This is a genomic window from Terrabacter sp. 01T434, assembly GCF_056398545.1.
Genome location: NZ_JBFTPP010000006.1, coordinates 1 through 56942 on the forward strand (window position 1 = coordinate 1; position 56942 = coordinate 56942).

A 56942-nucleotide genomic window follows, 5' to 3' on the forward strand; every position below is an offset into this window, starting at 1 on the left:
CTCGTCGAGGACAACAACAACGACACCACCAGGGTGTGCCCCGCCTGCACCCCGCTCGAGCCGACCGTCAGCGTGGTCGTCGTCCGCGCCGCCGACGCCGTCGCCGACCCGACCCGACCCACGTAGCCCGCCGCCACCGCGGCCTGCGGAGTCGCCGACGCCTCGTTCGACAACGGCGACGTGCCGACCGCGTTCACCGCAGCCACCCGGTAGAAGTACGCCGTCCCGTTGCTGACCGACGTGTCGGTGAAGCTGGTCCCGCTCACGTTCGAAGCGACCGGCGTCGCACCTTCAGCGCCCGCGCTCGTCCCGCGGTACACGTTGTACCCCGTCACCGCCGACCCACCATTCGACGCCGGAGCCGTCCACGACAACGCCACCGACCCGTTGCCGGCCACCGCCGCCAACGACAGCGGGCTCGACGGGGGCGTCGCCCGAGGGGTCGCCGATGCCTCGTTCGACAGAGCCGACGTCCCGACGGCATTCACCGCAGCCACGCGGTAGAAGTACGCCGTCCCGTTGACCAACCCGGTGTCCGTGAAGCTGGTACCGCTCACGTTCGAAGCGATCGCAGTCGCGGACTCACCACCCGCACTCGTGCCCCGGTAGACGTTGTACCCCGTCACCGCCGACCCACCATTCGACGCCGGAGCCGTCCATTGTACCCGGTGATTCCCGAACCGCCGTCCGACGCCGGCATCTGCCAGGACAGGGCCACCGAGGTGTCGCCCGCCGAGGCCACGAGGCCCACGGGCGCCGACGAGACCGTCCCGCGCGGGGTCGCCGACGCCTCGTTGGACTGTGGCGACGTGCCGACGGCGTTCACCGCAGCCACCTTGTAGTAGTACGCGCTGCCATTCACCTCGCCCGTGTCGGTGAAGCTCGTCGCCCTGACGTTCGTGGCGATCGGGGTCGCACTCTCCCCTCCGGGAGCCGAACCGCGGTAGATGGTGTAACCCGTGATCGCCGACCCACCGTCGGACGTGGGCGCCGTCCACGAGAGTGTCACGGACGCGTTACCGGCCACCGCCGCCAACCCGGTGGGCGCCGTGGGCGCCGTCGGTTGCGTGGACTGAGGCGTCGCSGACGCCTCGTTCGACTGCGGCGACGTGCCMACSSCGTTSACGGCYGCRACKGTGTAGAAGTACGTCGYGCCGTTGACTCGGCCCGTGTCGGCATACGTGGTCGTCTTGACGTTCGTCGCGATCGGCGTCGCGCTCTCGCCCCCAGCGCTCGTGCCGCGGTAGATGGTGTAGCCCGTGACAGGCGACCCTCCATCGGACGTCGGCGCGGCCCACGACAGGTTCACCGAGCCGTCGCCCGCGACGGCGGCCAGGCTCTGCGGCGCCGCTGGGGCCGCGGCAGCCGCCGTCCCGATCTGGACCCAGGGGTGCGACTCGTCGATCCGGCCGCTGACGAAGCTGCCGTTGACGCAGTGTCCGCTGTCGACTCCACCCCCGTTGAGCACCTGGCCCGAGTCAAGGTAGGTCGTCGTGGCCCCGCCCAGGGTGATCTTCACGTCGGGGATGGCACCGGAGTTGACGCATGATGCCGTGTTCCCCCCGTTGTAGGAGTTGGGAGCGAAGTCCGAGCCGTCGAAGTTGGTCGAGTTCTGCGCGCCGGTCTCGGTGAGGACGAGCGTCCCGTGCGCCTTGACCGTCAGGTTGGAACCCCAGAGGTTGTAGGTGCTCGAGCCGATCGTGACCACCGGGTGGATGCCGGTGACGTCGACACTGCCGGGATTGTCCAGACGGAGCGCTGCCGCGTCCCAGCACGTCGTGCTGTTGGGGTATGCCGGGCATGGCGAGCCGACGTAGCTCGTCGGGTCGGTGTACGGCCACGGTTTCGGCTGCTTCGCACTCGACGCGACGGAGTGCGTGTCCATGTAGCCGACGAAGACGTTCAGGGGCGTCGCAGCCTCTGCAGGCGCGAGCACCGACCCCACCGACTGGAGGACCAGCGCGGCGACGCCAACCACAGCGGCGACGGTGCTCCTGGCCATCCATCGACGCCTCGGGTGCGGGTGATGTGCCCCGACAAACCATGAAAAAAACCGGAACAGCCTGTGCCATGACGGAATTCGCATCACGCACCCCTCCCGACAACTCCCACTCCACCTCATCAAAGGTTGCGCTCAGGGCGCGGGAAGGCACTCGTGCGAACGTACTACGTCTTTGTCGAGGCCCGCCGCGAACACGACCCCGAGCCCCACGAGTCCAAACGCGGCCGACGCGGCCACGGTCGCGGCATACGCTCCGCGGGTGAATCCGGCGAACAGGATCGTGCCGGCGATCGCAGCGCCCAGGGAGGAGCCTTGGTCACGTGGCGCCGTCTTGCGTCGTCAGCCCGTCCGCGATGCGCCCTGTGGTTTCTCGTCCAGCTGCCGGTCCAGGGTGATCGCGGCGTCGATGAGGGAGAGGAAGCTCGGGGCTGACCCTGGCGACAGCGCGCGCACCGGCGGCAAGCGGACCGCCGTCGTCGGCTCCGGCCACTCGGCCCTGACCGTGCTGGTGGCACTGGCGACCCTGGCCGACCAGGTGCCGGGCACCACGGCGGTGTGGGTGCTGCGTCGCAGGGCTGTCGACAACGCGTTCGGCGGCGGCGACGCCGACCAGCTTCCCGCCCTCGGCGCGCTGGGCCTGCGGGCGCGCGATGCCGTGGCCGCCGGGCACATCGAGGTCGTCACCGGCTTCCGCACCCAAGCCATCGAACACGCGTCCGAGCAGACGCGCGGCGCTGGCTCGCTGACGCTCGTCAGTCAGGACGGGGCCCGTATCGACGGCGTGGACGAGGTCATCGGCCTCACGGGGTTCCGGCCCGACCACTCCATGCTGTCCGAGGTGCGGCTGCGCCTCGACACCCGCCTCGAGGCCCCGGCCGCGCTGGCCCCGCTCATCGACCCGAACGTCCACTCCTGCGGCACCGTCTACCCGCACGGCGCGACCGAGCTATCCCACGACGAACAGGACCTCTACGTCGTCGGGATGAAGTCATACGGCCGCGCGCCCACCTTCCTGGCCCTCACCGGCTACGAGCAGGTCCGCTCCGTCGCCGCGGCCCTCGACGGCGACCACGAAGCAGCCTCCCGTGTCGAGCTCACCCTCCCGGAGACGGGCGTCTGCGGCGGTGCCGGCCTCTTCGACGACGCTGCTCCCGAGGGCAACGGCGAAGGCGGTGGGGGCTGTTGCAGTCCCACCCCGGGAGTGGATCAGCGGTCCCTTCCGGTCGCCGCGATGCCGACGGTGCGCGCCGCCTCGCAGCTGATCCCGATCGGCGTCTTCGCCGGCGGCGCGGGAGCGTGCGGGCCCACCGGATGCTGAGCCACAGCGCGGAGAAGGCCCGGCCCCCTTTCGGGGAGCCGGGCCTTCTCGCCAGCGAAATGCCACTCTGATGATCCGTGCCATTGCTGACCAAGTGAATGTCACTCGTGCTCAAGCAGTTTGCGACACTCCTTGAGGGTTGACTGTCAGCTGCAGCCGCTGGTGCTTCCGCAACCCTCGCAGACGTAGCAGGAGCCGGCGGGACGCATCTTCGTGCCGCAGGTCATGCAGATCGGCGCGTCAGCGGTGATGCCACCGAACTTCTCGAGCAGCTCGGCCGAGCTGTGCACGTCGTTCGAGATCTCACGGGCAGAGGCAGCGCCCGCGCCTGACTTGACCTCGGCAGCAGCCGCCGGCGACTCTGCCTTGGTCGCCTCGTCCGACTTGGGCTCGGCCTTCTTCGAGACCGGAGCCGACTGCTGCAGCGACTCGAGCTCGTCCTCGAGATCCTCGTCGGACTCGTCGGACTCGATCGCCTCGTAGGAGCCTGTCTCGACCTGACGGGCCCGCTCGGACGCCGTGTGGATGCCCATGAAGGAGCGAGTGTCGAAGTCGAGGTAGTCGAGCGCCAGACGGCGGAACACGTAGTCCATGATCGACTGCGCCATGCGGACGTCGGGGTCGTCGGTGAGGCCGGCCGGCTCGAAGCGGAGGTTCGTGAACTTCTCCACGAACGTCTCGAGCGGCACGCCGTACTGGAGCCCGATGGAGACCGCGATCGAGAAGGCGTCCATCACGCCGGCCAGGGTCGAGCCCTGCTTGCCGAACTTGAGGAAGATCTCGCCGAGCTGCTGGTCGTCGTAGGTGCCGGCCGTGAGGTAGCCCTCGGCGCCACCGACGGCGAACGACGTCGTCTGCGAGCTGCGGCGCTTGGGCAGGCGGCGACGGACCGGACGGTACTCGATGACCTTCTCGACCTTGACGTCGGCGGCAGCGGCGTCCGCAGCAGCCTTGTTGTCCTTCGCCGTGGAGCCACCGTCGGACAGCGGCTGGCCGACCTTGCAGTTGTCGCGGTAGATCGCGAGCGCCTTGATGCCGAGCTTCCAGCCCTGCATGTAGACGTCCTGGATCTCCTCGACCGTGGCCGTCTCGGGGAGGTTGACCGTCTTGGAGATGGCACCCGAGAGGAACGGCTGGGTCGCGGCCATCATGCGCACGTGACCCATGGCCGAGATCGAACGAGCACCCATGGCGGTGTCGAAGACCTCGTAGTGCTCGGGCTTGAGGCCGGGCGCGTCGATGACGTGGCCCTTGTCGGCGATGTACTCGACGATGGCCTCGATCGACTCCTGCTGGTAGCCGAGCTTCTTGAGCGCGCGAGGAATCGTGAGGTTGACGATCTGCATCGAGCCGCCACCGACGAGCTTCTTGAACTTGACGAGCGAGAAGTCCGGCTCGATGCCGGTCGTGTCGCAGTCCATCATGAAGCCGATGGTGCCGGTCGGCGCGAGGACCGACGCCTGGGCGTTGCGGTAGCCGTGCTTCTCACCGAGCTTGACGACGTCGTCCCACGCCTTCGTCGCGAGCTGGTGGACGTCGGAGTCCATCGCGTCGAGCGTCTTGATGTTGTCGTTGGCGGCCTGGTGCTTGCGCATGACCCGCTTGTGGGCGTCCGCGTTGCGGGCGTAGCCGGCGTAGGCGCCGACGACCGAGGCCATCTCGGCGGAGCGCTTGTAGGCGGCGCCCGTGAGCAGCGAGGTGATCGAGGCGGCCAGGGCGCGCCCGCCCTCGGAGTCGTAGCCGTGACCGGTCGCCATGAGCAGCGCGCCGAGGTTGGCGTAGCCGATGCCGAGCTGGCGGTAGTTGCGGGTCGTCTCGCCGATGGGCTCGGTCGGGAAGTCCGCGAAGCAGATGGAGATGTCCATCGCGGTGATGACGAGCTCGACGACCTTCTGGAAGGTGACGGCGTCGAACGTGTCGTCGTCGCGGAGGAACTTCAGCAGGTTGAGCGAGGCGAGGTTGCACGAGGAGTTGTCGAGCGACATGTACTCCGAGCACGGGTTGGAGGCCGTGATGCGGCCCGTCTCGGGGTTGGTGTGCCACGCGTTGATCGTGTCGTCGTACTGGATGCCCGGGTCGGCGCACTCCCACGCGGCCTTGGCGATCTTGCCGAAGAGCTCACGGGCGTCGACGGTGTCGATGACGGATCCGTCGGAGCGCGAGCGCAGGCCGAACTCCGTGCCGTCCTCGACGGCCTTCATGAACTCGTCGTTGACGCGGACCGAGTTGTTGGCGTTCTGGTACTGGACGGAGACGATGTCCTTGCCGCCGAGGTCCATGTCGAAGCCGGCGTCGCGCAGGGCGCGGATCTTGTCCTCCTCGCGCGCCTTGGTCTCGACGAACTCCTCGATGTCCGGGTGATCGACGTCGAGCACGACCATCTTGGCCGCGCGGCGGGTGGCGCCGCCCGACTTGATGGTGCCGGCGGAGGCATCGGCGCCGCGCATGAAGGAGACGGGGCCGGAGGCCGTGCCGCCGGAGGAGAGCAGCTCCTTGGAGGAGCGGATGCGGGAGAGGTTGAGGCCGGCACCGGAGCCGCCCTGGAAGATCTTCCCCTCCTCCTTGTACCAGTTGAGGATCGAGTCCATCGAGTCGTCGACGGAGAGGATGAAGCACGCCGAGACCTGCTGGGGGCTCTTGGTGCCGACGTTGAACCACACCGGCGAGTTGAACGAGAAGACCTGGTGCAGGAGGGCGTGAGTCAGCTCGTGCTCGAAGATCTCGGCGTCCTCGGGCGAGGCGAAGTAGCCGTTGCTCTTGCCCGCGGCGGCGTACGTCAGCACGACGCGGTCGATGAGCTGCTTGAGCGAGACCTCGCGGGCCGCGGTGCCGACGGCGCCGCGGAAGTACTTGGTGGTCACGATCGTGCTGGCGTTGACCGACCAGAAGTCGGGGAACTCGACGCCGCGCTGCTCGAAGATCGTCTCGCCCGTCTTCCAGTTCTGCTGGACGACGTCGCGCTTCTCCCACGTCACCTCGTCGTACGGGTGCACACCGGGCGTGGTGTAGATGCGCTCGATCTTGACGCCCTTGGCGCCAGCCTTGGAGCGTGAGCTGCGGTTACCGATCTCCGTCATGTCGTGCGGCCTCCCTGACCGTGTCTGCTGCTGGTGGTGAGTCTTGCGGGGAGCACCGACAGTGGGTGGTGCTCCGGTGGTGCGTGGAGGGTGGTTACCGCGGGGCGTCGAACCGGGCGGGAGCGCTGGGCTCCTCCCCCAGCGCGGCGCGCTCGGCTCGCAGGAGCGCGATGGCTCCTTCGAAGTCCTCGAGGCTCTCCCACGCCTGGTAGACGCTGGCGAACCTGAGGTACGCGACCTCGTCGAGCTCGCGGAGCGGTTCGAGGACGGCCATGCCGACCTCGTGCGCCTCGATCTCGGCGTTTCCCTGCGACCGGATCGCCTCCTCGACCTTCTGGGCGAGAAGGGCCAGGTCGTCCTCGCTGACGGGGCGCCCCTGGCATGCCTTGCGCACGCCGGTGAGGACCTTGGCCCGGCTGAACGGCTCCGAGGCACCCGACCGCTTGATCACGTTGAGGCTCGAGGTCTCGAGCGTGGTGAAGCGGCGGTTGCACTCGGGACACTGGCGACGCCGGCGGATGCAGGCGCCGTCGTCGGTCGTGCGCGAGTCGATGACCCGCGAGTCGGTGTGGCGACAGAACGGACAGTGCACGCCTGGTCACCTTCCCTTCCCGAGATCCAGTCGTTCCAACGAGATGCGGCCGCCCCGCATGCCGAGTGCCGCCCCTCCCCGATGCTGGTCGGTGTTCGTGGGACCGACGTGGCCTGGGGATGGGGCTGGGGACGACTTGGGGATGACCTGTGCGTAACCCCCGATTGCCTGGGGACTACATGTGGACGTCTTACATCTGTGTAACTACTAGATGTAGGGGTAACTGTAGGCATGGTGTGACCCCGATCGCAAGCACACGATGCAGGTCCGGCGCGTCGAGCCGCTGACCTGCACAAACGCCACTCGGGTCCCAGGCGCACCGGGCGTGTCGCCGGGCGTGGCGCCCCCGCCACCCCCACATCTTGGGGTGGGCGACATCCGAGCATCCCTCATCTACCGCTTCCCCGACGAGCCCAGACACGCCTGCGTATGCCGTGGGGCTGGCGACCGGGGGTGCACGACATGGCACGTTTGGGTGCTTGCTCGTGGAGCGGCGATGTCAGAGGCTTCGCGGGTGACAAACCGGACACCAGTGCACGACGTCCTCGACCCGGGACAGCAGCGAGAGGAAGCGCTGGCCGTCTACGGCGTCCTCTTCGACGCACCCCAGCGCGAGCTGCAGGCCCTCGTGGACATCGCCGCCCAGGTGTGCGCGGTCCCGCGCGCCGCCATCAACATCATCACCTCGACGCAGCAGCAACAGATCGCCACGACCGGCTTCGCCGCCTCGATCTGCGCCCGCGAGGACTCGATGTGCGCCGCGGTGCTCGACGACACCGACCGGGTCGTCGTCCCGGACGCCAGCCTCGACGACCGCTTCCGCGAGAACCCCTTCGTGACAGGGATCCTGGGCACCGTCCGCTTCTACGCCTCCGCGCCCCTGACGACGCCGGACGGCGTCATCATCGGCCGTCTGTGCGTCTTCGACTCGCAGCCGCGGGAGCTGGTCGAGGCCCAGGAGGAGGCGCTCGTCGCGATCGCCGAGCGCGTCGTCGACGTGCTCGAGCTGCGCCTGCGGACCCGCGAGCTGGAGGACTCCCTCGCTGCCCTGACCCAGACGAGGGACGAGCTGCACCGCTCCAACGAGGCACTGTCGGTCTTCGCCGGCCAGGTGAGCCACGACCTGCGCACCCCGCTCACCGCGATCATGGCCAGCACGGAGATGCTCGGCCAGCAGCCCGCCGTCGCCGGTGACGTCTGGACGGGGCGCCTCGTCGCCACCGCCCATCGTTCCGCAACCCGGATGGCCGGGATGATCGAGCAGATCCTCGCCCATGCCAGGGTCGGGGCCGAGCTGCACCGGGCCGACACGGACCTGGACGTCGTGCTCGCCTCGGTGCTGGAGGACCTCGCACCGACCCTCGAAGCCAGGTCGGCGAGCGTCATGGCGGGCGAGCTGCCGACGCTGCCCGCCGACGGGCAGCAGCTCTACTCGGTGTTGCTCAACCTCGTCTCCAACGCGGTGAAGTACGCCCGCCCCGGCGTGCCGCCCGTCATCGAGGTGTCCGGCGAGCGCAGGGGCGAGAGCTGGCGACTCTCGGTGCGTGACAACGGCATCGGGATCTCGGCCGGCGACCGCGACCTGGTGTTCGGCCTCTTCAACCGGGTCGAGACCTCGGTCGACGGCAGTGGCATCGGTCTGGCCACCGTCAAGCGAATCATCGAGACGCACGGCGGCACGATCGGGATCAGCTCGGTGGAGGGGCCGGGGACCGACGTGTGGTTCGAGCTCCCGGCGGTGGTGGATGGTCCCGACGAGTCGGATGTGACCTCGGCAGCCTGACGGGGCGGCGAGCCCGCGCGAGGGCGACCATCGCCAGCACGACGGCGACGAACGCCCGTGGGTCCTGAGCAAGGACCTGGACCAGCAGCAACACGTAGGCCCACAGCGCCGACCCGTCGTCGAGGGACCTGCCGAGAGCCTCCGCCCCCGAACGGCCGGCGTCATCGATCAGGACCGCGGTGGCGTGGACGGCTGCACCGGCCAGGGCCGCCCCGACGGCCCAGCGCAGCCGGCGCAGCCACGGACGGGCTTGTCGCCCTGGCATGACCGGAGTGCGTGATGGGTCGCAGCCGCTCGCCCCGGACGGCGCGCAGCCTCGGGCCATCGGACGCAGACTGGGCTGGGCCAGTGCAACGGCAAGCACGAGCCCGAAGGCCACGACACCGAGCAGCGCGGCGGGAGAGAGTGCGTGGAGCGCACCGTCGCCGGCGGCCGTCCCACCCGCAGTGATCCAGCCGACCACGACGTACGGCAGTGTCTGGAGGAAGGCCAGCGAGACACACGCGGTGACGACGAGGCGGTCGCGGCGCGCAGCCACGGCCATCCGGTCGACGTCGGGGTCCACGTCGGGGTCCACGTCGGGGCTCACCTCGGGGCTCACCTCGGGGCTCACGTCGGGGCTCACGTCGGCGTCGGCGCTCAAGGGACCAGCCTGGGCCAGCTCAGCGGGTTGGTCCCGAGACTCGGGCCCGTCGTCGTGCAGGCACGCTCGTCAGCGCCCTGGAGGACCCGGAGGTCAGGCCGGCCGGCGGCGATGACCACGAGGTTGCGCTCGCTGTCCGTGCCGGCACGCAGGTAGTCGGAGTGTCCGGCTGAGGTGCGCCCCACGTCGACGAACTCCGACCTGGAGTGCAGCCAGTGGTTGCAGCCGGACCCGGCCCTCTTCAGCGCGAAGGTCGACAGCCGGGTCGCGCCGGCCACCTCGGCGGCCGGTGTGCCGTGCACCATCCACCCGTAGTTGAAGACGTCGTCGCCGACCGCTCCCAGGACGTTGAGGGAACCGGGCTTGAGCGCGCTTCGCGACACGTCGGAGAACGGCAGCCCGGGCGCGCCGAAGACGGCCACGTCGTCCACGGCGCTCGTGCGCAGGGACGCGAAGCCCGCGAGCGTGGCCCCGTAGGAGTGGGCCCACACGGTCTGGTGGGCGGGCCGGTCACGCGCCGCCTCGATGCCGGTCGCGAAGTCGGCGAGGGCTCCGGCATTGTCGCGGGCGAGCTTGGCGTTCAGCACGTTCCGGTCGATGGAACTGACGATCTCGTGCACTTGTGGGGCGTCGTAGCCCATCCAGGTCACGATGGCGACGTCCTGCCCGGCCGCGACCGATCGGGCTTCGGAGCGCATGCGCACGAAGATGTCGTCGTAGCGGCGCAGGTCCGTGCCGACCATCGTGGACAGTCCACCCACGAAGGTCACGACATGCTCGGCCCGGTCGACGTCCCCGAGCGCCACCACCGCCTTGACGTCGAGCCCCCTCGGGTCGATGAGCAGGAGCAGCCGCTCGCCACCGTCACGACGTGCGAGCACGTCGCGGACCGCCTGGAGCGCGGCGACGTGCTCATCGGCGCGGGTGCGCTCTGCGGCGTTGCCGACCCATCCCGAACGTCGTGCCTCACGGGCCTTGGTCCACGCCACCTCCTCCGCTCGCGCGAGCAGCACGAGGTTGGCTTCGTGGCGTGCCGTGGCAGGCACACCGTCACGCGGCCCCACCCACTCCGGGTGGTCACGGATCGCCCTGCGACGCTCCTCGTCGGTCATCGAGCGCCACCAGGCTGCAGAGGCGAACACCTGGGCGCTGACACCCCCGGCCGCCGATGCGGTCGGTGGCGGTGCCAGTGACCCGAGCACCGAGGCACCGACACCGGCACCGACTGCCGACGTCGCGCCTCGGGCCGATGACAGCAGTGCGCGAAGCAGCTCGTCGTCGGTCTCGGCAGCCGCCCGGCGCGCCTGGGCCAGGCACGCATGCACCTCGGCACGCAGCAGCTCGTCGAGGCGGGCACGGTGTGCCTCCAGGGCGGGATGACCGAGTGAGGCCCGGACCGGGAGGAAGAGACGCCCGTCGTCATCGATCCACGCGCCCTCGTCGACCGCGCGCCGGTCGGCCCGACGAACCAGGTCGATGGCCGCCTCCAGGCGGCCAGCCGCGTGTCCCACAGCCTGACCAGCCACGGCGATGCTCGCCGCCAGCCGACCCAGCCCGGTAATGACGACGGCGTACCGGTCTGCGGCGGCCGATGATGCGGCACCCGACCATCGTGGGGCGGCTGCTCGACGCCAGAGCACCAGCTCGGCCAGCACCACCACCCGTCGCCGACGGTCCTCGAGGCCCCTGCTGACGGCAACGAGGGACTGCGGACGGCTCGCGCGGATGTCGCGCACCGACAGCGTCAGCGACCCACCGGCAACGGTCACCGGAGGCCGCCGAACGATCCTTCGACGCTCTGCCGCGCTGCACGCTCGACCGCGTCGTAGGTGTCGGCTGCCGCTGCCAGGGATCGCCCCAGCTCCTTCAGCTCCCAGCGCGTCCCGGCCAACCGAGCCGTCCACGCCGCGGCGACGTCACGCAACGCTGAGCCGGTCCGGCTGCCCGGAAGGGCCGCGGCCACCGGCGTCAGCTCGTCCGCGATCCCGAGTCGTTGAACCCGCACCAGGACCTCGTCGATCGTGCTGACGTCGTCGCGCAGTGCGGCCGTGTCCACCTCGTAGCGCATGCCCTGCTCCTCTCCCCAGGACGGCAACGCTAGGCCGCACGCGGCGCGGCGCTCGTGCGTCATCCACAGGCCCCGGGACGACAGCAGAACGCCGCACCCCTGGTCTGGGGTGCGGCGTCCGTGGCGGGAACGACGGGGTCGAAGCGCCGCTACCGCCAGCCGCTGAAGGTGGAGCCAACGCGGCGGATCAGGTGGGATGGTCGAAGCGCAAGCACGGACGCGGCATACGCGATCGACCAGAGCCCGGATGGGCTGGCCGAGGTCAACGTCCCGGGATGACGAGCTGCTGACCGGCATGGAGCGCCGTGGAGCTGAGTCCGTTGGCGACTTGGAGCTCGACCACCGCGTCCGCCGTCGACACCCCGGGCAGCTCACGGGCGGCGACACCCGACAGCGTCTGGCCCGACTGGACCGTGACGGTGCGCGGCTCGCCGGTGGCCGACGCGAGCTGGCCGGCCAGACCCACCCCGAGAACGGCGACGACCGTCGCGACGAACAGGGTCACGACGAGCCGACCGAACCGCGTCAGGCGCACGGGTGGCCGCGTGAGGCGCGCCGCGCGGGCGGCCCGGGTGGCGTCCCGGCCGGTGGGCACCAGGACGAGACGGGGCCGACCGGTCGGCAGCGACCGCGCAGGCTCCTCGGTGTGCGGCGAACGAACGGCCTCGAGGACGATGGCGCTCATGGTGACCTCCCCTTGCTTCGGATCTGGCGAACACATGTTCGATAGAACGTCTGTACGAGTTCTAGCACGTATGTTCGATGAAGTCGAGACACGCCTCGAACAGGTGTTTGGCAACTGTGTTCGAACCTCGTAGTCTCTGCTCACACCAGAAACCTCACCAGCCACCACTGACACTGGCCCCGCGCCGAGCGTCACACCGCGGTCTGACGAGCTGACGAAAGGGACACCATGGGCGTCACCGAGCTTCCCGATCGCGAGACCGGCGACGGCCTCACCGTCCGCCAGCGACGGGTGCTCGAGGTCATCCGCAACTCCGTCGACCGCCGCGGCTACCCCCCGAGCATGCGCGAGATCGGCGACGCGGTCGGCCTGGCCAGCCCCTCCAGCGTCTCCCACCAGCTCAACGCCCTCGTCGCCAAGGGCTACCTGCGGCGTGACCCCAACCGGCCGCGCGCGCTCGAGGTCGTCTCCCCCGACGCCAAGGCCGAGGAGCTGGGCTACCGCGGGGGCGACGCGACGCCGCAGCGTGCGCGGGGCGACCAGTACGACACCGACACCGACTCGGGCGACGCCCGCCCGGAGGCCTCCTACGTCCCCGTGCTCGGGCAGATCGCAGCCGGCGTGCCGATCACGGCCGAGGAGGTCGTGGAGGACGTCTTCCCGCTCCCCAAGCAGCTCGTCGGCGAGGGCGACCTCTTCCTGCTCAAGGTCAACGGTGACTCGATGGTCGACGCCGCCATCTGCCACGGGGACTGGGTCGTCGTGCGCCAGCAGCAGCACGCCGACAACGGTGACGTCGTGGCGGCCATGCTCGACAACGAGGCGACGGTCAAGACGTTCAAGCGCAAGGACGGCCACGTGTGGCTGATGCCGCACAACCCCGACTTCTCCCCCATCGACGGCGACCACGCCACGATCCTCGGCAAGGTCACGGCCGTCCTGCGTCGCATCTGAGCCCGCGGTCCGATGACACCGTCACGCACTCGGGACGTTGTCCTCACCTACCGGTACCTGCGCGGGGCGATGATCGCCCTGCTGCTCATGCTGCTGCTCTCGGTCGGCTACCAGTGGTGGTGGGAGACGGACCACTCGTGCTGGCTCGGGTCGATCAGCGCCTACTACTACACGCCCGCGCGCTCGGTCTTCGTCGGCTCGTTGTGCGCCCTCGGCGTCAGCCTCATCGCCTACAAGGGTCACTCCCCCGAGGAGGACGTGCTCCTGAACTTCTCGGGCCTCATGGCCTTCGTCGTGGCCATGGTGCCGACCGTGCCCGACGCACGGTGCGGACCGAACGCCTACACCCAGACCCCGGTGGAGATCGCTGCCGCCGTGCGCAACAACATCTGGTCGCTCGTCGTCGTGGCGGTCAGCGCCGCGGTCGTCGCCGCCTGGCTGAAGCGCGGCGCCACGACCCGCGATCCCAGTGAGCTCCCCACCGCGCGCTCGGTCGTCATCACCGTCGTCTGCGGTGCGGTCCTGCTCGGCGAGCTCACGCTCTTCCTTCTGCTGCGCGACCGGTTCATCGCGTTGAGCCACGGCATCGCCGCAGGCACCATGGTGGCGGGAGTCATCGCTGTCATGGTGCTCAGCGCGCTGCGCGCGGAGGAGCGCCACCAGTCCGTCGCCTCCCACCAGGGTGCCACCTACAAGCGGATCTACATCGCGATCGCGGTCGCCCTGGCCGTCGCCCTCGCGGTGACGGTGCTGACGGCCCTGACCTGGAGTGGACTCGACCACCTCGTCCTCATCTCCGAGGCCATCATCATCGTGCTCTTCTGCACCTACTGGGGTGTGCAGACCAAGGAGCTGTGGGACCTGCGCGACGGCACAGAAGCGCGACCGGTGAGGTCCGTGGCCGAGTAGCCTTCTGGTCGTGGGCGATTCGCCGCCATCCGATGCCGACGATGCTCAGGCGTTCGGAAGCTCAGAAGGTCAGGGAGCAGCGGAGGTCCTCCAGGGTCGGGCCGAGCGGGGCGTGCAGCCGCAGCGTCGCCTGCGCGTCGCCCCGCGTGGCCGAGCGCGTGACGATCGCGACCGGCACGCCGCGCTGGTGCGCGCGACGCACGAAGCGGTACCCGCTCATCACGGACAGCGACGACCCGAGCACGAGCACCGCGCCGGCGCCCTCGACCATCGAGAAGCACTGCTCGACAAGGGCCTTGGGCACCGACTCACCGAAGAAGACGACGTCGGGCTTGACGGTGTCGTTGCCGCAGACCAGGCAGCGCGGCGCGTGGAACGAGTCGACGAGCGCGTCGGCGAGCACGATGTCACCGTCGGGCCGCACCTGCTCCCCCCACTGCGAACCCACCGTGCGTGCAGCCTCGGCGAAGCGCTCCATGAAGCCGGGGTTCGCCTCGGTCATCCTCTGGTGCAGGCCGATTCGCGAGGTGTACTCACCGCAGGTGAGGCAGACGGCACGGTCGAGGGAGCCGTGCAGCTCGATGACGTCGGTCGCTCCGGACGCCTGGTGCAGGCCATCGACGTTCTGCGTGATGATCGGCCCGACGTACCCGGCCGCCTGCAGGTCGGTGACGACGCGGTGGCCCTCGTTGGGCTCGGCCGCGTTGAAGCGCTGCCAGCCGATGTAGCTGCGGGCCCAGTAGCGTCGTCGCGCCTCGGGCGATCCCGCGAACTCGCCGTACGTCATCGGCTCGACGCGGCGGGTCCCGTCCGGTCCCCGGTAGTCGGGGATGCCGGACTCCGTCGAGAGGCCGGCACCGCTGAGCACGACCACCCCACCACCACTGACCAGGTCCACGAGGTCGTCGAACGTGCCGAGGTCGTGCGTCTCGAGCGGCAACGTGCGCGAGGTCGAGAGCCGCGTCGTCGCCGCGGTGAGCGTCGGTTGCGGAGGTATGCCGTTCAGCTGATGCACCCGGTCAGCCTACGTCGGCTGCCGCCGCCTCCCGGTCCCATGTCGAGGGTGTGACGGCACGTCGGCGAAGCTCCGCCTTGCGCACCTTGGCCGTGGGAGTTCGCGGCAGCTCGTCGACGAGCTCGACGTAGCGCGGACGCGCGAAGCGCGGCAGGACGGAGTCGACGCGCTGGACGAGCTCATCGCAGTCGAGGCTCACGCCCGGGGCGGGGACGACGGCCAGCATCACCTCGTCCTCGGTGCCGGCAGGGACCGACGGCACGGCGTAGGCGGCCACCTCGGCGACGCCCTCGAGTGCCGCGACCGCGCTCTCGACCTCGAAGGACGAGATGTTCTCGCCGCGGCGACGGATGCAGTCCTTGGTCCGGTCGACGAAGCTCACCCAGCCCTCGGCGTCCATGACCCCGGAGTCTCCGGTGTGGAACCAGAAGCTGCGCCACGCCGCGACCGTCGCCTCGGGCAGCCCGTGGTAGCCGGCCATGAAGCCGAACGGCACCCGCGGGCGGACCATGATCTCCCCGACGGTTCCTCGCGGTACCGGCAAGTCGGTGTCCGAGTCGCGCACCTCCACCTCGAACCAGCGGTCGAGGACGAGACCGGCCGTGCCGGGCCGCGACTGCCCCAAGCGGCCGTAGAGCGGGATGTTGACCTCCGTCATGCCGTATGCCGTCACGACCTCGGGCACGCCGAAACGCTCCCGCCAGGCGGCTTCGTGCGCGGGAGGGTTCGGCACGGGGCACACGACGCGGAGGCCGAGCTCCCGGTCGTCGGCGCGGGGCGGCTGGGCGATGACGAACTCGGACATCGAGCCGAGGAGGTTGGACACCGTGCAGCGGTGCTCGCGCACGTCCCGCGTCCAGGAGCTCGCGCTGAACCGGGGGCGCAGGACCGCGCTGGCCCCGGCCAGGATCGTCGCCCCGAGCTGCATGAGGAGCCCGTTGGCGTGGAAGAGCGGCATCGTGACGTAGTAGCGGTCCTCGCCCGTCAGGCCCAGCCCCTCGATGCTGCCCACACCGAAGAGGACGCAGTGGGCGTGCGGCATGACGACGCCCTTCGACGGGCCGGTGGTGCCCGAGGTGTACATGACGCAGGCGGTGTCGGCAGCCCGCGGCAACGGCCCCTCCCATTCAGGCGCCGACTGCCATCCGGTGAGGTCGATGACCTCCAGGCCTGCGGCGGACCCGAGCGCGTCGCGGACGGCACGGGTGCCGGCGGCGTCAGCGACGACGAACCGGGCGCCGCAGTCGTCCAGCTGATGGGCGAGGAACGCACCCTCAAGGGCGGTGTTGACAGGCACGATGACAGCACCGAGCCGGCCGAGGCCCAGCCACACCCGGACGAAGTCGAGGCCGCTGGGGAGCAGTACCACCACCGCGTCTCCGCGGCCCACCCCGACGGACGCGAGTCGGGACGCCACCCGACGCGCGTCACGTGCGGCTGCGGCATACGACAGCGAGCCCTGCCCGATGACGTGGACCAGCTCGCGACCACCCAGCTCGTCGGCTCGCTGCTCGAGCACGAGCGGGAGCGCCCAGCGAGTCACGTCATCGTCGAACATGACTGCCAGACAAGCACTCCCACGCGGGGATCCCCGTGTGGCGGGACGACACTGGCGGAGCGGCGAAGTGGCCGCCCGACCCACGGGAGGTTTCGGCACGCGAGCTAGCGTGAGCCGCATGAGCCTGCGCGACGCCTTCGGCACCGATGTCCTCGTCACCGGTTGGGGCCACACCCGGTTCGGCCGCCTCGACGACGAGTCCCTGGAGAGCCTCGTCGTCAGCGCAGCCAGCGAGGCCCTGGAGTGCGCAGGGGTCGAGCCGGGGCAGGTCGACGAGGTCGTGCTCGGCACCTTCAACTCAGGGATGTGGCCGCTCGGCTTCGCGTCGTCACTCGCCCTCCAGGTCAGCGACGACCTCGCGAACGTGCCCGCGACGCGCGTCGAGAATGCCTGCGCGTCGGGCTCGGCGGCCGTGCAGCAGGGCGTCAAGTCGATCCTCGCGAGGACGGCCCGGACCGTCCTTGTCATCGGCGCGGAGAAGATGACGCACGCACCCGCCGACGTCGTGGGCGCAGCACTGCTCGGCGCGGACTACGAGCTGGCGGGACGCGCGTCGACGACGGGCTTCGCCGGGCTCTTCGCCGACGTCGCCCGGCACTACGAGAAGCTCCACGGCCCGGTCGTCGACACCCTCGGCTCGATCGCCGCGAAGAACCACCGCAACGGCGTCCTCAACCCCTACGCGCAGCTGCGCAAGGACCTCGGCGAGGACTTCTGCCGGACGGTGTCGGACCGCAACCCCGTCGTCGCCGACCCGCTGCGCCGGACCGACTGCTCACCGGTGTCCGACGGCGCCGCCGCCCTCGTGCTCTCGACGCGCCCCACCGGTGGCCGTGTCGACCCGGTGCGCCTCGCCGGCTTCGGCCACGCCAACGACTTCCTGCCCGCTGGCAAGCGCGACCCGCTCGCGTTCGCGGGGACCACGGCCGCCTGGGAGCGCGCGCTCGCCATGGCCGACGTCGACGCCGCGGGCCTCGACCTCGTCGAGCTCCACGACTGCTTCACCATCGCCGAGCTCGTCGTCTACGAGGCGATCGGTCTCGCGGCGCGGGCGAGGGGCACCGACTCCTCGAGGCCGGCGCCGTGCACCGCGACGGCCGACTGCCGGTCAACGTCTCCGGCGGGCTCAAGGCCAAGGGGCACCCCGTCGGCGCCACGGGGGTCTCACAGCACGTGCTGGCCGCGATGCAGCTGTCCGGCACGGCCGGTGACATGCAGCTGCCGACGGCGCGGCGAGCCGCCGTCCACAACATGGGCGGTCTCGCAGTGGCCAACTACGTGAGCGTCCTCGAGTCGGTATAGGGCCGGCTCCGGCCGCCGGCGCCCCATCCCCAGGGTCTACGCGACATCCAGGTTCTACCGTTTTCCATAATCATCGGTTATGATGGACGCATGATCGATGCTGCCGGCCTGCGGGTCATGAAGGCCATCGCCGACGAGGGAAGCTTCACGAGCGCGGCCAACGCGCTCGGCTTCACCCAGCCGGCCATCTCGCAGATGGTCCGGCGCCTCGAGCAGCGCACCGGAACCGTCCTCGTCGAGCGCTACGGTCGCCAGGTGCGCCTCACCGAGGCCGGTCAGGTCCTCGCCCGCCACGCGGTCGGCGTCCTCGCCGCTCTCGACGCCGCCGAGGAGGAGATCACGGCCATCGCCGGGCTGCGCGCCGGACGGGTCCGTCTGCAGGCCTTCCCCAGTTCGTCGGCCACGCTCGTGCCGCGCACGCTGGCCATCCTCAAGGCCCGCCACCCCGACATCACCGTGACCTTCACCGAGGCGGAACCGCCGGAGTCGCTCGCTGCCCTGCGGCGCGGCGACTGCGACGTCGCGGTGGCGTTCGCCTATGAGGGCGGCGACCTGGGCGAGCTCGAGGAGGACCTCTCGCTGCTCGTCACGCGCCGGCTCATGGACGACGAGGTGCGACTCGTCGTCCCCCGTGCCCACCCGCACGCCGGCGACGAGGCGGCGTCGCTCGCCGACTTCTCCGGCGAGGAGTGGATCGCCGGGTGCCCTCGCTGCCGCGGCCACCTGCTGTCCCTCGCCGACACCGCGGGGTTCCGCCCGAACGTCGCGTTCGAGACCGAGGACTACGTGGCCCAGCTCGGGCTCGTCACCGCCGGTCTCGGAGTGGCGCTCGTGCCCGACCTCATCCTCAACGCCGCCAAGCACGACGAGGTCGCGACCCTGCCGCTCACCCCCGCGTCGCGGCGGCAGATCCTCGCCGTCACGACATCCGACCTCCAGCGCGTCCCCGCCGTCGCCGCGGCGCTTGACGCACTGTGCGAGGCCGCCGGCGCCGACCCCAAGGCGTCCCCCGCACAGCTGGTGGCAGCCAAGGCCTGACGGCTACCAGCGCGCGGGCGCGTGAGGGGCGCGTGGCCACCACCCGGCATACGGTGGCCTCATGGGTGACCACGAGCGCATCTCCTACCTGCCCGTACCCGAGCGCGACGACGTCCCGGAGGGCGTGAGCCGCCTCTGGGACAAGGCGCAGGAGGCGTTCGGCTTCGTGCCCAACGTCTTCCGCGCCCAAGCCGTCAACGGCGAGCAGTTCCTCGCCTGGTGGGGCTACTTCAACCTCCTCGTCAACAAGGAGGGGCACCTGTCGAACGCCGACCGCGAGCTGCTGGCTGTCGTCGTCAGCAGCGTCAACCGCTGCACGTACTGCGAGGTGAGCCACGGCGCCGCGCTCCGCGAGTACACCGGCGACGCCGTCACGGCCGACCTCGTCGCGTCGAACTGGCGGCAGGCGGGGCTCGCCGAGCGGGAGTACGCCATGGCGTCCTACGCCGAGAAGCTCACGCTCCACCCCGCCGAAGTCACCGAGCGCGACCTCGAACCGCTGCGCGCCGTCGGGCTCGACGACCACCAGGTGGTCGAGCTCGTGCAGGTCGTCGGGATGTTCAACCTCACCAACCGCGTGTCGAGCGCCCTCGGCTTCGTGCCGAACCCGGAGTACCACTCGATCGGCCGAGCGACCTCATGACCCGGGTCGCGCTCTCCGCCCCGGGTCCGGGGGCCCTGCGGGCCGGACTCGAGGTGGCCTCCGAGGGCGGGAACGCCGTCGACGCGGCGATCGCCGCGTCCCTGGCCGCCATGAGCACGGAGCCCGGGGTCGTCAGCCTCATGGGGGGCGCCTTCGTCAACGTCTGGCTCGCCGGCTCCGACCCGGTCGTCATCGACGGCAACGTCGAGATGCCCGGCCGCGGCCTCGACGCGTCGGCGTTCGGCCACGGCGTGCGCCAGGTCCCCACCACCTACGGCGGCGGCGTGACGATCGGCGCTGGACACGCCGCGGTCGCTAACTCCGGTGCCGTGCAGGCACTCTCGGTGGCCAGGGACCGTTTCGGACTGGTGCCGTGGCGACGCCTCGTCGAGCCCTCTGCCCGGGCCTGCCGCGAGGGCTACCGAATCGGCGCAGCCGCGGCCCTCTACCTCGCCATCGTCCGCGACACCCTCTTCGGTCAGGATGGCGAGGCTCACGCACTGGTGACCGGGGCGGACGGCGGCCCGCTCGAGCCGGGCGAGACGTCCCTGAACGTCGATCTCGCCGACATCCTGGACCTGCTTGCGGCACAAGGCGTTTCACTCTTCACCACAGGCGCCGTCGGTCGGGTGCTCGCCGAGGACATGGCGGCGAACGGGGGCCTCGTCACCCAGGCCGACCTCACGGCATACCAAGCGGTCGTGCGCGCACCGACGATGCGGACCGTCGGGTCATGGGACATCGCCCTCAACCCGCCGCCTTCCGTTGGCGGCCCGATGCTCGCGGCGATGCTCGGCCAGCTCGCGCGACACGAGGACTGGACGTGGGCCGAGGTCATCGAGATCCAGCGTCGTGTCCTCGCCTACCGCCTGTCCGTCCACGACCAGTCCCGTGACCTCGACGCAGCGGGCCACGCACTTCTCCAAGCGGTCGAACGACACGGGCTGGCGGGACTGCCGACATCGGCCTCGACCGCTCACGTCTCTGCCGTCGACGAGCACGGGAACGCCTGCGCCATCACGATGTCCTGCGGATACGGCGCCGGCATGGTGATCCCCGGCACCGGCATCCTGCTCAACAACGCGCTCGGTGAGCCCGAGCTCAACCGTCTGGGCGTTCACGCCGTCGCGCCCGGGACCCGGCTCGCGTCCAACATGGCGCCGACGACCGGACGGAGCGCCTCCGGCACCGCGCTCGCGGTCGGCTCGCCCGGTGCCGACCGGATCACCACAGCCCTCATGCAGGTGCTCGGTCGTGGACTCCTGCGCGGCCACGACCTCCAGCACTCGATCAACGCGCCACGGTTGCACGTGCGGTTCATGGACGACGGCTCCCCACGCGTCGAGCACGAGCCGTCGGACGACATCGCCGCCGCGATCGAGGCCAGTGGTCTGCCGGCCCACCGTTTTCCCGGACCGCACATGTACTTCGGTGGGGTGGGCGCGGCCGTGCTCGGCCCCGACGGTCTCGTGGCCGCGGGCGACGCGAGACGCGACGGGGCCGTGGGGGTATCTCCATGACGGCTTGGCGCACCCTCCCATCCGACGCGCCACCGGCCCCGAATCATCCCGAGTAGACCCCAACGAGAGGCCACCCCGATGACCATGACCGACGACCGCCCCGACGCTCCCGTCTCAGCTACGGCCTCCTCCCGAGCGAACGGCATCGCTGCGCGGCTGGCGGCCGTCGTCGAGCCCCTCTTCGGCGGCCGTCTGCCCGTGCGCCTCAAGGCGTGGGACGGCACGGTCGCCGGCCCCACTGACGCGCCGACCGTCGTCCTGCGCGACCCGGCTGCCCTGCGCCGGCTCCTGCGCCACCCCGGTGAGCTCGGCCTCGCCCAGGCGTACGTCACGGGTGAGCTCGACGTCGAGGGGGACCTGCTCGACGGGTTCCGTCGTGTGTGGTCGACGGCCCGAGCCCTGACGGATGGTCGCCCGTCGGCCGGCGCCGTGGCCGCCGTCGCGAAGAACGGCATCCGCACCGCCTTCGACCTCGGCGTCGTCGGCCTGCCGCCCGAGCCGCCCGTGTCGCAGGCTCGGCTGCGTGGGCGCCTGCACACCAAGACCCGCGACCGCAGTGCGATCGAGCACCACTACAACCTGTCGAACGACTTCTACTCCCTCATCCTCGACCCGCACATGGCCTACTCCTGCGGCTACTGGACGAGCACCGAGCCCGGCTACACCGTCGAGGACGCCCAGCGCGACAAGCTCGACCTCGTCTGCCGCAAGCTCGGGATCGAGCCCGGAGGCCGCCACCTCGACATCGGCTGCGGCTGGGGCTCGCTCTCGCTCCACGCAGCCGAGAAGTTCGGCGCGCACGTCGTCGGCGTGACGATCTCGAGCGAGCAGAAGGCGTTCATCGACGCGCGGGTCCGGGAGCGTGGGCTCGAGGAGCAGGTCGAGATCCGGATGCAGGACTACCGCGAGGTCCCCGACGGCCCGTTCGACACGATCTCCTCGATCGAGATGGGTGAGCACGTCGGACAGCGCAACTACCCGACGTTCACCGGCCAGATCCACCGCCTGCTGAAGCCCGGTGGCCGGGCGCTGATCCAGCAGATGTCGCGCACGACCCGCCCCGGCGGTGGCCCGTTCATCGAGGCCTTCATCGCGCCCGACATGCACATGCGACCCGTCGGCGAGACCGTCGACCTCATCGAGCAGGCCGGCCTCGAGGTCCGCGACGTGCACGCGATGCGGGAGCACTACGTCTGGACCGTCAACGCGTGGTACGACACGTTCGAGGCCAACTGGGACCAGGTTGTCGCCATGGTCGGCGAGGAGGTCGGGCGCGTCTGGCGCCTCTACCTCGTCGGCGGCGCCCTCGCCTTCGAGGAGGGCCGGATGGGCGTCGACCAGATCCTCGCCGTCAAGCCGACGGCCGACGGCCGCAGCGGTATGCCGGCCGTGCGGGCCTGGTGACCACGGTCTCGTCGGCCTGGCCGACGTTCGCCCCCGCCGTCGAGGCTACCGGCTTCGACGGCGGGGCCTTCGGACGCACGCTGCTGCTCACGGCTCTTGCCGTCGTCGTCGTCCTCGGCATCACGTTCGCCGTGGCGCTTCGCGTCGGCAAGCAGGCCGTCATCGACGTGACGTGGGGGCTCGGTTTCGTGGCCATCGCCCTCACGGCCTTCGCCACGAGCGGCGGCCACGGGGACGACCTCCGACGCTGGCTCGCCCTCGGCCTGACGGCCGTGTGGGGGCTCCGGCTCGCCGGACACATCTTCAGCCGGTCGCGCGGCAAGGGCGAGGACCCCCGCTACGAGGCCATGCTCAAGCGCGCTGACGGCAACCCCAACGTCTACGCGCTGCTGCACATCTACCTGCCCCAGGGCGTCATCATGTGGTTCGTCTCCCTCCCGGTCCAGATCGCGATGTTCGTCGAGGGCGGGATCGCCTGGGTGCTGTGGCTCGGCGTGGTCGTCTGGGCCGTCGGTTTCTTCTTCGAGTCGGTGGGCGACCTGCAGCTGACCCGCTTCCGCAACGACCGTGCCAACAAGGGCACGGTGCTCGACACCGGGCTGTGGCGCTACACCCGGCACCCGAACTACTTCGGCGACGCCAGCGTGTGGACCGGACTCTTCCTCGTGGCGGCGAGCGCGTGGCCCGGCGTGCTGACGATCCTCTCCCCCGCCGTGATGGTGTGGAACCTCTACGGCGGTACCGGGAAGAAGCTCTTGGAGAAGGACATCGGCGACCGCCGTCCGGACTACGCCGACTACGTGCGCCGCACGAGCGGCTTCTTCCCGTGGCCGCCCAAGCCCGCCGGCCCGTCGGCGACGAAGGACTGAGCGCACGTCGCTGCGGGTCGAGGATGATGGGCGTCATGCGACCTCCTCTCGCCGAGCTCCTCGACCTGCAGCCACACCCGGAGGGCGGGTGGTACCGCCAGACGTGGGCCTCACCCGAGACCGTGACCCTCACCGACGGACGAGTCCGTGCGACGGCCACGCTCATCCACTTCCTGCTGCCAACGGGTGAGTCCTCGGCGTGGCACCGGGTGTCCTCGGACGAGGTGTGGCTCGCCCACACCGGTTCGGTCGCCCTCGAGCTCGGGGGCGACGGAGCCGTCCCGGAGGCTGACGGCGACGCGGAGACCGTCGTGGTGGGTCTCGACCTCCCGGCCGGCGAGGTGGCCCAGGCTGTCGTGCCGGCCCACGTCTGGCAGCGCACCGTGCCGGGACCCGCTGACGCCCTGGTCAGCTGCCTCGTCTCGCCGGGGTTCGACTTCGCGGACTTCGAGCTCGCCAGACCCACCGGCCCCGACGGTGACGTGCAACGCGCCTCGGCCGGTCCCGAGGACGAGCCGGTCGACCCGACGGCGCCGACCAACCCAGCCTGATCCCTCGGCCGGCGGAGCGTCTCACCTCGACACGGCTCGAACCGTCCCCCCGCTGGCGACGACCGCGACGTCACCCTCGAGGTCGGTGCGATGGACCTCGAACCCCCTGTCCTGCAACGACTTCATCGTTGCCGGCGCAGGATGGCCGTAGTCGTTGCCCTCCCCGACGCTGATCAGCGCGAGCCGCCCGTCGATGTGGTCGAGGATCCGGTCGTCGCGGTTGCTCGACCCGTGATGGGCCACCTTGAGCACGTCGATGTGTCCCCAGCGTTGCGGGTCGAGCTGGGACTCGTGCAGCACCTGTCCCGCGGCTTCGCGCTCGATGTCGCCGGCGAGCAGGATGGTTGTGCCGCGCAGGTGCATCGTCAGGACGACGGAGCCGTTGTTGGGCACCGACCCGGCGTCGATGCGACGTGCCGGCCACCAGACGTCTGCCGTGACCGACCCCACGGTGAGTCGTTGTCCGGCGCGCAGCTCGCCGAGCGGCACCTTGGCGGCAGCGGCCAACCGCGCCACCCGAGTCGCCTCGGCAGGCGGGTCGAGCACCGGCGACGCCCGGATCTCGGCCACCGGCCGCTCGAGGACGGCGCTCAGGCCCCCGACGTGGTCGGCGTGGTAGTGCGTCAGCACGAGGAGGTCGACGGCTGTCGCGCCGATGCGGTCCAGGCAGGCACGCATCGGCTCGGGGTCCGGGCCGGCGTCGATGACGACGACGTGCCCGTTGCCGTTGTCCGCCACGAGGCCATCCCCCTGACCGACGTCGCAGGCGATCAGGGCCCAGCCCGGCGGCGGCCAGGCGATCGGCGCCGTCGGCAAGCCGACCCCCGCCGTGAGCACGACGACGGCCACGGCCACCGTCGGTCGGTGCCGGCCGCGATGCCAGGCACACGGCGCGGTGGCGATGACTGCGGCGGTGAGACCCGCGAGCAGGACCGCAGCACCCGCGGAGTCTCCCCAGTCGAGGCTGCCGAAGGGCAGCCCGGCAGACCACCTGGCCACGGCAGCGATCACCTGCGCCGGGAGGGCCGCTCCCCAGGCGAGCCACCCGGCTCCCGTGACCCAGACGACCGACACGAGCGCGACCACGACACCGATGACGGTCGTCGGGGCCACGAACGGCGCCGCGAGGAGGTTGGCGAGGACCGCAACGAGGGACACGCTGCCCTGCAGTGGCACGACGAGCGGGGCACAGACCGCCTGGGCGGCAACCGGGATGGCGAGCACCGGTCCCAGCGGCTTGAGCGGGCCCGGCAACCGACGTGCCACGGCGCGACCCCACGGCTGGGCGAGGACGAGCAGTCCGAGAGTGGCGACGCTGGAGAGCGCGAAGCCGTAGGAGCGGGAGAGCCACGGGTCCCACACGAGCAGCACCGCGATCGCAGCGGCGAGCGCAGGGACCCCGGCCCGTCGACGGGACGTCGAGAGCGCGAGCAGGCCGACGAGGCCCATGACGGCCGCTCTCACGACACTCGGTTCGGGCCGGGCCAGGACGACGAAGCCGAGCAGCCCGACGGCGGCCACCGGTGGCCGCCACGGGCGCCGGATGCCCATGCTCCCGCAGAGCCACAGGACGGCAGCGAGGACGAAGGTCACGTTGCTGCCGGAGACCGCACTGAGGTGGCTGAGCCCCGTCTCGAGCATGACCGCGGTGAGATCGGGCGGGGTGTGCGAGGTGTCTCCGACGACCAGTGCCGGGACGAGCCCCCGGGCATCGGGCCAGAGGCCGGCGGTCGCCGAACGGAACCGCTCGCGAACGGCATCGGCCGCCTCGAAGACACCGCCCGGTCCCGCGACGACGCGCACCGCACCCTTCGGCGTCGCGACCGCGACGACGTCGTCGCCGGGCTCGGACGGGCCGAGCCGCACCGCCACCTGGACCTGGTCGTGCCACCTCAACGTCGACCAGTCCGAGCCGCGACCGATGACGAGGATCGGTGCGCTGACGGTGGTCGTGAGACCACGACCGGACACCTGCGCCACGTCGAGACGGACCACGGTGACCGCCGGCGCCGTCGGTCCGTCCCCGTTCGCGTGTCCCGCACCCGACACGGCACGTGGTTCGGCCGCGACGGTGGCGCGGACGGTGACGACGGCTCTCTGCGACGCCAGGTCGGTGACCGGGCCGGCCATCCGCACGGCCCGGTGACCAGCCGCGGCGCCGAGCAGGAGACCGAGCACCGCGCATCCCGCGGCCACTGCACGCAGACCCTGATGCCCTGCCGACGAGGCGCGCCGCGCGGCTCCGGTGGTTCTCCCGCTCCGTCTGACGCCCGGTCGCCGGTGCTGCCGGGAAGTGCCGGCGAAGCCCGTCAGACCGCCGACCGCCAAGGCCACGAGCGCCGCGGCCGTCACGAGCCAGACCGGCGCGACCAGGGCCCAGAACGCCACGACCGGCCAGGCGAGCACCACGGGCACGAGCAGGCGGAGGTCGATCCTGAGCCGGGACCGCGGCCGGACCCGGCGCACCGTCTCCCGACCGGTGAGCACGACGAGGGACGGCCCGCGCGGCCTCTGTTCGCGCTCCCTCCGCGACTGAGACGGCGGCGCCGTCACAGCGTCACCTTCGGCCGCAGCTGCGCGAGGAGCTTGTCGCCGATGCCGCTCACCTCCCCGAGCTCGTCGACCGAGGTGAAGCGGCCGTGCTGGGTGCGCCAGTCGATGATCCGTTGCGCGAGAACCGGTCCGACACCGGGAAGGGCGTCCAGGGCCGCGACATCGGCGGAGTTGAGGCTCACCGGTGCGCCCGAACCAGAAGAGGATCCCGGCACCCCGGCGCCACCAGCGGAACCCGGGGGCCCAGCCATGCCGCTCCCGGGCGCCGGCGCCTCGCCCGGCCTCGGCACTCGAATCTGCTCGCCGTCGATGACGAGCCGCGCGAGGTTGAGCGCAGCGAGGTCCGCCCCCGGCCGTGCACCCCCGGCGGCCGCGATCGCATCGGCCAGCCGAGCTCTTGGTCGCAGCCGGACGAGGCCGGGTCGCACCACCTGCCCGACGACGTGCACGACCAGCTCCGCGCCTGCTGGCGGCACGACGGGAACCGAGCCGGAGATCGCCCCGGAACGACCCGTCGCCGTCGTCACTCCGTCCGGGACAGCAGCCGTGGTCGCCGCGCCACCGACGACCTGGAGGGATCGCGACGATCCGGGTGCGACGTCCTGCACCGACGTCGACCGTTCGGCCCACAGCACGCGGAGCACAAAGACGCACCCGACGGCCAGCACGAGCGCGAGCAGCGACACGACGGCCGCGCTGCTGATCGCGCGACGGCCCGTGCGCAGCTCGTCAGGCACCGTGAGCAGGCCCGGTCGGCGGGCTCGGCGCAGGTCCGCGTCGAGTCGCGTGACCTCGTCGTCCTCGGTCGCCCGGGACGACAGGCGCCGCACGGCCGACGCGACGCGGCCCCCTCCGGGCGCGTGAGGAACCCAGCCGCCGTCTGCCTCCGCCGCCGGACCTGGACCGTCGGCACGCGCCTCTCCTGGTGGGTCCGCCGCCGAGCTGGATCCGAGGACCCGGGCGACCCGCTCGAGGTCAGGCGGTCTCGGGGCAGGTCGGAACGGCATACCCCGACGGTAGGAAGCCGGGCGCCCGCCAGACGGTGCCCGGGCACCCGCTGGGGACAACCCCGCCCGAGGCCGGAGGGGTGTGGACGGCCACAGCACGAGACGGCCCGCGCGTCGATGCACTCCCCCGCGCCCGACTGGTCCAGACTGCTCCAATGGCTCGGCACATCATGACCCTCACCTGCGACGACCGGCCCGGGATCGTCGCGGCAGTGTCCGCGGCGCTGCTGGCGGTCTCGGCGAACATCGTCGAGAACCAGCAGTACTCCGATGAGGACACCGACCTCTTCTTCATGCGCACCGTCTTCGACGCCGAGCCGCACGAGGTCGACCAGGTCCTCGGAGACATCCGCGAGAGCCCGGCCATCGCGCACCACCACCTCGCGGCCAGGCCCGAGGACGAGCACTGCCGGACGGTCATCCTCGTCAGCAAGTTCGACCACTGCCTGCTGGACCTGCTCTACCGGTGGAAGTCCGGTGACCTGCCGATCGACATCGTCGGCGTCGTCAGCAACCACGAGGACTGCCGCGGTCTCGTCGAGTACTACGGCCTGCCCTTCACCGTCATCCCCGTGACGAAGGAGACGAAGGCCGACGCCGAGGCCGAGCTCCTGCGGATCGTCGAGACCGAGGACGTCGGCCTCGTCGTGCTTGCCCGCTACATGCAGATCCTCAGCGACAGCCTGTGCCGTGCCCTCGAGGGCCGCGCCATCAACATCCACCACTCGTTCCTGCCGGGGTTCAAGGGCGCCAAGCCCTACCACCAGGCGCATGACCGCGGCGTGAAACTCATCGGGGCGTCAGCCCATTACGTCACAGCCGACCTCGACGAGGGCCCCATCATCGAGCAGGACGTCGTCCGCGTCACCCACGCCGAGTCCCCCGAGCGCCTCGTCGCGATCGGGCGCGACGTCGAGCGTCGCGTCCTGTCGCGGGCGGTGCGAGACCACGCCGAGTCGCGGGTCTTCCTCTCGGGCCGCCGCACGATCGTCTTCTGACGCGTCCCCCGAACGTCTGCCGATCGCCTCGCGGACAACACATAGCCGACTCATAGCAACTCCCGTCACATCTTCCAGCCTGCACGCCTACGGTCACCCCTGACGCTCGCGAACGGAACGTACGACGGAGACGGTGACAGATGGCTGGAGCACGACGGGGGCCTGGACGGCGCGGCCGGAGACTGATCGGCACAGCCGTGGCTGCGCTGCTCCTTGCGGGCGCGGGCGGCGCCTATGCGGTCACCCACCGTTCAGCGAGCGCGCAGCCACAAGCGCGCACCCTCACCGTCACGCGTGGCACCGTGCAGCAGACGGTCTCGGCGAGCGGCACCCTCGAGCCGGCGACCGAGGCCGACCTGTCGTTCCAGTCCGCCGGCACGGTCAACAGCGTGGGTGTGAGCGTCGGTCAGCAGGTCGCCAAGGGTGAGGTGCTCGCCTCGATCGACACGTCGGCCCTGCAGGGCCAGGTCACCCTGGCGCAGGCTGTCGTCACCCAGGCCCAGGCCCAGGTCACCGCTGCGGGATCGAGCGGCTCGGCCAGCCAGATCGCGGCGGCCGACGCCCAGCTGGCTTCTGCGCAGGCCAAGCTGCTCGCGGCACAGCAGGCCCTGTCGCAGGCCCGGCTCACCTCGCCGATCGACGGGGTCGTCGCTGCGGTCGCCGTCAAGGTGGGCTCGACCGTCGGCGGCTCGGGCACGTCAGTCTCCTCGGGATCGAGCTCTTCGGGTGCAGGTCGGGTCGCGAGCGGCGGGGGCACCGGAGGCTCGGCCGCCGGCACCGGCGGGGCCGGGGCGTCCGGCTCCTCGAGCGCGGCGGTCTCGGTCATCTCCACGAACGCGTGGGTCGTGCAGACGCAGGTCGGCAACGCGGACCTGGCCAGCCTCAAGCAGGGCATGCAGGCCCAGATCCTGCCGACGGGGTCGCGCACGACGATCTACGGCACCGTCGAGTCCATCGGCATCGTGGCCTCGTCGAGCTCGAGCGGCACGTCGCAGTTCCCTGTCACCATCGCCGTCACCGGCGCACCTACCGGGTTGTATGCCGGCACCGCGGCGTCCGTCTCCATCGTCGTCAAGCAGATGGACGACGTGCTCACCGTGCCGACCGCCGCGCTGAGCAGCTCGAACGGGCGCACCACCGTCACGGTGCTGCAGAACGGTCAGCAGGTGACGACGGCCGTGACAGTGGGACGCATCTTCGGCGCCCGCACCGAGATCACGGCCGGCCTCTCCGACGGCGCTCAGGTCGTGCTGCCCGGCATCTTCGGCACACGAGGCACCGGCACCGGGGGCACGGGGGGCACGGGGGGCACGGGAGGCACCGGCACGCGCACCGGCGGCTTCGGCGGTGGCGGGTTCGGCGGTGGCGGGTTCGGCGGCGGCTTCGGCGGCGGCGGCTTCGGCGGCGGTGGCGGTGCGGCCGGCGGCACCACGGCCCGGAACGGCGGCTGACCCGTGAGCGAGCTCCCGATGTACGTCGACACCGACGAGGCCGACGAGGCCGACGAGGCGGACGGGTCCGACGAGACCCTCGACACCGGCGGCCGGCCGACGCCGATCCTCGACCTCGTCGACGTCGGCAAGACCTACCGCAGCGGCTCCCTCAGCGTCGACGCGCTGCGTGGGGTCACCCTCTCCGTCGCCGAGGGCGACTACGTCGCGGTCATGGGCCCGTCCGGCTCCGGCAAGTCGACCCTGATGCACATCCTCGGCTGTCTCGACGTGCCCACGAGCGGCCGCTACCGCCTCGCGGGAGAGGACGTCAGCGGTATGCAGGAGCGCGAGCTGGCCGACATCCGCAACCGCCGTATCGGCTTCGTCTTCCAGCAGTTCAACCTGCTGCCGGCGATGTCGGCGTGGCGCAACGTCGAGCTGCCGCTCGTGTATGCCGGTGTGCCGCGGGCCGAGCGCCGCGCGCGGGCCGTCGAGGCCCTCGGACGGGTCGGGCTCGCCGACCGGGTGGACCACCGTCCCGGCGAGCTGAGCGGCGGCCAGCAGCAGCGGGTGTCGGTGGCGCGGGCCCTGGTGACCAACCCGAGTCTCATCCTGGCCGACGAGCCCACCGGCAACCTCGACTCCGTGTCGACGGCCGACGTGCTCAGTCTCTTCCGGGAGCTGCACGAGCAGGGCCGCACCGTCGTGATCATCACGCACGAGCCTGACGTGGCCGGCCAGGCTGCACGCACCATCCACATCCTCGACGGGCAGGTCGTCGACGACCACGCGGTGACGGCAGGGGTGGCGTCGTGACCTGGACCGAGACGCTGCACACGGCATACGACGCCATCCGCACGCGGCGGATGCGCTCGGCGCTGACGATGCTCGGGATCCTCATCGGTATCGCCGCGGTCATGTTGACCGTCGGGCTCGGGCAGGGCGCCCAGGCTCAGGTGGCCAGCCAGATCGACGCACTCGGGTCCAACCTGCTCATCGTCACCCCTGGCAGCTCGACGCAGGTGGGCGGCATCCGTGGTGGTCGTGGTTCGGCGACGACCCTCACCACGGCCGACGCGGCGGTGCTCTCCGACACCCGAGTGGTTCCCGACGTCGCCGCAGTCGCCCCCGTCTCGACCTCGTCACAGAGCGTCGTGGCCAACGGCCAGAACTGGACGACGAGCATCGTCGGCACGACCCCGCAGTGGCCTGTCGTGCGGGCGCGCTCGACCGACTCCGGTCGGTTCTTCACCCAGGCCGAGCTCAGCGGCGTCGTCCCGGTGGCGGTCATCGGCTCGACGACCGCCCAGCAGCTCTTCGGCGGCCGCTCTCCCGTCGGGCAGTTCCTCTCGATCGGTGGCGTGCAGCTGACCGTCGTGGGTGAGCTCAACACGGCCGGGTCGACGGTCGGCGGGGACCAGGACGACCAGGTCGTCATCCCGGCGACGACGTTCGCGAACGACTTCTCGTCGGGCGGCACCTCGGTCTCCTCGATCTACCTCCAGGCCGCGAGCCAACAAGACCTCTCTGCCGCCTACCAGGAGACATCGAACGCGATGCTGACCGCGCACGGGGTGACGCCGGCGACCGCCGACTTCCAGGTCAACAGCCAGGCCTCGCTCGTTCAGACCGCGACCAGCACGGCGCGCACCCTCACGGTGCTGCTCGGCGGCATCGCGGCGATCTCCCTGCTCGTCGGTGGGATCGGCGTCATGAACATCATGCTCGTGTCGGTCACGGAGCGGATCCGTGAGATCGGCCTGCGCAAGGCTCTGGGGGCCACCCCGCGCGTCATCCTGCGCCAGTTCCTCACGGAGGCAAGCCTGCTCGGGCTCGTCGGAGGGGTCCTCGGCGTGGGCCTCGGCACCGTCGGCGCCCTCACGCTCCCCCAGTTCCTCGGCCAGCCGGTCGCACTGTCCACCACGGCGGCGCTCGGTGCGCTCGTCGTCTCCCTCGTCATCGGCATTGTCGCGGGGGTCTACCCTGCGAACCGCGCTGCCCGTCTCGCCCCCATCGACGCCCTGAGAAGTGAGTGACCCCAGCATGAAGCGCATCGTGATCGTCATCGCCGCCGCCGCCGCCCTGGGACTGGCCGGATGCAGCAGTTCGGCACAGTCCGCGCCATCGACCGGTTCGGGGCAGACGGCGGCAACCGGAGGCTCGACGGGCACCGGTCGCACCCCCGGCGTCTCGGGTCTCGTCGCGGCCGTCACGGGCTCGACGGCACAGGTGCAGGGCGCCAACCAGCAGACCGCCGTCGCGTGGACGCGCACGACCCGGTTCACCGACCAGGTCGTCGTGTCCGCCTCTGCCGTCACGGTGGGCGAATGCGTCATGGTGCGACCCGCTCGCGGCGGCCGCGGCGCGCAGGGCAGCAGCGGATCGTCGACCTCCGTGGCCGCCGCCTCCGTCGAGCTGCTTCCCAAGCAGGGGGGCACCTGCGCGTTCGGCGGGTTCGCCGGCCGCACGGGCCCCCGGCCGTCGGGCGCGCCCACCGGCACGGCGGTCCCCAGGCCGAGCGCTGGCACCGGTGCCGGTGGCCGCGGCTTCGGTGCCGTCGGCACGGTCTCGGCCGTGCGCTTCGGGCAGTTCACCGTCACGCCGGTCGTCCAGCCCGGGGCAACCGCCACGGCTCCGGTCTCGGTCACGTACACCTCGTCGACGGTCTTCACCCGCCTCACGGCGACGAGCGCCTCGGCCGTCAAGGTGGGCGTGTGTGTCACGGCCCAGGGCCGCACCGACGACACGGGCGCGATGACGGCGAGGACCATCACCGTCAGCGCTGCCACCAACGGCGCCTGCGCGAGCGGCTTCGGCGGCCGTGGTCCCGGCGGTGGCCGCGGGGCGGGTGGCGGTGCTGGCAACGGCGGTGGGGGTGGCACCGGCGGCGCCTCGAGCACCGCAGGGGCCGGCAATGCCTGACCGTTCTCGCATCGGCCGCGGGCCGCTCGTCGCGGGCGGCAGCCTCCTCGCCGTGCTGATCGCGGCCGGTGGCGTCTACACCGCCTCGGCGAGCACCGGCACGGCCGCATCGGCCGACTACCGCACCGCGGCCGTGAGCCGGGGCCCGGTCAGCCAGGTCCTGACCCTGACCGGCACCGCCCAGCGCGTCGACCAGGTCACCGCGGCCTTCCCGACCAGCGGCACCGTGACGGGCATCAGCGTCAAGGTGGGCGACCACGTGTCGGCCGGGCAGCCGCTCGCCACCATCGACCCCACGGCGCTCCATGCCAGCCTCCTGGCAGCCCGGGCGGCGCTCGCCCAGGACCAGGCCTCGCTGATCGCCGACGAGACGGCGTCGACAAGCAGCGCCACCAGTGCCACCAGTGCTGGCAGCGGGGGCACTGGGGCCAGCGCGTCGAGCTCGGGCTCGGCCTCGCAAGGTGGTGCCGGCTCCGGCAGCCGGACCAGCTCGGGACTCCGCGCGGCCGCAGGCGGCAGCGCCGGAGCGACGGGCGGCACCGGCGGCACGGGTTCGACCGGCGGGGCTTCGACGGGCGGCGGTTCGGCCAGCACGGGTCACTCGGGCGGGTCGGCCCCGACCGCTGGAGGACATGCCGCCGGTGGGTCCAGCCTCCCGAAGCTGAGCACCAGCGCCATGCAGCGCGCCGTCGCCGAGGCGCAGCAGGCCCTGCTGGCCGAGGAGCAGGCGTGCGCACCCGTGCTCGGCACACCATCGTCGTCCGGCACGAGCCACCACCGTCCCTCGACGGGCCCGACGGGCCTCTCGTCGTCGCCACGCGTCAACCCCGCCGCCTTCACCCCGCAGGCGACGCCCGGGCCCGCAGCCACCGGGACAGCAACCCCCACCACCGGTGTCCCCTCCGGCACCGCGACCGTGCCGCCCACCGGCACCGCGACCGTGCCGCCCACCGGCACCCCGACCGTGCCGCCGACCGGCACCCCGACCGTGCCGCCCACTGGCACCCCGACGGACACGCCGAACCCGACCGGCTCGCCCACGAGCCCGGCTCCCGGCCACGGCAGCACGACACCGAGCGCCGACCAGCTGCGCACCTGCGCCACCGCGATGGCGTCGGCCTCGAGGACCCAGCACGCAGCAGAAACGGCACTGACCGGCCTCGCCACGCAGATCGCCCACGAGTTGACCGTGATCATGCAGCTGGCCACGGTGACGTCCTCCGGGTCGAGCTCGTCGGCGCATCCCTCGGGCTCGTCCGCAGCCTCGTCCGCAGCCTCGTCCGCAGCCTCGTCCGCAGGCTCGAGTGGCGGCGCAACCTCCTCTGCAGGCTCGTCCGCCGGCGTCGCGACGAGCGCCACGCGCAGCACCGGCGGTACCGGGAGCCCGGCCGGAGGCGGCAGCAGCTCCGCCACCCGCGTCGCCGCCGACGAAGTCGCCATCCTGCAGGACCAGGACGCGGTGACCCAGGCCCAGAGCGACCTCGAGGGCGCGACCCTCAAGGCACCCATCGCCGGCACGGTCGGCAGGATCGACCTCACCGTCGGACAGACGGCGAGCACCTCGACCGGCATCGTCATCGTCGGGGCCGGGGCCGCTGACGTGACGGTGAACGTCCCCCTGGCCGACATGGGTCTCGTGCACGCCGGCCTGGCCACCGAGGTCACCCCTGCCGGTGACGTGACCGCCGTCCCCGGCACGGTCTCCAGCGTCAGCCTGCTCCCGTCCTCGTCGACGGCCACGACTCCGACGTACCCCGCCACGATCGTCGTCCCGGCGCCGCCGCGATCGATGGCCAGCGGGTCCGTTGCATCCGTCGCCATCACGGTGGGACAGGCTCCAGACGCGGTTCGTGTGCCGGTCTCGGCGCTTGCCGGCGTGCAGTCCGGCACGGGTCAGGCGCAGGTCCTCACCGGCAGCGGGACCACGACACGTGCGGTGACCATCGGCGCCGTCGGAAGTGGCTTCGCCCAGGTGATGACCGGTCTCGCAGTCGGCGACCGTGTCGTGCTCGCCGACGTCAACGCAGCGCTGCCGTCCAACCAGTCGAACGGCCTACGCGGCCTCGGTGGCGGTGGGTTCGGTGGACGGGGCGGCGGCGCCGCTGGAGCGGCAGCGGGCGGACGTCCAGGAGGGTGATGCGCGCGGCCACCCCCGGACATCAGAGCCGCACCGGTTCTGGGCTGCCCTCTCGACCACCCGGGACCGGCTCGTCCATCGGTAGCGTGCAGCCATGAGCGAGTCGAGGTTCGTCGTCGGGCAGAGGCACTTCGGACGGCTGACCCGAAACCCGGAGGAGAACGACGCGGCCGTGACCGCCGCGAGGGCAGACCTGACGTCCGCTGTCGAAGCCGCGCCTGGCGATGCCGCAGGCAGCGCCGTGCTCGACGCCGCCGTCGACCTCGCCGAAGCCCTGACGATCGCCGGGAGGGAGCACGAGGCGATGACGCTGGCCGGTCCGGCCGCGCGGGTCGCCCGGGAGACCGGCCGCGACGAGACCCTCCGCTGGGCCCTGCTCGTGCTCGCGACGGCCGAGCACTACGCCGACGAGGAGGCCGAGGCCGAGGAGCACTTCCGCGAGGCGCTCGCCCTCGCCCGCGCCTCGGGGGACCGGGTCCTCGAGCACTACACGTTGCACCACGTCGGCCGGTTCCTCGTCGACACGGCTCGCACCGACGAGGCGGTCGAGTGCTTCACCCTGTGCCTCGCGATCCGCGAGGAGCTCGGAGAGCCCCGCGCAGAGTCCACACGCAGGGCTCTCGCCGCCCTGAGCTCAGCCGGGTGAACCACGGTTGGACCCCGGGCCGTCCGCACGGTCGCGGACGAGGGCCCGGCTCACGGCAGGCGTCGCTGGCGCCACCAGCCGACAACGTTCTTCCGGTGCCGGGCGAGCACGAGCAGCCCGATCGCCGTGAGCCACAAGCCGGTCCACACGTCGCCTGGTGCGTGTCCCGTCCAGATGAGGACCGCGACGACGAGCATTGCCAACGCCCCGAAGATGGAGCCGGCAGCGACCCAGCGCGTGAGCAGCACCGCGACGGCGAAGACCACGACGACGACGAGGGCGAACCACGGGTGCACCCCGAGGATCACCCCGAGAGTCGTGGCGACCCCTTTGCCGCCGCGCCCCTTGAGGAAGGGCGACCAGATGTGTCCGAGCACGGCCGCGATGCCGACCGCGTATGCCGCGTGCGCGCCGAAGAGCTGACCCGCGACCAGCGTCGGGACGAGTCCCTTGAGGACGTCGAGCACGCCGACGACGACGCCCCACTTGCGGCCGAGAACCCGGCCGGCATTGGTCGCTCCCGGGTTGCCCGACCCCGACGACGCGAGGTCCTTGCCGAGCAGCCGGGCGATCATCGTCGCCGGGTTGAGCGAGCCGACGAGGAAGGCTGCGAGCACCCCTCCTGCCCAGGCGAGCGCGGTACCGACGTTCACGACCCGGTGACCTCGCCCGGTGACAGCGACTCGGGCAACGGCTCGCCGGGACGCGGTGACACGGCGATGGCGACGGTGCCGGGACCCACGTGCGCGCCCACCACGGCCCCGAGCTCGACGACGAGGACCTCGGGCGATCCGGGGACCAGGGTGTGCAGCTCGCCCGCGATCTGCTCCGCGCGGGCCGGTGCGTCGAGGTGGTGGACCGCGATGTCGACGACGTGGCCTCCCTTCGCGACCTGGTCGAGGACCATCGCCTCGATGCGCGCGACCGCCCGCGACGACGTGCGGACCTTCTCGACCGGCACGATGCGACCGCCGCGGACGGCGAGGATCGGCTTGATCGCGAGGGCCGACCCGAGCAGCGCCGAGGCGGCGCCGATGCGTCCGCCTCGGCGCAGGTGCTCGAGGGTGTCGACGTAGAACAGGACTCCGGAGGGGCCGAGCCGCGAGTGCACGGCCTCCAGGACCTCGGGCACCTCGGCGCCGTTGGCGGCTGCCTCGGCCGCAGCCACCACCGCGAATCCCATTGCCATACCGATGGTCTCGCTGTCGATGACCTCAACCGGCACCGGGGCTTCAGCAGCTGCGAGCCGGGCCGCCTCCACCGTGCCAGACATCTGGGACGACAGGTGGACCGAGACGATGGACGTCGCGCCCTCGGCGGCCAGACGCTGGTACGTCTCGGCGAAGACCTGCGGCGTGGGCCGCGACGTGGTGACGATGGTGTACTCGCGCAGCGCAGCTGCGACCTGCGCCGCCGAGATGTCCCGCCCCTCGACGAAGTCCCGCCCGCCGACGACGACGTGGAGCGGGACGACCTCGATGCCGTGCCGCTCGACGACCTCTGTCGGCAGGTAGGACGTCGAGTCGGTGACGACCCGTGTGCTCACGTCGCGCTCCTTCCGTCGCCGGCCGTCTGAGGGACTACACCGGGACGACGTTGACGAGCTTCGGCGCCCGGACGATGACCGTCCGGACACCGCCCTCGGTCGCCGCCCTGACCTTGTCACGGCCGAGCGCGAGCTCGCGCAGGTCGTCCTCGGAGATGTCAGGGCTCACCTCGACCCGGTCGCGGACCTTGCCCTTGATCTGGATGACGCAGGTGACCTGCTCCTGCACGATCTTCGCGGGGTCGCTCACGGGGAACGCGGCATACGCCACCCCGTCGTCGTGACCGAGCCGCTGCCACATCTCCTCGGCGATGTGCGGGGCCACGGGCGCCAGCATGAGCACCATCGCCTCGACGACCTCGCGCGGGGGTGCGTGCAGCTTCGTCACGGCGTTGTTGAGCTCGATGAGCTTGGCGATCGCGGTGTTGAAGCGCAGCCCCTCGAAGTCCTCGCGGACCCCGGCGATCGTCTGGTGCAGCTGCGTCGTCAGCGCCTGGTCGAGGGCCGCGTCGACGACGCGCACCTCACCGGTCGCCTCGTCGATCACGTTGCGCCACAGGCGTTGCAGGAAGCGCTGGCTGCCGACGACCGCGCGGATCTCCCACGGCTTGGACAGTTCGAGCGGCCCCATCGACATCTCGTAGACGCGGAAGGTGTCGGCGCCGTAGGCGTCGTACATCTCGTCGGGGCTGACGGAGTTCTTCAGCGACTTGCCGATCTTGCCGTACTCACGGTTGACGGGCTGCCCCTGCCACGTGAACGTCGGCTCCTCGCCATGACCGCCGGGGTGCTCCTCCACCTCGGACGCGGTGACGTACTGACCGCGGCTGTCGGTGTAGGCGTAGGCCTGGATGTAGCCCTGCGAGAAGTACTTCCGGAACGGCTCCTCGCTCGTGACGTGGCCGAGGTCGAAGAGGACCTTGTGCCAGAAGCGGGCGTAGAGCAGGTGCAGGACCGCGTGCTCGACGCCGCCGACGTAGAGGTCGACGCCGCCCGGGTCGCGCGTGCCGGCGGGGGCGCCCGCGACCGGGGTGTCGTGACGGCCCAGCCAGTAGGCCTCGTTGGCCGGGTCCACGAAGGCGTCGTGGTTCGCCGGGTCGAGGTAGCGCAGGTAGTACCAGCACGAGCCGGCCCAGTTGGGCATCGTGTTCGTCTCGCGGCGGAACTTCCGCAGTCCGCGGCCGTCGCCGAGGTCCTTCTCGACCTCGACCCACTCAGGCACGCGCGACAGCGGCGGCTCGGGGCTGCTCTGGGCGTCGTCCGGGTCGAACGTCTTGGGGCTGTAGTCCGGCACGTCGGGGAGGGTCAGCGGCAGCTCGTCGTCGGGGACGGCATACGCCACCCCGTCCTCGTCGAACATGATGGGGAACGGCTCGCCCCAGTAGCGCTGGCGGCTGAAGAGCCAGTCGCGGATGCGGTAGCTGATGGTCCCCTCGCCGAGCCCCTCGTCCTCGAGGAACTCGATGATGCGCGCCTTCGCCTCGGCGACGTGCAGCCCGTCGAGCGAGATGCGCTCGTTGGCACTGTTGATCGCGACGCCGTCGCCGAGGAACGGCTCGTCGTCCGGGTGGCCCTCGGCCGGCTGGACGGTGCGGACGATCGGGATGTCGAACTTCTCGGCGAACTCCCAGTCGCGCGTGTCCTGACCGGGGACCGCCATGATGGCGCCGGTGCCGTATCCCATCAGCACGTAGTCGGCGACGAAGACCGGGATCCGCTCTCCCGTCAGGGGATTCGTCGCCCACGAGCCGGTGAAGACGCCGGTCTTGTCCTTGCCCTCGGTCTGTCGCTCGACATCACCCTTGCGTGACGCCGCGAGCTGGTATGCCGCCACGGACTCCTTCGGGGTCGCGCTCGCGTCGGCGTCCGACCCCTTCCAGGCGTCCTTGGTCCCGTCGGGCCAGTTGCCTTGCGGCACCAGTGAATCCACGAGCGGGTGCTCGGGCGCGATGACCATGAACGTCGCGCCGAAGATGGTGTCGGGGCGCGTGGTGAAGACGTCGATGCCGTCCTGTTCGCCCGTGCCGGTGATGACGGGGAAGGTGACCCGCGCGCCCTTGGACCGGCCGATCCAGTTGCGCTGCATGAGCTTGACCTTCTCGGGCCAGTCGACGCCGTCGAGGTCGTCGGCCAGGCGGTCGGCATACGCCGTGATGCGCATCTTCCACTGGCTGAGGTTGCGACGGAAGACCGGGAAGTTGCCGCGCTCCGAACGGCCCTCGTTGGTGACCTCCTCGTTGGAGAGCACGGTGCCGAGGCCCGGGCACCAGTTGACCGGCGCCTCGGACGTGTAGGCCAGGCGGTGGCCCTCGATGACCGTGGCGCGCTCGGTGGCGGACAGGTCGGCCCACCCCCGGCCGTCGGCGTCGAGGACGGCTCGGCGGCCGGACTCGAACTCCTCGACGAGCTCGCTGATCGGGCGCGCCTTGCCGCGGCCACCGTCCTCGCGCACGGCCTCGGTGTCGTACCACGCGTCCCAGATCTGCAGGAAGATCCACTGCGTCCAGCGGTAGTAGTCGTCGTCGATCGTCGCGAACGTGCGGCGGTTGTCGAAGCCCAGCCCGAGGCGGCGCAGCTGGCGCTTCATGTTCGTCATGTTCTCCTCGGTGGTCTTCCGAGGGTGCTGCCCGGTCTGGACGGCGAACTGCTCCGCGGGCAGGCCGAAGGCGTCGTAGCCCAGGGCGTGCAGGACGTTCTTGCCGAGCATCCGGTGGAAGCGGCTGTAGACGTCGGTCGCGATGTAGCCGAGCGGGTGGCCGACGTGCAGGCCGACGCCGGAGGGGTACGGGAACATGTCGAGGACGATGAGCTTCTCACCGCGAGCGGCCACCTTCTCGGGCTCGGCCCACGGCCCGGCCGGGTTGGGGGCGTTGAACGTGCCGTCCTCCTCCCACCGGTCCTGCCAGGAGGTCTCGATCTGCTGCGCCATCGCCGCGGTGTAGCGGAACGGGGTGTCGTTCGTCTGCTCGCTCATGTCGTCTCTCTCGTCGCTGCTCGTCTGGGCAAAGAAAAACCCCTCGCACAGGAGGGGAAGCCGCGTTGATGTCGGGAGTCCCGACCTTGGTCAACGCGGCTGCGGAAGGAGCAGCAGTCCAGCCATGCGCCCAAGGTTAGCGCAGGGCCCGGTCCGGACCCGATCGGGCGCGCCCTCCCCTGTCCCGACTCAGTCGCACGAGCGGTGGGTCCCGCCCTCACTCGACCGTCAGCGGAAGAGGGCGACGACGATGAGGGCTTGTGCGACGTGGTAGGTCACGATGACCGTCAGCGGGGCCCAGCGCCGCTCGTGGACGAAGCGGTCGTGGCCGAGCACCGCGTCCGAGACCACGAAGACCGCACATCCGAGCAGCAGCAGCCAGTCCCCCTTCCACGCCGCGACGAGCACGAGCGCACTCAGCACGAGCTGGTAGACGAAGACCGGGACGCGCTGCGCACCCGCGTGGCGCACGATGTCGCGCCCGACCTTCGCGTGCAGCAGCACGAGGGCCGGCACGGCCACCAGCAGCGGCCACGCGAAGCCCTCGACCCCCGGCGTCTCGAGGATCGCCCAGATGTACGCGACGTGTGCGGCGAGGAAGGCGGCGAGCCCGACGAGGAAGCGGGTCTCGGTCGCCCGCACCAGCGCGACGTCCCCGACCAGGCAGAACGCGAGGGCCACGACCACCGGCAGCAGCGGCGGGGAGCCCGGTACGCGCCCCTCCCAGTGGAGCGACCAGGCGAGCCCCATGAGGAGCAGCACGACGAGCGGCTTGGTCAGCCGCTCGACGAAGTGGTCGCCGCGCAGGACGGATCGCCAGTTGATGAGCGCCGTCACGCCGAGCGCCACGCTGATGACCCACAGGTGGGTGGTCACGGCCCAGATTCCCAGCAACGACTCAGGTTCGCGGTGCAGACACGCTGCGGGGCCCCCACCACCAGCCGAGACGAATCGGCGAACGTCCGGTTCTCTGCCAGACTCGTCCAATGCCCATGCGCAAGTTCCAGCACACGGTCACCGCCGACGACACATCCGCTCGGGTCGGCAGCGGTGACCTCGACGTCCTCGCGACACCCCGCCTCATCACGTGGTGCGAGAACGCCGCGTTCCAGGTCTGCAAGCAGACCATCGACGCCGACCACACGACCGTCGGCACGACGGTGAAGCTCGAGCACGTCAGGGGCAGCGCCGTCGGCGCCGAGATCACCGTCCTGTGCGCCGAGCCGATCAACGACGGACGTCGCCTCGTGTGCCACGTCACCGTCAAGGACTCCGAGGGCGAGGAGATCGCCAAGGGCGAGATCCACCGTGCGGTGGTCGATCCCGATCGTTTCATGAGCAAGTGCCAGCGGATCCTCTGACCCGCAGCCCCCTCCCAGCCGCGGTTGCCACGATGTCCGCGTGACGCCCGGACTTCTCGGCGCCCTCCTCGCGGCGCTCGCCTACGGCGCCGCCACCGTGCTCCAGGCCGTGGGCGTACGCCGCGCCGGCGCCCTGCCTGTCGGCACCCGGCTGTTCGCACGCGTGCGGGCCGGGTGGCCGTATGCCGCCGGCCTCGCCCTCGACGGACTCGGCTTCCTCGCGTCCGTGGCCGCCTTGCGCACGCTGCCCCTCTTCCTCGTCGAGTCCGCGGTCGCGGCCTCGGTCGCCGTCACCGCCGTGCTGTCCGTGCTCGTGCTCCACGTCCGCCTCGGGGCGACCGAGGTCGTCGCGCTGGTCGCCATCGGGGCCGGACTCACCGGCCTCGCCCTGACGGCCGCGGAGGGCCCGGCCGTGCGCCCCGGGCCGTCCGCGCCGTGGTGGTTGCTCGCGGCGGCCGCGCTCGTCGGGGCCCTGCTCGTGATCGGCGCCGTCGACCGGGACAGGGGCCGCGGGGCCGTCGTGCTCAGCATCGCCGCGGGGCTCGGGTTCGGCGGGGTCGGGGTCGCGGCCCGACTGCTCGAGGTCCCCTCTCCCGTGTGGGCGCTCGCCACGGACGGCACCGCCTGGGCACTCGTCGTGCACGCCGCGCTGGCGACGGTGGCCTACGGGCTCGCCCTGAGCCGCGGCCGCGTGACGACCGTGGCGGCCCTGACCTTCGCGACCGAGACGGTAGTCCCCGCAGTCATCGGCCTGGTGGCGCTCGGCGACCACGTCGTGTCGGGGCATGCGCCGGCGGCGGGCGTGGCGTTCGCCGTGACCCTGGGCGGGTGCATCGCGCTCGCGGGCCGCGCCGAGCCGACCGGCCCGGCCACCCCCTCGGACGGCGTGCAGACAACACCTCCGGCACGGCAGGACGTCTCCCAGCAGCCATGACGTCGGGTCACCGACGCCGCAGCCGGTCCATCTCGCTCTCGATCTGCTCCTCGGAGGGAGCGTCGACGGCGTAGGCATCCACGGCGTTCGCCACGAGGCCGATGCCCCAGCCGGCGATCACCCAGGCGGGCCAGAAGAAGCCCGCTCCCGTCATGGCCCAGATCAGGACGAACATGCCGTTCACGAGCAGGTAGATGAGCAGGTGGACGCGGAAGTCGGCCTTCTTCTTGAGCCGGCGGAGGGCTCTGCCGCGGAGATCGACCTCGGGGACGACGCGGTCGACCGTCGGGTCGGGCACGTCAGCGTGGGGTTCGACCGGAAGCTGGTTCGCGGTCATGATCTTCACCGCTCCTTCGTGGGCCGCCGTGTGGCGGGACCCACACGGCTCCCTACCTCCAGCGTAGGTCGGCCGCCGGCGTGCGGACCGAAAGGGTGCGGGAGATCACCCTCGGCCGCGAGGCGTATGCCGTCCGGTCCGGCGGGTGCGTCACAGGACGTACGCGTCGCCGTCCCGGCGGAACCCGAGGTTCTCGTAGTACGGCTCGAGCATGTCCGGCGGCGTCAGCACCCGTCGGAACCCGCGCCGACGGAACGGCCCCTCGGGCCCGAAGACGAACTCGCCCGGTGTGAGGTCGCGGTGCCGCGGCGTCACCCAGTCCAGCAGCAGCTGCGCCGTGCCCTCCCCCGCGTCGCGCATGAGCACGACCCCGACCGTCTCGTCCCCGCGGAGCACGAGGTAGGACGGGTCGCCCGCGAAGGGGTCGTGCACGAACTGCGGGTTGTAGCGCCGGATGTCGCCCTCGTGGACCCGAAGCACGTGGCGCAGGTAGGTGTCGTCACCGGCGACCTCGAGCACCTCGTAGACCTCGGCGTCGTGCTTCTCCCGGGACATCCGCGCGAGGTAGAAGACGTTGATGCCGGCGAGGACGACGTTGAGGCCGACCATCGGCCAGACGTGGTTGAGCGTGTTGTAGACGATGAGCACGACGCAGCCCACGAGGTTGATGACCCGGAGCCGGCGCAGCCGCGTCTGCAGCAGCGACCATACGAGGATCGCGGAGCCGACCCAGCCCAGCAGCTCCAGCCACGGGGTACCCATGGGCGCGACCCTAGCGCTGCCGCGCCGGCCCGTCCGTGGATCCGACCGACCGAGAAGGCTCGTGCCCGATGATCTTGAGCCCGACGACCGCGGCGACGATGCCCACGAGCAGGGCGACCTTGACCGCGGAGAAGTCCTCCCCGCCGGTCGTCATGGCCCACGTCACCGTGAGCGCCGCTCCAAGACCCGTCCACACGGCATACGCCGTCCCGATGGGGATGGTGCGCACGGCCCGCGCGAGGCCGACCATGCTGAGCGTGCCGGCGACGAGGAAGACGACGGCCGGGACAGGACGCGAGAGGCCCTCCGACGCGGCGAGCGCCGACGCCCAGACCGCTTCCAGGACGGCGCTGACGAGCAGGACGACCCACGGCATCACGCCACCACCTTGAGCCCGGCGACGCACGCGACCAGGACGAGCAGCAGTGCGGCCCGTCCGGCACCGAGCCGCTCCTCGCGGCGCGCGACCGCGAGCAGGACGGTGCCGACGGCACCGATCCCGACCCACACGGCATACGCGGTGCCGGCGGGCAGAGCGGTCATCGCCCACGCGAGGCCGACCATGCTGAGCACGAGCGAGACGGCGAAGAGGGCGGTCGGCCGGGGGCGGCGGAAGCCGTCGGACGCGGCGAGCGCGGTGGCCCAGACGGCCTCCAGCGCGCCGGAGAGGACGAGCACGAGCCAGTGCACGGCGATTCCGATCTGGCCGTCTTGTCGCAGGGCGGGTACGGCTCCCTCGTCCGCGAGCACGGCTCGCGCGCTCACCTCCAAGGCTACCCGGTGCAGCTGGGCACGTCCCGGTCGAAACGGTGTATCAAGGGCACGGCCCGGCGTACTGTCGAGTGCAGGCGCGCTCCTGCGAACAGAGGATCGCCATGAGCCGTGACTATCTCGACTTCGACGTCGCCGTGACCCCCGAGGGTCAGGGGTATGCCGCACACGTGCTCGCGTCGCCCGCTGGCGACGCGTCGGCACCGTTCACCCTCCCGTTCTCGGCCACCGACCTCGCCCAGTTCATGATCGCCGTGGGGCCGCCACGCGTCTCCTCGAGGCGGCTCGTCCCGGCGGAGGCGCGCGTCGTCGACGTCAAGGAGTACGGGCGGCGGCTCGGGGACGCACTGCTCTCCGGCGAGGTGGGCAAGACCTTCCGGGCGAGCCTGACCGCGGCCCAGGCCGGTGGGCGGGACCTGCGGCTGCGGCTGCGACTCGACGCCGTGCCCGATCTCGACCCGGTCCCGTGGGAGTACCTCTACGACTCGACCCTCGGCCGCTTCCTCACCCTCTCCCAGGAGACGCCCGTCGTGCGCCTGCTCGACTCGCTCGAGCGGCCCCCGGTCGTCCAGGTGGAGGCGCCGCTGCGGGTCCTCGTCATGATCTCGAGCCCGAGCGACATGCCCGAGCTGGCGGTCGAGCGCGAGCGCCAGCTGCTCGTGGCGACGACCGGCGACCTCGTCACGAGCGGCCGTCTGACGATCACGGTCCTCGAGGACGCCACCCTGACGGGGCTGCAGCGCGCCCTGCTCGACGACTTCCACGTGTTCCACTTCATCGGCCACGGCGGCTTCGACCAGCAGGCGCAGGAGGGCGTGCTCGTGCTCGAGCGCGACGACGGCACGGCACACCGCGTCTCGGGCGCCCGCCTCGGCACCCTGCTCCACGACGCCCGGACGATGCAGCTCGCCGTCCTCAACGCCTGCGAGGGGGCGCGGACCTCCGGACGCGACGCGTTCTCCGGGGTCGCCCAGGCGCTCGTGCGCCAGGGCCTGCCGGCGGTGGTCGCGATGCAGACGGAGATCTCCGACCGGGCCGCGCTCGTCTTCAGCCACGAGTTCTACTACTTCCTGACGCGCGGGCTCGGGATCGATGCCGCCATCTGCGAGGTGCGCAAGTCGATGGCGGTGTCCGACGAGGCGTCGGAGTGGGGCACCGCGGTGCTGCTCCGGTCAGGCGCCGACCAGCCGTTCTCGTTCACGACGAGCGCCACCGAGCCGGTCGAGCGTCCCGAGAGCCGGCTCGAGTCCCTCTACGACGCCGCGAACGGGGCGATGACGGCGAGCGCCCCGGCGACCGCCCTGCCGCTGCTCGAGCAGATCGCGGCCGAGCACCCCGACTACCGCGACGTCACGCAGCTGCTCGAACGCGTACGGCCGGCTGCTCAGGCCGGGCTGCCTGTGCCGCTCGAGCCGGTCGAGCCGGTCGAGCCGGTCGTGCCGGCCGGGCCCGACGATGGCCGCGTGGACCGGCCGGTGGTGCAGGACGTGGTGCACGACGAACCCGTGGTGACGGACGAGCCGTCCACCAGCGAGGCGCAGACCCGGCCCCGTCCTGCGCCACCCGAGGGGCGGGGTGGCAGCAAGGCGGGGAAGCGCGTCGCGACGTGGGTCCGGGCCGGTCTGCTCGTGGCCGTCCTCGCCGGCGGATGGTTCGCCTGGCGGGTCCTGCCCTCCCTGCTCCAGAAGGCCGGGCCCCTCGTGGCTGCGGCCTGCGGGACGAGCGCGACCACGCCGGCGGCGACCGACGTCACGATCGGCTGCGCACCGGTCGCCCCCACGATCGACGGGTCCTTCGACGACTGGCGGTCGGTCCCCGAGAACGACACGGATGCGGCGGTGTTCGGCGCGGCGCAACGCCGACCGGGACTCACCGCCACGTGGCAGGCGCTGTGGGACGCCGACGCGTTGTACCTGCACGCCGTCGTCGTGGACCCGGTCGTCACGCCGACCCAGGGACCCGCGCCGCAGTGGTGGAACGGGGACGCCGTCTCCTTCGAGATCGGCCCCGACGCCCGGACGCTGGCTCGCACCGCGCCGTTGCGGCCGGGACAGGACTTCCACGTGATCCTCGCGGTGCGGGACGACACCGACCGGCGCGCGGCGGCCGACGTCAACACCGTGGGCACCAGCGCGCAGGGCAGGGTCGTCTTCGCGACCGGCACCGAGAGGCCCGCGATCTCCGTCGTGGCCCGGTCGCGGGACGACGGCTACGAGCTCGAGGCCAGGATCCCCTGGACCGAGGTGGGCCGGAGCGTGGCTCCCCAGCGCGGCGACGTGCTCGCGATGAACGTCAACCTCAGCGACGCCACCGGCCCCGGAGCGAGCTGGGCCCTGCGCACGATGCTCAGCAGCAACCCCCAGCGCTCGGGCGCCAACCAGAACCTGCCCGCCCGGTGGCAGAGCGTCGCCCTCGGCGACTCCGGGTGACCATGGCCGGCCGGCTCTACGCCCTCCTCGTCGGGATCGACGCCTATCCGCCTCCGATCCCTGCGTTGTCCGGGTGTGTCAACGACGTCACCGGCTTCGCCGAGGTCCTGCGTGAGCGCGTCGGCGCGGACGCCCTCGACCTCGTGGCGCTGGCGGACGGCGAGGCGACGAGGTCCGCCGTGACGACGCAGCTGAGCGACCACCTCGGACGCGCCACTGCGCAGGACGTCGCCGTCTTCTACTTCAGCGGCCACGGCTCGCAGCAGGCGACGCCCGAGGAGCTCTGGTCCATCGAGCCGGACCGGCGCAACGAGACGCTGGTGTGCGTCGACAGCCGATCCCCGGGCAGCTGGGACCTCGCCGACAAGGAGCTCGCGGGCCTGCTCCACGGCATCTCGGCGTCCGGGTGCCACACGCTCGTCGTGCTCGACTGCTGCCACTCCGGCGACGGCACCCGCAACGCGGACGAGGTCGTGCGGCTCGCACCCCCCGACCCCCGGTCGCGCCCCGCAGCCACCTTCGTGGCGCTCGACGGCCCGACCACCGCCGTCCGCGGCACCGGGCGCTGGACTCCCGCGGGTCATCACGTGCTGCTGGCGGCCTGCAGGTCGTCGGAGAAGGCCAAGGAGGTCACCGCCGGGGGGCGCCGCCACGGTGCCCTGTCCGCGGCGCTCGACGCCGCCCTGCTCGGCTTCGACGGGCGGCCCACCTACCGCGACGTGCTGCGCCTCGTCACCGCCGACGTGACGGGCCGGGTCACGGACCAGCACCCGCAGCTCGAGACGACCGACGCGACCGAGCTCGACCGGCCCTTCCTCGGGGGCGCGATCCAGGCCACGCCCCGCCCGCTCACCCTGAGCCGGCTGCCAGACGGGTGGTCCATCGACTCCGGCGCCGTGCACGGCGTGCCCGAGCCCCGCGGTGACGACACGACCGAGCTCGCCGTCTACCCGTTGACGGGCGAGACGTCGGGCTCGCCCCTCGCGACTGCGTCGGTGACCAAGGTCCTGCCCGACCGCAGCCTGGTGCGCCTGACGCCCGAGCTCGACGAGTCCTTCATCTACCGCGCCGTCGTCACCTCGATCCCGCTCGATCCACTCCTCGTGGGGGTCGTCGGCGACGCTGTCGGCACGGCGGCCCTGCGCCGCGCCGCCGACCACGCCGACGAGACGCTCGTCGACCTCGTCGATGTCGGCCGCGACGGCACCGTCAGCGGCGGCACCACCGTGGCGGACCTGCTCGTCGAGGCCACCTCGGAAGGCTTCGTCATCACTCGTCCCGGCGTCACGCGCCCCCTCGTTCCCGTCGTCGAGGGCGAGGGACGCGAGGAGCGGACCGTCCTCGCGCTCGAGCGCGTCGCCCGCTGGCTGCGCCTCTCGGCGCTGACCAACGCGACGACGGCCCTGGGCGCCGACGCCGTCCGCGTCGAGGTGGACGCGGGGACGGGCGCGGTGGGCGCCGGCGGCACCCTGACCATCGCGTATGCCGGGAGCGACGCCCCTCGCTTCACCGTCCGCCTCACGAACACCACCGCCGCCCCCCTGTGGGCCGCGCTGCTCGACCTCACGGAGACGTACGGCATCTTCACCGACGCGTTCCCGGCGGGGTCGGTTGCGCTGGGACCGGGTGAGTCGACGAGCGTCGACCTGGTCGGCCAGGTGTCGGACGCCCTGTGGGAAGCCGGGACCGCGTCGCTGCGGGACCAGCTCATGGTCGTCACCAGCACGCTCGAGTTCGACCCGCGCACGCTCGAGCAGGAGGAGCTCGACGTGAGCGAGGTCCCGGCCGCCGGGACCACGAGAGGCGCCGACATGGCCCCGAGCCCGAGGTCCAACCTCGAGCGGGCCCTGGGCGGCACCCGGACCCGGCGTCTGGGACGAAGTCCCGAGTCGGCCGGGGTCGCCGACTGGCGGACGGACTCGGTCTTCGTCGTCACCGTGCGGCCTCGCTGACGAGGAGGCTTGACAGCGGGGTCGATCGGGCGTGGGCTGGCATCCCATGACAGAGGGTTGGGCCTTCACGGGCGGGCCCCCGACCACGCCCAGCATGTCGACGGTGTCCCTCGTCGAGGGACGGTCCTTCTGCGTCTCGGAACCATCCGGTGACATCGGTGCGGCCGGAGGGCATGGGCTGGTGGTCAAGGACACCCGCTTCCTGGACCACCTCGAGCTGCGCGTCGACGGCGAACCGCTCGAGTCGCTGACCGTGGAACACACCGGGCCACATGCCGCGACCTTCGTCACGCGCCGTCGGCCGCGCCCCGGGCTCGCCGACAGCACCCTTCTCGTCGTCAGACGCCGCTATGTCGGCAACGGGATGGTCGAGGATGTCACGCTCGAAAACCTCAGTGCCGGGGCCGTGACCGTGACGCTGACACTCACGGCGAGCACCGACTTCGCGGGCCTCTTCGACGTCAAGGAGGGCCGTCTCGTCAAGCGGGCGGACGCCATCGAGGTCACGACGGACGACACCACCCTTCGTCAACGCATCGACCGGGCGGACTCCCGGGCGGTCGAGATCAGCGCAACCGGTGAGTACCAGGTGTTCCGGCACGGCCTGATCTGGCACCTCACCGTCCCGGCCCGAGCCACCACGGAGTTCACCCTGCAGGTCGTGCCCGTCTTCCGGGAGGTTCCGCTCCGGTCGCCGTACCTCCCAGGGGTGTCTCGTCGCGAGAGCCACCCGGAGAGAGAACACCGACGGTGGCGCGAGCGCAGCCCCGTCGTCTCCTCCGCCGACCCCCGCCTCCACCGGCTCGTCCGCAACAGCACGGAGGACCTGTCCGGCCTGCGCATCACCGACTCGCGGCACCCGAGACGCATCGTCCTGGCTGCGGGCGCGCCATGGTTCATGACGATCTTCGGGCGCGACGCCCTGTTGACCAGCTGGATGCTGCTCCCCCTGGACGCGCGAGTGGCCCGGGGCACGCTCGAGACGCTCGCGGAGACCCAGGGACGGGTGGTCGAACCCCGCACCGAGGGACAGCCGGGCCGGATCCTCCACGAGATCCGCTCCGGGTTGCTGGACGACGCGGACGCGGGCGAGGAGACCGTCTACTACGGCAGCGTCGATGCCACCCCGCTGTTCGTCATGCTCGCCGGCGAGCTCCACCGATGGGGTGGCACGACGCCGGAGATGGCCCGGCTGATGCCACACGTCCGACGGGCGCTGGACTGGATCGAGGACTACGGCGACGCCGACGGGGACGGTTTCGTCGAGTACGAGCGGGCCACCGACCGCGGTCTGGTCAACCAGGGCTGGAAGGACTCCTTCGACGGCATCACGTATGCCTCGGGCGCCCTGGCCGGGGCTCCGCTGGCGCTTGCCGAGGTCCAGGGCTATGTCTATGCCGCGCTGCTCGCGGGGGCGCGGCTGTCTCGGGTCGCACACGACGACGACCGCGCCCGGCGGCTCGAAGAGCAGGCCGCGACGCTCAAGCGCCGTTTCAACGAACAGTTCTGGTTGCCGGACCGCGGCTACTACGCGCTCGCTCTCGATGCCGACAAGCGGCCGGTCGACGCCCTCGCCTCCAACATGGGGCACTGCCTGTGGACCGGCATCATCGAGGAGGAGCACGCGCCGGCGGTGGCAGCAGCACTGATGTCACCCGAGATGTTCACCGGCTTCGGGATCCGGACCCTGTCCACGTCCGCCGGCGCCTACAACCCGATGAGCTACCACAACGGCTCGGTGTGGCCGCACGACAACGCCATCATCGCTGCCGGCCTGCGCCGCTACGGCTTCGCGGCCGAGGCCAACCGAGTGATCCTCGCCCTGCTCGATGCGGCGGAGGGCTTCGGCGACCGCCTCCCCGAGCTCTACTGCGGGTTCGACCGGGACGAGTTCGCCCACCCCGTCCCCTACCCGACATCGTGTTCGCCGCAGGCCTGGGCCGCGGCTGCCCCCCTACTGCTCGTCCGGACCCTCTGCGGCCTGGAAGTGGACCTGCCGCGCGGGCTCCTGGGGCTCGACCCACACGTGCCCGAGCAGCTGCTACCGCTCTCGGTCGAGCAGCTGCACATCGGCAGGGACATGGTCGGCGTCGCCGTCGACACGTCGGGATGGCACGTCACCGGCCTGACGAGCGCCCTGAGCGTCCAGTGACGGTGGAGCGAGAGGTCGAGTCAGGCCGGTCCGGTGAGGCAGGTCGCCATCCGCCTTCCACCACCTCGTTTGCCGAGTACCGTGAGGGTGAGTTCCCCGGCAGGACGGTGTGGGGCCGTCACGGACCTTGTGGGTGGTGCACAGTGTCGACGACATCGACGTCCACCGCATCGCCACGCGTCGTCCTGCGACCGCGACCGCTGCGCATCGCCATGGTGGCGCCGCCCTACTACACGGTGCCCCCGCAGGGTTACGGCGGCGTCGAGTCCGTCGTCGCGGGGTTGGTCGACCGACTCGTCGCGCGTGGACACCACGTCACGCTCTTCGCCGCCGGCACACGCGGGACAGCCGCGCAGGAGTTCGTGCGCACGTGGGAGCTCCCGCCGGCGGAGCAGCTGGCGCTGGCGCTGCCGGAGGTCGTGCACGCGGCCAGGGTCGAGGGCCTGCTGCGGGCGCACACCGTCGACCTCGTCCACGACCACACCCTCGCCGGGCCCCTCACGGCGGCCGCACGTCGCTCGCCCACCGTCGTGACCGTTCACGGCGCGATGGACGAGCTCTCCGAGATCTACCGGCCGTTGGGGAGCACGGTCAGCCTGGTGGCCGTGAGCGAGGCACAACGAGCGCGGGCCCCGGACCTGAACTGGGTGGGGACGGTCCACAACGGCATCGACGTGGACAGCTTCCCCTACCGCGCCGACAAGGACGACTACGTCCTCTTCCTCGGTCGTTTCCACCCGCAGAAGGCCCCGCACCTCGCGATCGAGGCCGCGCGGCGGGCCGGGGTCCGCATCATCCTCGCCGGCAAGTGCACCGAGAGGATCGAGCACGAGTACTACGCCGGGCAGGTGGCGCCGCTCCTCGGGCCCGACGCCGTCGAGGTGGGGGTTGCCGACCCGGCCGTGAAACGGCGCCTGCTGGCCGGCGCCCGCTGCCTCGTCTTCCCGATCCGGTGGGAGGAGCCGTTCGGACTGGTCATGGTCGAGGCGATGGCCTGCGGGACGCCGGTCGTGGCCCTGGCCCGCGGCGCCGCGCCCGAGGTGGTCGCGCACGGTCGCACGGGTTTCGTCGTCGAGCGGCCCGAGGAGCTCGCAGCGGCCATCTCGGCCGTCGCCACCCTGGACCCCGCCGACTGCCGCCGCCACGCGAGCAGCCGCTTCAGCCTCGATGCCATGACGACCGGCTACGAGAGCGCCTACCGCCGGCTGCTGGCTTGTCAGGGCGCCGGGCCCACGGCGAGCTCCCGACCGACCCCGAACCGCACCGTCGTCTGATCGGGAGCAGCCAGACCTCACACCCCGGGAACCGAAGCGGCAAACGAAGAAGGACCGGACGGCGAACGCGTCCGGTCCTTCTCTCTGGTGGAGCTGAGGGGACTCGAACCCCTGACCCCCTGCATGCCATGCAGGTGCGCTACCAGCTGCGCCACAGCCCCTTGCGGGTGTCACCTCGTCGAAGCGACTGCGTAACCATAGCGGGTCCGCGGCCGTCCGCCAAAATCCGGGACGGCCTGCCGGATCAGACGTTCCAGGGGCCGAGGTTCCAGCCGCTGATGCGCCACCTGGTGATCTCGGAGAAGCTCTTCCCGGCCTCGACGAGCTCGATCCAGTGGCAGTTGTCGAGCCCGCGGAACACCGCATCCGACGTGTCCTGGTCGAGCCCCACGAGCTCGCTCGCCGCGACCCGGGCCGAGACCCCGTGCGCCACGACGATGGCGGTCTCGCCCGACTTCAGCTCGTCCGCGATCTCGCGCAGGGCGCCTCCCGCCCGCTGCGCCACGTCCGCCCGGGTCTCCCCGGTCACCCCTCGGGGGGCGTCCTCACCGCGGTCCAGGGCCGCGATGACGTCGGGATAGCGCGCGCGCACCTCGTCGGCGTGCAGGCCCTCCCACTCCCCCACGTGGACCTCCCGCAGACGCGCGTCGAGGCGCACCTCCCGACCTGTCAGTCCGGCGATGGCATCGGCGGTCGAGGCCGCGCGCCGCAGGTCGCTCGAGACGATGAGCGCCGGCGCGTAGGCAGCGAGGTGCGGCGCCGCGGCCTGCACCTGCTCGCGCCCGCGGTCGGACAGCTCGGTGTCCTTGTGGCCCTGCCAGACCCGCGCTGCGTTGTCCACCGTCTCGGCGTGACGCACGATGACGACGCGACGCGGCCCGGCGGGCGGCACGGTTGCGGCGGCGGTCACGCCTCGTCGGCCGCGTCGGCGTCGCTGGCGGCACCGCTCCGGGCCGGGGCCGCGACGGTCGCCAGGTCGATCTCCGGGCAGTCCTTCCACAGACGCTCGAGCGCGTAGTACTCGCGCTCCTCCTCGTGCTGGACGTGCACGATGATGTCGCCGAAGTCGATGAGGACCCAGCGGCCCTCGCGCTCACCCTCGCGGCGGACGGGCTTGCTGCCCAGCTCACGCAGCCGGTCCTCGACCTCGTCGACGATGGCGCCGACCTGACGTTCGGACGGGGCCGAGGCGATGACGAACACATCGGTGAGCGGCATCTGCTCACTCACGTCGATGGCGAGCACCTTCTCGGCGAGCTTCTCCTCGGCGGCCAGCGAGGCCACCTTGGCGAGCTGGATCGAATGGTCTGCTGCGGTCACGAATCTCCTTGTGGTGGCGAAAAAGCCCTGACGGGCTCCGCGGGCGTGGCCACGCGCGCGTTGTGCTGATGGTGCACGAGGGGCGGCGCCCCCTGTGGGTGGGAGTAGAGGTGGTACTTGTTGATGTACTGGACGACTCCGTCGGGGACGAGGTACCAGACCGGCTCTCCGTCGGCGACGCGCGCCCGGCAGTCGGTGGAGCTGATCGCCATCGCCGGCACCTCCTGGAGCGTGACCCGCTGCCCGGGCAGTCCCTTGTCGGACAGCTCGTGCCCGGGCCGGGTGACCCCGATGAAGTGCGCCAGCTCCCAGAGGTGCTGGGCGTCCTTCCACGACAGGATCTCGGCGAGGGCGTCGGCGCCGGTGATGAAGAACAGCTCGTCGTCGGGCCGCTCCGCACGGATGTCACGCAGGGTGTCTATCGTGAACGTCGGGCCGGGCCGGTCGATGTCGACCCGGCTGACGGTGAAGCGCGGGTTGGAGGCCGTCGCGATGACGGTCATGAGGTAGCGGTCCTCAGCCGGCGAGACGTAGCGGTCGGCCTTCTGCCACGGTTGCCCGGTGGGGACGAAGACGACCTCGTCGAGGTCGAAGCGCGACTGGACCTCGCTGGCGGCCACGAGGTGACCGTGGTGGATCGGGTCGAAGGTCCCACCCATGACGCCGAGGCGCATGGTCAGTGGTGGGTCCCGTCGGGTCCGCTCGAGCTGCCGTGCGTGCCCTCGGTCGGACGGGCGGGCCGGGGCGCCTGCACCTTGTAGGCGGTGTTGCGGAAGGTCCACGTGACGCCCAGGGCCACGAGGAACAGCGCGAACGTGATGAGGAAGTAGGCGATCACCGGCAAGGGAAGCTCGCGCGCAGCTCCCTCCCCCTCGGCGACGAGTGCGAGGACACGATCAGACATGCGCCCAGCCTAGCGCCAGCGGTCGTATGCCGGCCGCCGGGCTCACGCGCCGGCCGTTCCCCCGGGTGGGACCTCCGGCTCGCCCGCCCGCCGGAGCCACTCGTGGCCGACCGTGGCGAACGGCTCGTCCCCTGCGGCCACGGCCGCGAGGACGACGTCGCGCCAGCGCTCCGCGAGCGCCACGACCTCGGCCGGGTAGCCGAGCTCGACCTGGTGCTCCGCGAACTCGTCCTCGTCGTAGACGAAAAGATGTCCCTCGCGGGTCAGGACGACGTCGAGGTCGAGGTCGACCATCGTCACCTCCCACTCCGGCCCGGTCTCGTCGGCATCGGCAGCCTCCCGCCGCCGCCACACCGGTTCGGTCGTCATGTCGACGTACACGCGGATCTCGCGATGGGCGGGGTAGAAGCCCCCGGCATACGCCCCCTCGTGGGGCACGAGCGAGACCCAGCCGTCCGTCGCGACGAACTCCATGCCGGGGCGCGAGCGCCGTGTGCCCGCTGGGGAGTACCACCAGTGCCCGTGCGCGTCGGCGCCGAGGTAGTGGCCGACCCACTCCCAGTGGCGGCCCCCGCCCCACTTGGTGAAGCGTCCGGCGACCGGTGTGCCCGGCGCGAGGCCGCCCGGCGGCAGACCGCGTCCCCCTGGGAGGTGGGACGTCGGCTCGCTCACGCGGGCACCCTACCGCTGGGGCAGACAGGGGCAGCGGCGCCGACGGGCCCATAGTGCCGAGACAGCGACGTGACAGCCGTGGGCCATCCCCGGCCGTACGCTAGATCGCATGGTTCCTGAGTTGTCCGTGGTCATCCCGATGTACAACGAGGAGGAGGTGCTCCCCCTGCTCGTCGGGCGGCTCCGACCGCTCCTCGACTCCATGGACACGACCTACGAGGTCGTCGCGGTCGACGACGGGAGCAAGGACCTGACGGCCGCGCTGCTCCAGCGCTACCACCGCGAGTGGCCGGCACTCCGCGTGGTGCGCCTGCGCGCCAACGCCGGGCACCAGGCAGCCATCTCGGCCGGTCTCGTCAGCGCCCTCGGCGACTACGTCGTCACCCTCGACGCCGACCTGCAGGACCCCCCCGAGATCATCCCCCAGATGCTCACCGCTGCGAAGGACGACGGGGTCGACGTCGTCTACGGCGTGCGCAACGACCGCTCCACCGACACGTGGTTCAAGCGGGTCTCGGCCCGGGCCTTCTACCGGTTCATCGGCCTGATGTCCCAGACGTCGGCGCACGCCGACGCCGGTGACTTCCGGCTCATGTCGCGCGCCACGGTCGACGCCATCAACAGCCTGCCCGAGCACAACCGAGTCCTGCGCTTCATCGTGCCGGCCCTGAACTTCCCCTCCGACACCGTGCACTACAAGCGCGAGGAGCGGGCGGCCGGGGACTCGAAGTACCCCCTCCTGAAGATGGTCAAGCTCTCGCTCGACTCCCTCACGGGCTTCTCGACGGCGCCGCTGCGGCTCGCGACGTTCGCCGGCTTCGGCGGCGCGGTCCTCGCGGTGCTGCTCGTGCTCTACACGCTCATCTCGCGCTCGCAGGGACACACCGTGGCCGGCTGGACCTCGACCGTCGCCATCGTCGCCGGGGTCGGCGCGGTCCAGCTCGTCTGCGTCGGCATCCTCGGCGAGTACATCGGACGGATGTACGCCCACATGCAGGGCCGGCCGACCTACTTCATCGCCTACGACTCGATGACGGCCGACTCCGGGTCACACGGACCGACCGACACGCCGTTGCCGGCGCACCCGACCGGGACGCAGCGACAGATCAGCCCGGAGCCCGCGGCCGAGGCGCGGCCTGCTGTCGAGGCGCAGCCCGCCGTCGAGGCCCAGCCGAGTCAGCTGCGCGGCTGAGCCCGGAGGAGCAGGCTGACCCCGGGCAGGCTGCCGACCGGGAGGTAGCGCTCGGCCGTGATGATGGAGCGCAGGCCGAAGTTGACGATCGGATGCACGTCGTCGAGGTCGGAGCCCGAGCTCGTCCTGCGCCGCATCGCCACGACCGGGCGCAGCAGCACGTTCCACGAGCGCACGTCGGTGACCTCGAACCCGCCGCGGTCGAGCAGGTCGAGCAGGCCCTGTCTCGTGTAGCGGCGGACGTGGTCGACCGCTTCGTCGTGGTCGGACCACAGCTTGGGGTCGGCCGGGACCGCCACGAGGTAGGTTCCGGTCGGCTTGAGGACGCGACGCACCTCGGCCACCGCCGCGTCGTCGTCCACGAGGTGCTCGAGCAGGTCAAAGGCCACGACGAGGTCGAGCGAGGCGTCCGCGAGCGGGAGCCGGGTCGCGTCGCCGCGCACAGTGGCGAGTCCCCGGCCGTGGGCCACCTCGGCGCCGTCGGCGCCGTACTCGAGGGCGATGGCGTCCCAGCCGTGCTGACGCAGGACGCGGGTGTTGCCACCGCCTGCGGCCCCGATGTCGAGGGCGCGCCCAGGGGCGAGCCCCGAGATGGCCTTGGCCAGGAGGTGACGTCGCTCGCGATACCACCAGTGGTCGTCCTCGAGCTCAGCGAGCTTGCGGACCTCGGTGCCTTCCATGGTCGGACATCATGCCATCCGCGGCGCCCGGCCCCCGACACGGTGTCAGCGGGTG

General features: G+C 71.5%; 51 protein-coding genes, 1 tRNA gene, 1 pseudogene and 1 riboswitch (1 of these 54 running past the window's edge). Of the genes and pseudogenes, 25 read left to right on the forward strand and 28 right to left on the reverse strand.

All coding sequences use genetic code 11. The features are described 5' to 3' along the window. A partial coding sequence (locus tag AC1DIW_RS13850; RefSeq protein WP_478108879.1) for a fibronectin type III domain-containing protein occupies positions 1-626 on the reverse strand: 626 nt, incomplete at its 3' end. Then, entirely contained in the window at positions 623-2002 is a 1380-nt protein-coding gene (locus AC1DIW_RS13855) for a fibronectin type III domain-containing protein (RefSeq protein ID WP_478108881.1), read from the reverse strand. The genes AC1DIW_RS13855 and AC1DIW_RS13850, both read right to left, overlap by 4 nt. Before the next feature lie 406 nt (positions 2003-2408). Between AC1DIW_RS13855 and AC1DIW_RS13860 the strand changes: the two genes are divergently transcribed. Then, positions 2409-3320, forward strand: a complete 912-nt coding sequence (locus tag AC1DIW_RS13860) for a hypothetical protein (protein ID WP_478108882.1) — start codon at positions 2409-2411, stop codon at positions 3318-3320. A gap of 146 nt (positions 3321-3466) precedes the next feature. Here AC1DIW_RS13860 and AC1DIW_RS13865 read toward each other — a convergent pair whose 3' ends face one another. Further along, positions 3467-6397 carry a vitamin B12-dependent ribonucleotide reductase gene (locus AC1DIW_RS13865; protein WP_442280266.1) on the reverse strand — a complete coding sequence of 977 codons (2931 nt, stop codon included), beginning with the start codon at positions 6395-6397 and terminating at the stop codon, positions 3467-3469. A 94-nt stretch (positions 6398-6491) separates the two neighbouring features. After that, the gene (nrdR, locus tag AC1DIW_RS13870) at positions 6492-6989 is read right to left on the reverse strand and encodes a transcriptional regulator NrdR (protein ID WP_442280267.1); all 498 of its coding nucleotides are present in this window, start codon (positions 6987-6989) and stop codon (positions 6492-6494) included. 514 nt (positions 6990-7503) lie between these two features. On the opposite strand from nrdR, the gene AC1DIW_RS13875 reads away from it, so the two are divergent. Next, on the forward strand, positions 7504-8772 hold the full coding sequence (locus tag AC1DIW_RS13875) for a sensor histidine kinase (RefSeq protein WP_478108884.1): 1269 nt from the start codon (positions 7504-7506) through the stop codon (positions 8770-8772). Here AC1DIW_RS13875 and AC1DIW_RS13880 read toward each other — a convergent pair. The 4 genes from AC1DIW_RS13880 to AC1DIW_RS13895 all read right to left on the reverse strand — a co-directional run bounded on the left by AC1DIW_RS13880 (position 8678) and on the right by AC1DIW_RS13895 (position 12168). Further along, entirely contained in the window at positions 8678-9415 is a 738-nt protein-coding gene (locus AC1DIW_RS13880; RefSeq protein WP_478108886.1) for a hypothetical protein, read from the reverse strand. The two genes, AC1DIW_RS13875 and AC1DIW_RS13880, sit on opposite strands and share 95 nt — an antisense overlap. Then, positions 9412-11184 (reverse strand): alpha/beta hydrolase, encoded by a 1773-nt coding sequence (locus AC1DIW_RS13885; RefSeq protein WP_478108887.1) that lies wholly within the window; start codon positions 11182-11184, stop codon positions 9412-9414. Before AC1DIW_RS13885 ends, AC1DIW_RS13880 begins: the two co-directional genes overlap by 4 nt. Beyond that, the gene (locus tag AC1DIW_RS13890) at positions 11181-11483 is read right to left on the reverse strand and encodes a hypothetical protein (protein WP_478108889.1); all 303 of its coding nucleotides are present in this window, start codon (positions 11481-11483) and stop codon (positions 11181-11183) included. The genes AC1DIW_RS13885 and AC1DIW_RS13890 overlap by 4 nt, the downstream gene beginning before the upstream one ends. 262 nt (positions 11484-11745) lie before the next feature. Beyond that, complete coding sequence (locus tag AC1DIW_RS13895) at positions 11746-12168, reverse strand: LysM peptidoglycan-binding domain-containing protein (RefSeq protein WP_478108891.1); 423 nt, start codon at positions 12166-12168, stop codon at positions 11746-11748. 228 nt (positions 12169-12396) lie between these two features. Between AC1DIW_RS13895 and lexA the strand changes: the two genes are divergently transcribed. Both lexA and AC1DIW_RS13905 read left to right on the forward strand, forming a co-directional pair. After that, on the forward strand, positions 12397-13122 hold the full coding sequence (gene lexA, locus AC1DIW_RS13900) for a transcriptional repressor LexA (protein WP_442280273.1): 726 nt from the start codon (positions 12397-12399) through the stop codon (positions 13120-13122). Positions 13123-13134: 12 nt separating this feature from the next. Then, on the forward strand, positions 13135-14031 hold the full coding sequence (locus AC1DIW_RS13905) for a hypothetical protein (protein ID WP_478108893.1): 897 nt from the start codon (positions 13135-13137) through the stop codon (positions 14029-14031). Between the two features lie 61 nt (positions 14032-14092). Here AC1DIW_RS13905 and AC1DIW_RS13910 read toward each other — a convergent pair whose 3' ends face one another. Beyond that, positions 14093-15046 carry a Sir2 family NAD-dependent protein deacetylase gene (locus AC1DIW_RS13910; RefSeq protein ID WP_478108895.1) on the reverse strand — a complete coding sequence of 318 codons (954 nt, stop codon included), beginning with the start codon at positions 15044-15046 and terminating at the stop codon, positions 14093-14095. Positions 15047-15050: 4 nt separating this feature from the next. Next, positions 15051-16604 (reverse strand): AMP-binding protein, encoded by a 1554-nt coding sequence (locus AC1DIW_RS13915; protein WP_478108897.1) that lies wholly within the window; start codon positions 16602-16604, stop codon positions 15051-15053. Between the two features lie 118 nt (positions 16605-16722). Here AC1DIW_RS13915 and AC1DIW_RS13920 point away from each other — a divergent pair. The 7 genes and pseudogenes from AC1DIW_RS13920 (at position 16723) to AC1DIW_RS13950 (ending at position 23931) form a co-directional block, all read left to right on the forward strand. After that, positions 16723-17906: pseudogene (locus AC1DIW_RS13920) on the forward strand (acetyl-CoA acetyltransferase). A gap of 90 nt (positions 17907-17996) precedes the next feature. Continuing rightward, a complete protein-coding gene (locus AC1DIW_RS13925; protein WP_442280278.1) occupies positions 17997-18944 on the forward strand; it encodes a LysR family transcriptional regulator in 948 nt (315 codons plus the stop codon). Between the two features lie 61 nt (positions 18945-19005). Next, a complete protein-coding gene (locus AC1DIW_RS13930) occupies positions 19006-19587 on the forward strand; it encodes a peroxidase-related enzyme (protein ID WP_442280279.1) in 582 nt (193 codons plus the stop codon). Further along, entirely contained in the window at positions 19584-21107 is a 1524-nt protein-coding gene (locus tag AC1DIW_RS13935; RefSeq protein WP_442280280.1) for a gamma-glutamyltransferase, read from the forward strand. The genes AC1DIW_RS13930 and AC1DIW_RS13935 overlap by 4 nt, the downstream gene beginning before the upstream one ends. Before the next feature lie 78 nt (positions 21108-21185). Continuing rightward, positions 21186-22511 (forward strand): class I SAM-dependent methyltransferase, encoded by a 1326-nt coding sequence (locus tag AC1DIW_RS13940; RefSeq protein WP_478108900.1) that lies wholly within the window; start codon positions 21186-21188, stop codon positions 22509-22511. Continuing rightward, positions 22508-23380 carry a DUF1295 domain-containing protein gene (locus AC1DIW_RS13945; protein WP_478108901.1) on the forward strand — a complete coding sequence of 291 codons (873 nt, stop codon included), beginning with the start codon at positions 22508-22510 and terminating at the stop codon, positions 23378-23380. Before AC1DIW_RS13940 ends, AC1DIW_RS13945 begins: the two co-directional genes overlap by 4 nt. 35 nt (positions 23381-23415) lie before the next feature. Continuing rightward, positions 23416-23931, forward strand: coding sequence for a cupin domain-containing protein (locus tag AC1DIW_RS13950; protein WP_478108903.1), 516 nt, complete (start codon positions 23416-23418; stop codon positions 23929-23931). A 21-nt stretch (positions 23932-23952) separates the two neighbouring features. Here the strand turns inward: AC1DIW_RS13950 and AC1DIW_RS13955 are convergent, their stop codons facing one another. Further along, positions 23953-26418, reverse strand: coding sequence for a ComEC/Rec2 family competence protein (locus AC1DIW_RS13955; protein WP_478108904.1), 2466 nt, complete (start codon positions 26416-26418; stop codon positions 23953-23955). A gap of 62 nt (positions 26419-26480) precedes the next feature. Next, entirely contained in the window at positions 26481-27491 is a 1011-nt protein-coding gene (locus AC1DIW_RS13960; RefSeq protein WP_478108906.1) for a ComEA family DNA-binding protein, read from the reverse strand. Between the two features lie 155 nt (positions 27492-27646). Between AC1DIW_RS13960 and purU the strand changes: the two genes are divergently transcribed. The 7 genes from purU (at position 27647) to AC1DIW_RS13995 (ending at position 35627) form a co-directional block, all read left to right on the forward strand. Then, positions 27647-28489 (forward strand): formyltetrahydrofolate deformylase, encoded by an 843-nt coding sequence (purU, locus tag AC1DIW_RS13965; RefSeq protein ID WP_442280286.1) that lies wholly within the window; start codon positions 27647-27649, stop codon positions 28487-28489. 197 nt (positions 28490-28686) lie between these two features. Then, the gene (locus AC1DIW_RS13970; protein ID WP_478108908.1) at positions 28687-29940 is read left to right on the forward strand and encodes an efflux RND transporter periplasmic adaptor subunit; all 1254 of its coding nucleotides are present in this window, start codon (positions 28687-28689) and stop codon (positions 29938-29940) included. A 3-nt stretch (positions 29941-29943) separates the two neighbouring features. Beyond that, positions 29944-30738: an ABC transporter ATP-binding protein gene (locus AC1DIW_RS13975; RefSeq protein ID WP_478108910.1), complete on the forward strand. Its 795-nt coding sequence runs from the start codon at positions 29944-29946 to the stop codon at positions 30736-30738. Beyond that, entirely contained in the window at positions 30735-31958 is a 1224-nt protein-coding gene (locus AC1DIW_RS13980; RefSeq protein ID WP_478108912.1) for an ABC transporter permease, read from the forward strand. The genes AC1DIW_RS13975 and AC1DIW_RS13980 overlap by 4 nt, the downstream gene beginning before the upstream one ends. 7 nt (positions 31959-31965) lie before the next feature. Next, entirely contained in the window at positions 31966-32844 is an 879-nt protein-coding gene (locus AC1DIW_RS13985) for a hypothetical protein (protein ID WP_478108914.1), read from the forward strand. Beyond that, a complete protein-coding gene (locus tag AC1DIW_RS13990) occupies positions 32837-34981 on the forward strand; it encodes an efflux RND transporter periplasmic adaptor subunit (protein WP_478108915.1) in 2145 nt (714 codons plus the stop codon). Before AC1DIW_RS13985 ends, AC1DIW_RS13990 begins: the two co-directional genes overlap by 8 nt. Positions 34982-35075: 94 nt before the next feature. Beyond that, a complete protein-coding gene (locus AC1DIW_RS13995; RefSeq protein WP_478108917.1) occupies positions 35076-35627 on the forward strand; it encodes a hypothetical protein in 552 nt (183 codons plus the stop codon). A gap of 50 nt (positions 35628-35677) precedes the next feature. On the opposite strand, the gene plsY is transcribed toward AC1DIW_RS13995, so the two are convergent. From plsY to AC1DIW_RS14015, 4 genes are all read right to left on the reverse strand, one after another. Beyond that, positions 35678-36280 (reverse strand): glycerol-3-phosphate 1-O-acyltransferase PlsY, encoded by a 603-nt coding sequence (gene plsY / locus AC1DIW_RS14000; RefSeq protein WP_478108919.1) that lies wholly within the window; start codon positions 36278-36280, stop codon positions 35678-35680. Next, positions 36277-37173, reverse strand: a complete 897-nt coding sequence (locus AC1DIW_RS14005) for a DegV family protein (RefSeq protein WP_478108920.1) — start codon at positions 37171-37173, stop codon at positions 36277-36279. The genes plsY and AC1DIW_RS14005 overlap by 4 nt, the downstream gene beginning before the upstream one ends. A 34-nt stretch (positions 37174-37207) precedes the next feature. Continuing rightward, entirely contained in the window at positions 37208-40147 is a 2940-nt protein-coding gene (gene leuS, locus AC1DIW_RS14010; protein WP_478108922.1) for a leucine--tRNA ligase, read from the reverse strand. Positions 40148-40375: 228 nt separating this feature from the next. Then, a complete protein-coding gene (locus AC1DIW_RS14015; RefSeq protein ID WP_478108924.1) occupies positions 40376-41023 on the reverse strand; it encodes a lysoplasmalogenase in 648 nt (215 codons plus the stop codon). Between the two features lie 110 nt (positions 41024-41133). On the opposite strand from AC1DIW_RS14015, the gene AC1DIW_RS14020 reads away from it, so the two are divergent. Both AC1DIW_RS14020 and AC1DIW_RS14025 read left to right on the forward strand, forming a co-directional pair. After that, the gene (locus AC1DIW_RS14020; protein ID WP_442280297.1) at positions 41134-41508 is read left to right on the forward strand and encodes a thioesterase family protein; all 375 of its coding nucleotides are present in this window, start codon (positions 41134-41136) and stop codon (positions 41506-41508) included. A gap of 40 nt (positions 41509-41548) precedes the next feature. Then, complete coding sequence (locus AC1DIW_RS14025; RefSeq protein ID WP_478108925.1) at positions 41549-42442, forward strand: hypothetical protein; 894 nt, start codon at positions 41549-41551, stop codon at positions 42440-42442. 7 nt (positions 42443-42449) lie between these two features. On the opposite strand, the gene AC1DIW_RS14030 is transcribed toward AC1DIW_RS14025, so the two are convergent. The 4 genes from AC1DIW_RS14030 to AC1DIW_RS14045 all read right to left on the reverse strand — a co-directional run bounded on the left by AC1DIW_RS14030 (position 42450) and on the right by AC1DIW_RS14045 (position 44231). Beyond that, a complete protein-coding gene (locus tag AC1DIW_RS14030) occupies positions 42450-42779 on the reverse strand; it encodes a 2TM domain-containing protein (RefSeq protein ID WP_442280396.1) in 330 nt (109 codons plus the stop codon). Positions 42780-42929: 150 nt separating this feature from the next. Continuing rightward, the gene (locus AC1DIW_RS14035) at positions 42930-43541 is read right to left on the reverse strand and encodes a hypothetical protein (protein ID WP_478108927.1); all 612 of its coding nucleotides are present in this window, start codon (positions 43539-43541) and stop codon (positions 42930-42932) included. 10 nt (positions 43542-43551) lie between these two features. After that, positions 43552-43917 (reverse strand): DMT family transporter, encoded by a 366-nt coding sequence (locus AC1DIW_RS14040; RefSeq protein ID WP_442280397.1) that lies wholly within the window; start codon positions 43915-43917, stop codon positions 43552-43554. After that, positions 43917-44231: a DMT family transporter gene (locus AC1DIW_RS14045; protein WP_478108929.1), complete on the reverse strand. Its 315-nt coding sequence runs from the start codon at positions 44229-44231 to the stop codon at positions 43917-43919. Before AC1DIW_RS14045 ends, AC1DIW_RS14040 begins: the two co-directional genes overlap by 1 nt. Positions 44232-44242: 11 nt before the next feature. Beyond that, positions 44243-44307: riboswitch (guanidine-III (ykkC-III) riboswitch) on the reverse strand. A 109-nt stretch (positions 44308-44416) separates the two neighbouring features. Between AC1DIW_RS14045 and AC1DIW_RS14050 the strand changes: the two genes are divergently transcribed. The 4 genes from AC1DIW_RS14050 to AC1DIW_RS14065 all read left to right on the forward strand — a co-directional run bounded on the left by AC1DIW_RS14050 (position 44417) and on the right by AC1DIW_RS14065 (position 52119). Next, a complete protein-coding gene (locus AC1DIW_RS14050; protein WP_478108930.1) occupies positions 44417-46741 on the forward strand; it encodes a CHAT domain-containing protein in 2325 nt (774 codons plus the stop codon). 2 nt (positions 46742-46743) lie between these two features. Next, entirely contained in the window at positions 46744-48693 is a 1950-nt protein-coding gene (locus AC1DIW_RS14055; protein WP_478109192.1) for a caspase family protein, read from the forward strand. 94 nt (positions 48694-48787) lie between these two features. Further along, positions 48788-50845, forward strand: coding sequence for an amylo-alpha-1,6-glucosidase (locus tag AC1DIW_RS14060; RefSeq protein ID WP_478108931.1), 2058 nt, complete (start codon positions 48788-48790; stop codon positions 50843-50845). 143 nt (positions 50846-50988) lie between these two features. After that, positions 50989-52119, forward strand: coding sequence for a glycosyltransferase family 4 protein (locus AC1DIW_RS14065; RefSeq protein ID WP_478108933.1), 1131 nt, complete (start codon positions 50989-50991; stop codon positions 52117-52119). A gap of 85 nt (positions 52120-52204) precedes the next feature. On the opposite strand, the gene AC1DIW_RS14070 is transcribed toward AC1DIW_RS14065, so the two are convergent. The 6 genes from AC1DIW_RS14070 to AC1DIW_RS14095 form a co-directional block, all read right to left on the reverse strand. After that, positions 52205-52280: transfer RNA gene (locus AC1DIW_RS14070), tRNA-Ala, on the reverse strand. An 83-nt stretch (positions 52281-52363) separates the two neighbouring features. Continuing rightward, positions 52364-53029: a histidine phosphatase family protein gene (locus AC1DIW_RS14075; RefSeq protein ID WP_442280304.1), complete on the reverse strand. Its 666-nt coding sequence runs from the start codon at positions 53027-53029 to the stop codon at positions 52364-52366. After that, the gene (rsfS, locus tag AC1DIW_RS14080; protein ID WP_442280305.1) at positions 53026-53439 is read right to left on the reverse strand and encodes a ribosome silencing factor; all 414 of its coding nucleotides are present in this window, start codon (positions 53437-53439) and stop codon (positions 53026-53028) included. The genes AC1DIW_RS14075 and rsfS overlap by 4 nt, the downstream gene beginning before the upstream one ends. Continuing rightward, a complete protein-coding gene (gene nadD, locus AC1DIW_RS14085; RefSeq protein ID WP_478108935.1) occupies positions 53436-54098 on the reverse strand; it encodes a nicotinate-nucleotide adenylyltransferase in 663 nt (220 codons plus the stop codon). The genes rsfS and nadD overlap by 4 nt, the downstream gene beginning before the upstream one ends. A gap of 17 nt (positions 54099-54115) precedes the next feature. After that, positions 54116-54343 carry a hypothetical protein gene (locus tag AC1DIW_RS14090; RefSeq protein ID WP_442280307.1) on the reverse strand — a complete coding sequence of 76 codons (228 nt, stop codon included), beginning with the start codon at positions 54341-54343 and terminating at the stop codon, positions 54116-54118. 42 nt (positions 54344-54385) lie between these two features. Beyond that, a complete protein-coding gene (locus AC1DIW_RS14095) occupies positions 54386-55015 on the reverse strand; it encodes a DUF402 domain-containing protein (RefSeq protein WP_478108937.1) in 630 nt (209 codons plus the stop codon). Positions 55016-55124: 109 nt separating this feature from the next. On the opposite strand from AC1DIW_RS14095, the gene AC1DIW_RS14100 reads away from it, so the two are divergent. Beyond that, positions 55125-56207, forward strand: coding sequence for a glycosyltransferase family 2 protein (locus tag AC1DIW_RS14100; protein WP_478108938.1), 1083 nt, complete (start codon positions 55125-55127; stop codon positions 56205-56207). Here the strand turns inward: AC1DIW_RS14100 and AC1DIW_RS14105 are convergent. Next, entirely contained in the window at positions 56192-56887 is a 696-nt protein-coding gene (locus AC1DIW_RS14105; protein WP_478108940.1) for a class I SAM-dependent methyltransferase, read from the reverse strand. The two genes, AC1DIW_RS14100 and AC1DIW_RS14105, sit on opposite strands and share 16 nt — an antisense overlap. 45 nt (positions 56888-56932) lie before the next feature. Then, positions 56933-56942: the 3' end of a glutamate-5-semialdehyde dehydrogenase gene (locus AC1DIW_RS14110; RefSeq protein WP_478108942.1), read on the reverse strand. Its footprint extends 1274 nt past the window's final position; the window shows 10 of its 1284 coding nt (coding positions 1275-1284); the start codon falls outside the window, past its right edge — the gene reads right to left on this strand; its stop codon occupies positions 56933-56935.

What these genes read in the sequence shown, in the direction of transcription:
- AC1DIW_RS13990 (WP_478108915.1), top strand. Translation starts at nt 32,837, where the DNA reads ATGCCTGACCGTTCTCGCATCGGCCGCGGGCCGCTCGTCGCGGGCGGC.
- leuS (WP_478108922.1), bottom strand. Translation starts at nt 40,147, where the DNA reads ATGAGCGAGCAGACGAACGACACCCCGTTCCGCTACACCGCGGCGATG.
- AC1DIW_RS14060 (WP_478108931.1), top strand. Translation starts at nt 48,788, where the DNA reads ATGTCGACGGTGTCCCTCGTCGAGGGACGGTCCTTCTGCGTCTCGGAA.
- AC1DIW_RS14035 (WP_478108927.1), bottom strand. Translation starts at nt 43,541, where the DNA reads ATGGGTACCCCGTGGCTGGAGCTGCTGGGCTGGGTCGGCTCCGCGATC.
- AC1DIW_RS14055 (WP_478109192.1), top strand. Translation starts at nt 46,744, where the DNA reads ATGGCCGGCCGGCTCTACGCCCTCCTCGTCGGGATCGACGCCTATCCG.
- AC1DIW_RS14050 (WP_478108930.1), top strand. Translation starts at nt 44,417, where the DNA reads ATGAGCCGTGACTATCTCGACTTCGACGTCGCCGTGACCCCCGAGGGT.
- AC1DIW_RS13950 (WP_478108903.1), top strand. Translation starts at nt 23,416, where the DNA reads ATGCGACCTCCTCTCGCCGAGCTCCTCGACCTGCAGCCACACCCGGAG.
- AC1DIW_RS13860 (WP_478108882.1), top strand. Translation starts at nt 2,409, where the DNA reads ATGAGGGAGAGGAAGCTCGGGGCTGACCCTGGCGACAGCGCGCGCACC.
- purU (WP_442280286.1), top strand. Translation starts at nt 27,647, where the DNA reads ATGGCTCGGCACATCATGACCCTCACCTGCGACGACCGGCCCGGGATC.
- AC1DIW_RS13995 (WP_478108917.1), top strand. Translation starts at nt 35,076, where the DNA reads ATGAGCGAGTCGAGGTTCGTCGTCGGGCAGAGGCACTTCGGACGGCTG.
- AC1DIW_RS13935 (WP_442280280.1), top strand. Translation starts at nt 19,584, where the DNA reads ATGACCCGGGTCGCGCTCTCCGCCCCGGGTCCGGGGGCCCTGCGGGCC.
- AC1DIW_RS14040 (WP_442280397.1), bottom strand. Translation starts at nt 43,917, where the DNA reads ATGCCGTGGGTCGTCCTGCTCGTCAGCGCCGTCCTGGAAGCGGTCTGG.
- AC1DIW_RS13960 (WP_478108906.1), bottom strand. Translation starts at nt 27,491, where the DNA reads ATGCCGTTCCGACCTGCCCCGAGACCGCCTGACCTCGAGCGGGTCGCC.
- AC1DIW_RS13895 (WP_478108891.1), bottom strand. Translation starts at nt 12,168, where the DNA reads ATGAGCGCCATCGTCCTCGAGGCCGTTCGTTCGCCGCACACCGAGGAG.
- AC1DIW_RS13915 (WP_478108897.1), bottom strand. Translation starts at nt 16,604, where the DNA reads ATGTTCGACGATGACGTGACTCGCTGGGCGCTCCCGCTCGTGCTCGAG.
- nadD (WP_478108935.1), bottom strand. Translation starts at nt 54,098, where the DNA reads ATGGGTGGGACCTTCGACCCGATCCACCACGGTCACCTCGTGGCCGCC.
- AC1DIW_RS13925 (WP_442280278.1), top strand. Translation starts at nt 17,997, where the DNA reads ATGATCGATGCTGCCGGCCTGCGGGTCATGAAGGCCATCGCCGACGAG.
- AC1DIW_RS14090 (WP_442280307.1), bottom strand. Translation starts at nt 54,343, where the DNA reads ATGTCTGATCGTGTCCTCGCACTCGTCGCCGAGGGGGAGGGAGCTGCG.
- AC1DIW_RS13865 (WP_442280266.1), bottom strand. Translation starts at nt 6,397, where the DNA reads ATGACGGAGATCGGTAACCGCAGCTCACGCTCCAAGGCTGGCGCCAAG.
- AC1DIW_RS14030 (WP_442280396.1), bottom strand. Translation starts at nt 42,779, where the DNA reads ATGACCGCGAACCAGCTTCCGGTCGAACCCCACGCTGACGTGCCCGAC.
- AC1DIW_RS14100 (WP_478108938.1), top strand. Translation starts at nt 55,125, where the DNA reads ATGGTTCCTGAGTTGTCCGTGGTCATCCCGATGTACAACGAGGAGGAG.
- AC1DIW_RS13890 (WP_478108889.1), bottom strand. Translation starts at nt 11,483, where the DNA reads ATGCGCTACGAGGTGGACACGGCCGCACTGCGCGACGACGTCAGCACG.
- AC1DIW_RS13985 (WP_478108914.1), top strand. Translation starts at nt 31,966, where the DNA reads ATGAAGCGCATCGTGATCGTCATCGCCGCCGCCGCCGCCCTGGGACTG.
- AC1DIW_RS13940 (WP_478108900.1), top strand. Translation starts at nt 21,186, where the DNA reads ATGACCATGACCGACGACCGCCCCGACGCTCCCGTCTCAGCTACGGCC.
- AC1DIW_RS14105 (WP_478108940.1), bottom strand. Translation starts at nt 56,887, where the DNA reads ATGGAAGGCACCGAGGTCCGCAAGCTCGCTGAGCTCGAGGACGACCAC.
- AC1DIW_RS14020 (WP_442280297.1), top strand. Translation starts at nt 41,134, where the DNA reads ATGCCCATGCGCAAGTTCCAGCACACGGTCACCGCCGACGACACATCC.
- AC1DIW_RS13905 (WP_478108893.1), top strand. Translation starts at nt 13,135, where the DNA reads ATGACACCGTCACGCACTCGGGACGTTGTCCTCACCTACCGGTACCTG.
- AC1DIW_RS13930 (WP_442280279.1), top strand. Translation starts at nt 19,006, where the DNA reads ATGGGTGACCACGAGCGCATCTCCTACCTGCCCGTACCCGAGCGCGAC.
- lexA (WP_442280273.1), top strand. Translation starts at nt 12,397, where the DNA reads ATGGGCGTCACCGAGCTTCCCGATCGCGAGACCGGCGACGGCCTCACC.